This window comes from Kitasatospora sp. SolWspMP-SS2h (genome assembly GCF_003259315.1).
In the GTDB taxonomy this organism is placed as follows: domain Bacteria; phylum Actinomycetota; class Actinomycetes; order Streptomycetales; family Streptomycetaceae; genus Kitasatospora; species Kitasatospora fiedleri.
In genome coordinates this window covers 133166-190836 of sequence record NZ_QLLT01000006.1, presented here as the reverse complement: position 1 = coordinate 190836, position 57671 = coordinate 133166, and the positions used below count along the sequence as shown (strand labels likewise).

48 protein-coding genes (1 of these 48 cut by a window edge) are annotated in these 57671 nt (G+C 74.3%); 16 read left to right on the top strand and 32 right to left on the bottom strand.

From position 1 onward, the window contains the following. From K353_RS09710 to K353_RS09700, 3 genes are all read left to right on the top strand, one after another. Positions 1 to 51 carry the final stretch of a LysR family transcriptional regulator gene (locus tag K353_RS09710; protein ID WP_111553167.1) on the top strand. Its footprint begins 834 nt before the window's first position, so the window shows 51 of its 885 coding nt (coding positions 835-885); its start codon lies off the left edge, out of view; it ends in the stop codon at positions 49 to 51. 37 nt (positions 52 to 88) lie between these two features. After that, on the top strand, positions 89 to 538 hold the full coding sequence (locus K353_RS09705; RefSeq protein ID WP_111553166.1) for a type II toxin-antitoxin system PemK/MazF family toxin: 450 nt from the start codon (positions 89 to 91) through the stop codon (positions 536 to 538). An 89-nt stretch (positions 539 to 627) separates the two neighbouring features. After that, the gene (locus K353_RS09700; protein WP_111553165.1) at positions 628 to 1161 is read left to right on the top strand and encodes an RDD family protein; all 534 of its coding nucleotides are present in this window, start codon (positions 628 to 630) and stop codon (positions 1159 to 1161) included. 66 nt (positions 1162 to 1227) lie between these two features. Here the strand turns inward: K353_RS09700 and dnaE are convergent, their stop codons facing one another. Continuing rightward, complete coding sequence (dnaE, locus tag K353_RS09695) at positions 1228 to 4761, bottom strand: DNA polymerase III subunit alpha (RefSeq protein WP_111553164.1); 3534 nt, start codon at positions 4759 to 4761, stop codon at positions 1228 to 1230. A gap of 153 nt (positions 4762 to 4914) precedes the next feature. Between dnaE and K353_RS36830 the strand changes: the two genes are divergently transcribed. Beyond that, positions 4915 to 5610: a hypothetical protein gene (locus K353_RS36830; protein ID WP_111553163.1), complete on the top strand. Its 696-nt coding sequence runs from the start codon at positions 4915 to 4917 to the stop codon at positions 5608 to 5610. Between the two features lie 31 nt (positions 5611 to 5641). Here K353_RS36830 and K353_RS09685 read toward each other — a convergent pair whose 3' ends face one another. From K353_RS09685 to K353_RS09670, 4 genes are all read right to left on the bottom strand, one after another. Then, positions 5642 to 6238, bottom strand: coding sequence for a dienelactone hydrolase family protein (locus K353_RS09685; protein WP_111553162.1), 597 nt, complete (start codon positions 6236 to 6238; stop codon positions 5642 to 5644). A 122-nt stretch (positions 6239 to 6360) separates the two neighbouring features. Then, positions 6361 to 6768 carry a PPC domain-containing protein gene (locus K353_RS09680; RefSeq protein WP_111553161.1) on the bottom strand — a complete coding sequence of 136 codons (408 nt, stop codon included), beginning with the start codon at positions 6766 to 6768 and terminating at the stop codon, positions 6361 to 6363. A 33-nt stretch (positions 6769 to 6801) separates the two neighbouring features. Continuing rightward, the gene (locus tag K353_RS09675; RefSeq protein WP_111553160.1) at positions 6802 to 7185 is read right to left on the bottom strand and encodes a DUF4180 domain-containing protein; all 384 of its coding nucleotides are present in this window, start codon (positions 7183 to 7185) and stop codon (positions 6802 to 6804) included. Continuing rightward, a complete protein-coding gene (locus K353_RS09670) occupies positions 7182 to 7595 on the bottom strand; it encodes a helix-turn-helix domain-containing protein (protein ID WP_111553159.1) in 414 nt (137 codons plus the stop codon). Before K353_RS09670 ends, K353_RS09675 begins: the two co-directional genes overlap by 4 nt. A gap of 373 nt (positions 7596 to 7968) precedes the next feature. On the opposite strand from K353_RS09670, the gene K353_RS09665 reads away from it, so the two are divergent. The 3 genes from K353_RS09665 to K353_RS09655 all read left to right on the top strand — a co-directional run bounded on the left by K353_RS09665 (position 7969) and on the right by K353_RS09655 (position 11812). Continuing rightward, a complete protein-coding gene (locus tag K353_RS09665; RefSeq protein ID WP_199528048.1) occupies positions 7969 to 8967 on the top strand; it encodes a serine protein kinase RIO in 999 nt (332 codons plus the stop codon). 183 nt (positions 8968 to 9150) lie between these two features. Continuing rightward, positions 9151 to 11085, top strand: a complete 1935-nt coding sequence (locus K353_RS36825) for a serine/threonine-protein kinase (protein ID WP_158585379.1) — start codon at positions 9151 to 9153, stop codon at positions 11083 to 11085. A gap of 172 nt (positions 11086 to 11257) precedes the next feature. Then, positions 11258 to 11812 carry a hypothetical protein gene (locus K353_RS09655; RefSeq protein WP_111553157.1) on the top strand — a complete coding sequence of 185 codons (555 nt, stop codon included), beginning with the start codon at positions 11258 to 11260 and terminating at the stop codon, positions 11810 to 11812. A 51-nt stretch (positions 11813 to 11863) separates the two neighbouring features. Here the strand turns inward: K353_RS09655 and K353_RS09650 are convergent, their stop codons facing one another. Both K353_RS09650 and K353_RS09645 read right to left on the bottom strand, forming a co-directional pair. After that, on the bottom strand, positions 11864 to 12739 hold the full coding sequence (locus K353_RS09650) for an ABC transporter permease (protein ID WP_111553156.1): 876 nt from the start codon (positions 12737 to 12739) through the stop codon (positions 11864 to 11866). A gap of 91 nt (positions 12740 to 12830) precedes the next feature. Further along, positions 12831 to 15641, bottom strand: a complete 2811-nt coding sequence (locus K353_RS09645) for an alpha/beta fold hydrolase (protein ID WP_111553155.1) — start codon at positions 15639 to 15641, stop codon at positions 12831 to 12833. Between the two features lie 210 nt (positions 15642 to 15851). On the opposite strand from K353_RS09645, the gene K353_RS09640 reads away from it, so the two are divergent. Further along, complete coding sequence (locus tag K353_RS09640) at positions 15852 to 16889, top strand: mechanosensitive ion channel family protein (protein WP_111553154.1); 1038 nt, start codon at positions 15852 to 15854, stop codon at positions 16887 to 16889. A 36-nt stretch (positions 16890 to 16925) separates the two neighbouring features. On the opposite strand, the gene K353_RS09635 is transcribed toward K353_RS09640, so the two are convergent. Both K353_RS09635 and K353_RS09630 read right to left on the bottom strand, forming a co-directional pair. Beyond that, positions 16926 to 17387: a GNAT family N-acetyltransferase gene (locus K353_RS09635; RefSeq protein ID WP_233533472.1), complete on the bottom strand. Its 462-nt coding sequence runs from the start codon at positions 17385 to 17387 to the stop codon at positions 16926 to 16928. Position 17388: 1 nt separating this feature from the next. After that, positions 17389 to 18327, bottom strand: coding sequence for an RluA family pseudouridine synthase (locus K353_RS09630; RefSeq protein ID WP_111553152.1), 939 nt, complete (start codon positions 18325 to 18327; stop codon positions 17389 to 17391). A 159-nt stretch (positions 18328 to 18486) separates the two neighbouring features. On the opposite strand from K353_RS09630, the gene K353_RS09625 reads away from it, so the two are divergent. After that, a complete protein-coding gene (locus K353_RS09625; RefSeq protein ID WP_111553151.1) occupies positions 18487 to 20001 on the top strand; it encodes an FMN-binding glutamate synthase family protein in 1515 nt (504 codons plus the stop codon). Positions 20002 to 20435: 434 nt separating this feature from the next. Here the strand turns inward: K353_RS09625 and lspA are convergent, their stop codons facing one another. Further along, positions 20436 to 21200: a signal peptidase II gene (gene lspA, locus K353_RS09620; RefSeq protein ID WP_370447578.1), complete on the bottom strand. Its 765-nt coding sequence runs from the start codon at positions 21198 to 21200 to the stop codon at positions 20436 to 20438. A gap of 66 nt (positions 21201 to 21266) precedes the next feature. Next, entirely contained in the window at positions 21267 to 21770 is a 504-nt protein-coding gene (locus K353_RS09615; RefSeq protein ID WP_233533471.1) for a TraR/DksA family transcriptional regulator, read from the bottom strand. Between the two features lie 582 nt (positions 21771 to 22352). On the opposite strand from K353_RS09615, the gene ileS reads away from it, so the two are divergent. Further along, the gene (ileS, locus tag K353_RS09610; protein ID WP_111553150.1) at positions 22353 to 25484 is read left to right on the top strand and encodes an isoleucine--tRNA ligase; all 3132 of its coding nucleotides are present in this window, start codon (positions 22353 to 22355) and stop codon (positions 25482 to 25484) included. A 165-nt stretch (positions 25485 to 25649) separates the two neighbouring features. On the opposite strand, the gene K353_RS09605 is transcribed toward ileS, so the two are convergent. The 16 genes from K353_RS09605 to rsmH form a co-directional block, all read right to left on the bottom strand. Beyond that, on the bottom strand, positions 25650 to 26987 hold the full coding sequence (locus K353_RS09605) for a DivIVA domain-containing protein (protein WP_111553149.1): 1338 nt from the start codon (positions 26985 to 26987) through the stop codon (positions 25650 to 25652). 46 nt (positions 26988 to 27033) lie between these two features. Continuing rightward, positions 27034 to 27324, bottom strand: a complete 291-nt coding sequence (locus tag K353_RS09600) for a YggT family protein (RefSeq protein ID WP_030463138.1) — start codon at positions 27322 to 27324, stop codon at positions 27034 to 27036. A 76-nt stretch (positions 27325 to 27400) separates the two neighbouring features. Then, a complete protein-coding gene (locus K353_RS09595; RefSeq protein WP_111553148.1) occupies positions 27401 to 28018 on the bottom strand; it encodes a cell division protein SepF in 618 nt (205 codons plus the stop codon). 195 nt (positions 28019 to 28213) lie between these two features. After that, a complete protein-coding gene (locus K353_RS09590; RefSeq protein ID WP_233533470.1) occupies positions 28214 to 29002 on the bottom strand; it encodes a YggS family pyridoxal phosphate-dependent enzyme in 789 nt (262 codons plus the stop codon). Then, positions 28999 to 29733, bottom strand: a complete 735-nt coding sequence (gene pgeF / locus K353_RS09585) for a peptidoglycan editing factor PgeF (protein ID WP_111553147.1) — start codon at positions 29731 to 29733, stop codon at positions 28999 to 29001. Before pgeF ends, K353_RS09590 begins: the two co-directional genes overlap by 4 nt. Then, positions 29730 to 30956, bottom strand: coding sequence for a cell division protein FtsZ (gene ftsZ / locus K353_RS09580; RefSeq protein ID WP_100835794.1), 1227 nt, complete (start codon positions 30954 to 30956; stop codon positions 29730 to 29732). Before ftsZ ends, pgeF begins: the two co-directional genes overlap by 4 nt. 334 nt (positions 30957 to 31290) lie before the next feature. Beyond that, positions 31291 to 32064: a cell division protein FtsQ/DivIB gene (locus K353_RS09575; protein WP_111553146.1), complete on the bottom strand. Its 774-nt coding sequence runs from the start codon at positions 32062 to 32064 to the stop codon at positions 31291 to 31293. Next, positions 32057 to 33163 (bottom strand): undecaprenyldiphospho-muramoylpentapeptide beta-N-acetylglucosaminyltransferase, encoded by a 1107-nt coding sequence (gene murG, locus K353_RS09570; protein WP_100835796.1) that lies wholly within the window; start codon positions 33161 to 33163, stop codon positions 32057 to 32059. The genes K353_RS09575 and murG overlap by 8 nt, the downstream gene beginning before the upstream one ends. 6 nt (positions 33164 to 33169) lie before the next feature. Then, the gene (ftsW, locus tag K353_RS09565) at positions 33170 to 34537 is read right to left on the bottom strand and encodes a putative lipid II flippase FtsW (RefSeq protein WP_111553145.1); all 1368 of its coding nucleotides are present in this window, start codon (positions 34535 to 34537) and stop codon (positions 33170 to 33172) included. A 109-nt stretch (positions 34538 to 34646) separates the two neighbouring features. Continuing rightward, positions 34647 to 36077 (bottom strand): UDP-N-acetylmuramoyl-L-alanine--D-glutamate ligase, encoded by a 1431-nt coding sequence (murD, locus tag K353_RS09560; RefSeq protein ID WP_111553144.1) that lies wholly within the window; start codon positions 36075 to 36077, stop codon positions 34647 to 34649. Continuing rightward, positions 36074 to 37135, bottom strand: a complete 1062-nt coding sequence (gene mraY / locus K353_RS09555; protein WP_111553143.1) for a phospho-N-acetylmuramoyl-pentapeptide-transferase — start codon at positions 37133 to 37135, stop codon at positions 36074 to 36076. Before mraY ends, murD begins: the two co-directional genes overlap by 4 nt. Further along, positions 37132 to 38535, bottom strand: coding sequence for a UDP-N-acetylmuramoyl-tripeptide--D-alanyl-D-alanine ligase (gene murF / locus K353_RS09550; RefSeq protein WP_111553142.1), 1404 nt, complete (start codon positions 38533 to 38535; stop codon positions 37132 to 37134). Before murF ends, mraY begins: the two co-directional genes overlap by 4 nt. Then, complete coding sequence (locus K353_RS09545) at positions 38532 to 40076, bottom strand: UDP-N-acetylmuramoyl-L-alanyl-D-glutamate--2,6-diaminopimelate ligase (protein ID WP_111553141.1); 1545 nt, start codon at positions 40074 to 40076, stop codon at positions 38532 to 38534. The genes murF and K353_RS09545 overlap by 4 nt, the downstream gene beginning before the upstream one ends. Positions 40077 to 40176: 100 nt before the next feature. Then, positions 40177 to 42384: a penicillin-binding protein 2 gene (locus K353_RS09540; protein ID WP_111553140.1), complete on the bottom strand. Its 2208-nt coding sequence runs from the start codon at positions 42382 to 42384 to the stop codon at positions 40177 to 40179. Further along, positions 42381 to 42869 (bottom strand): cell division protein FtsL, encoded by a 489-nt coding sequence (locus tag K353_RS09535; RefSeq protein ID WP_111553245.1) that lies wholly within the window; start codon positions 42867 to 42869, stop codon positions 42381 to 42383. Before K353_RS09535 ends, K353_RS09540 begins: the two co-directional genes overlap by 4 nt. A gap of 126 nt (positions 42870 to 42995) precedes the next feature. Beyond that, a complete protein-coding gene (gene rsmH, locus K353_RS09530; RefSeq protein WP_111553139.1) occupies positions 42996 to 43964 on the bottom strand; it encodes a 16S rRNA (cytosine(1402)-N(4))-methyltransferase RsmH in 969 nt (322 codons plus the stop codon). A gap of 614 nt (positions 43965 to 44578) precedes the next feature. On the opposite strand from rsmH, the gene K353_RS09525 reads away from it, so the two are divergent. The 3 genes from K353_RS09525 to K353_RS09515 are packed head-to-tail and all read left to right on the top strand — an operon-like array spanning position 44579 to position 49333. Continuing rightward, positions 44579 to 45526 carry a MoxR family ATPase gene (locus K353_RS09525; RefSeq protein WP_111553244.1) on the top strand — a complete coding sequence of 316 codons (948 nt, stop codon included), beginning with the start codon at positions 44579 to 44581 and terminating at the stop codon, positions 45524 to 45526. Position 45527: 1 nt separating this feature from the next. After that, positions 45528 to 46853 carry a DUF58 domain-containing protein gene (locus tag K353_RS09520; RefSeq protein ID WP_111553138.1) on the top strand — a complete coding sequence of 442 codons (1326 nt, stop codon included), beginning with the start codon at positions 45528 to 45530 and terminating at the stop codon, positions 46851 to 46853. After that, positions 46850 to 49333 carry a DUF3488 and transglutaminase-like domain-containing protein gene (locus tag K353_RS09515; RefSeq protein WP_111553137.1) on the top strand — a complete coding sequence of 828 codons (2484 nt, stop codon included), beginning with the start codon at positions 46850 to 46852 and terminating at the stop codon, positions 49331 to 49333. The genes K353_RS09520 and K353_RS09515 overlap by 4 nt, the downstream gene beginning before the upstream one ends. A gap of 91 nt (positions 49334 to 49424) precedes the next feature. Here K353_RS09515 and K353_RS09510 read toward each other — a convergent pair whose 3' ends face one another. The 3 genes from K353_RS09510 to K353_RS09500 all read right to left on the bottom strand — a co-directional run bounded on the left by K353_RS09510 (position 49425) and on the right by K353_RS09500 (position 51489). Continuing rightward, on the bottom strand, positions 49425 to 49802 hold the full coding sequence (locus K353_RS09510) for a DUF3040 domain-containing protein (protein ID WP_111553136.1): 378 nt from the start codon (positions 49800 to 49802) through the stop codon (positions 49425 to 49427). Between the two features lie 229 nt (positions 49803 to 50031). Beyond that, positions 50032 to 50784, bottom strand: a complete 753-nt coding sequence (locus tag K353_RS09505) for a methyltransferase domain-containing protein (protein WP_111553135.1) — start codon at positions 50782 to 50784, stop codon at positions 50032 to 50034. A 108-nt stretch (positions 50785 to 50892) separates the two neighbouring features. Further along, complete coding sequence (locus K353_RS09500; RefSeq protein ID WP_370447577.1) at positions 50893 to 51489, bottom strand: SAV_6107 family HEPN domain-containing protein; 597 nt, start codon at positions 51487 to 51489, stop codon at positions 50893 to 50895. Positions 51490 to 52003: 514 nt separating this feature from the next. Between K353_RS09500 and K353_RS09495 the strand changes: the two genes are divergently transcribed. Both K353_RS09495 and K353_RS09490 read left to right on the top strand, forming a co-directional pair. Beyond that, complete coding sequence (locus tag K353_RS09495; protein ID WP_111553134.1) at positions 52004 to 52600, top strand: DUF4126 domain-containing protein; 597 nt, start codon at positions 52004 to 52006, stop codon at positions 52598 to 52600. Between the two features lie 187 nt (positions 52601 to 52787). Next, the gene (locus K353_RS09490) at positions 52788 to 54176 is read left to right on the top strand and encodes an NAD(P)/FAD-dependent oxidoreductase (protein WP_111553133.1); all 1389 of its coding nucleotides are present in this window, start codon (positions 52788 to 52790) and stop codon (positions 54174 to 54176) included. 7 nt (positions 54177 to 54183) lie between these two features. Here K353_RS09490 and K353_RS09485 read toward each other — a convergent pair whose 3' ends face one another. After that, a complete protein-coding gene (locus tag K353_RS09485) occupies positions 54184 to 55005 on the bottom strand; it encodes a hypothetical protein (protein WP_111553132.1) in 822 nt (273 codons plus the stop codon). A gap of 152 nt (positions 55006 to 55157) precedes the next feature. Then, positions 55158 to 56072, bottom strand: coding sequence for a methylenetetrahydrofolate reductase [NAD(P)H] (gene metF / locus K353_RS09480; protein ID WP_111553131.1), 915 nt, complete (start codon positions 56070 to 56072; stop codon positions 55158 to 55160). Between the two features lie 252 nt (positions 56073 to 56324). Between metF and K353_RS09475 the strand changes: the two genes are divergently transcribed. Further along, positions 56325 to 57431 carry a polyprenyl synthetase family protein gene (locus K353_RS09475; RefSeq protein ID WP_111553130.1) on the top strand — a complete coding sequence of 369 codons (1107 nt, stop codon included), beginning with the start codon at positions 56325 to 56327 and terminating at the stop codon, positions 57429 to 57431. The last annotated feature ends 240 nt before the right edge of the window (positions 57432 to 57671 follow it).

Below are 57671 nucleotides of genomic sequence, written 5' to 3'. Positions count from 1 at the left end.
TTCGCGGCGGCCCTGCACGCGGCGGTCCCGGCCGGGCTGCGCTCCTCCTGACGTTCCGGGGCGCGGGGGCGGTCGGTAGCCTTCCGCCATGCATCAGTTGAACGAGCAGCAGGAGCAGCCGGGCCGGTTCGGGCCGGACGCCACGGTGGAGGTCCGGGCCGAGGGCGTGGGCCCGGTCCGCACCGAGTACGCGCCGGACCACGACGGCGACCCGGACCCGGGCGAGATCGTCTGGACGTGGGTGCCGTACGAGGAGAACGACGGGCGGGGCAAGGACCGGCCGGTGCTGGTGGTGGCCCGGGAGGCGGGCGGTTCGCTGCTGACGGTGATGCTCTCCAGCAAGGGCCACGACGACGACCGGGACTGGGTGCCGCTGGGCCCCGGCCCGTGGGACCGCAGCGGGCGGGACTCCTGGGTGGCGCTGGACCGGGTGTTCCGGGTGCGCGACGGCGGGATGCGGCGCGAGGCGTGCGCCCTGGACCGGGCCCGGTTCCAGCGGGTGGTGGACTCGCTGCGGCTCCGTTACCGCTGGCACTGAGTAACGATTATCCGATCATTCTTCCCAGCTCTCCCCGGTACCGGTACAACGTCTCCAGGATTCCCACCAGTTGAGCTGGAGTCGTACGCATGAGCAGCAACACCCCTCCCGGCTACGAGCCCTCGAAGGACCCCTACGGCCAGTACGCGCAAGGCGGGCAGTCGGGCTGGCTCGGCCCGACCCCGCCGCCCGGCGTCCAGCCCGCCCCGGGCAGCCGGGTGCTGGCCGCCCCGCTGGACCGCTTCCTGGCCCGCCTGGTCGACGTGGCGGTCCTGATCGTCCCGCTGATCATCGTGAACCTGATCTCGCCCGGCGTGCTCCTCTACTACGTGCTGGCGGCGGCGGTGGTGGTCGGCTACGAGGGCGCCATGCTGACGACCCAGCACGGCCAGACCGTCGGCAAGAAGGTCCTCAAGCTCCGGGTGGTCGACGCGGCCGGCGGCGGCCGCCCGGCCGACGGCCAGTTCTGGACCCGGGCCGCCATCTACGGCGGCCCGAACCTGGTCCCGGTCGTCGGCGGCCTGTTCTCGCTGGTCAACTGCCTGTCCCTGCTGTGGGACAAGCCGCTCCAGCAGTGCTTCCACGACAAGGGCGCCAGGACCGTGGTGGTCAAGGAGCACTGACCGCCCCTCGGCGGACGGGCCCCGGCGGAGTCGCACTCCGCCGGGGCCCGTCCGTGCGCACCGCCGTCAGCTGGCCAGGCAGCTCGGCCCGAGCAGCTGCTTGAGGTCGCCGAACAGCGCCGGGTCGGACTTCACCCGGTGCCGGTCGAGGCGCAGCACCACCGTCCTGCTCCGGCCGCGCAGGTGGACGTGCACCTCGGTGCTGCCCCGGTGGCTGCCCAGCACCTCGCCGAGCCGGGAGACGATCGGCGGGGTCAGCTTGTTCTCCGGCACGGTGATCACGATCGGCAGCTGCGCCCCGACGTTGCTCAGGTCGGGCACCGCCAGCTCCATGCCCATCAGCCGCGGCACGTCCTCCCGCTTGTCGAGCTTGCCGCGGACGAACACCACGGCGTCCTCGACCAGTTGCGAGGAGACCAGCTGGTAGCTGGCCGGGAAGAACATGCAGTCGATCGAGCCGGCCAGGTCCTCGACGGTGGCGATCGCCCAGGCGTTGCCCTGCTTGGTCATCTTGCGCTGGAGGCCCGAGATGATGCCGCCGATGGTGACGATCGTCCCGTCGGGGCGCTCGGCCAGGTCGGCGACCGCGCAGTCGGCCTTGTCGGCCAGCACGTGCTCGATGCCGTTCAGCGGGTGCGAGGAGACGTACAGGCCGAGCATCTCGCGCTCCTGGGTGAGCAGGAACGACTTGTCCCACTCCTCCTCGGAGAACACCACGTCCAGCCCGAAGGACGGCTCGTCCGAGACGCTGTCGCCGCCGAACAGGTCGAACTGGCCCTCGGCCTCCTTGCGCTTGATCCCGACCACGTTGTCGATCATCGGCTCGAACTGGGCGGTCAGGCCCTTGCGGGTGTGCCCGAGCGAGTCGAACGACCCGGCCTTGATCAGCGATTCGACGGTGCGCTTGTTGCACACCACCGACTCGACCTTCTCCAGGAAGTCCGGGAACGAGGCGTACTTCCCCTTGGCCTTGCGGGTGCGGATCATCGACTCCACCACCGGCCCGCCGACGTTGCGGATCGCGGTCAGGCCGAACCGGACGGTCTCGCTGCCGTGCGGGGTGAAGTCGGCGTCGGACTCGTTGACGTCCGGCGGCAGCACCTGGATGCCCATCTTGCGGCACTCGTTGAGGTAGACCGCCGACTTGTCCTTGTCGTCCTTGACCGAGGTCAGCAGCGCCGACATGTACTCGGCCGGGTAGTTGGCCTTCAGGTACGCCGTCCAGTACGAGACCAGCCCGTAGCCGGCGGTGTGCGCCTTGTTGAAGGCGTAGCCGGAGAACGGCACCAGCACGTCCCAGACCGCCTGGATCGCCGCGTCCGAGTAGCCGTGCTCCCGGCAGCCCCTCTGGAACGGGACGAACTCGGCCTCCAGGATCTCCTTCTTCTTCTTGCCCATCGCGCGGCGCAGCAGGTCGGCCTGGCCGAGCGAGTAGCCGGCCAGGATCTGCGCGGCCTTCTGCACCTGCTCCTGGTAGACGATCAGGCCGTAGGTGGGCTCCAGGATCTCCTTGAGCGGCTCCTCCAGCTCCGGGTGGATCGGGGTGATCTCCTGCTGGCCGTTCTTGCGCAGCGCGTAGTTGGTGTGCGAGTTGACGCCCATCGGGCCCGGCCGGTAGAGCGCCAGGACGGCGGAGATGTCCTCGAAGTTGTCGGGCTTCATCAGGCGCAGCAGCGAGCGCATCGGGCCGCCGTCGAGCTGGAAGACGCCGAGCGTGTCGCCGCGGGCGAGCAGTTCGTAGGCGGGCTTGTCGTCCAGCGGGAGCTGGAGCAGCTCGATCGTGACGCCCTTGTTCTTCTCGATCGCCTTGACGGCGTCGTCCATGATCGTCAGGTTGCGCAGTCCGAGGAAGTCCATCTTGAGAAGGCCGAGGCCCTCGCAGGTGGGGTAGTCGAACTGGGTGATGGTGACGCCGTCGGTGTGCCGGGTCCAGACCGGGATGTGGTCGGTCAGCGGCTCGGCGGACATGATCACGCCGGCCGCGTGCACGCCGGGCTGGCGGATCAGGCCCTCGATGCCGCGGGCGGTGTCGATCACCTTGCGGACGTCGGGGTCGTTCTCGTACAGGCTGCGGATCTCGCCCGCCTCGCCGTAGCGGGGGTGCGAGGAGTCGGTGATGCCGGACAGCGGGATGCCCTTGCCCATCACGTCCGGCGGCATCGCCTTGGTGATCCGGTCGCCCATCGCGTACGGGTAGCCCAGGACCCGGGAGGAGTCCTTGATGGCGGCCTTCGCCTTGATGGTGCCGTACGTGACGATCATGGCGACCTTGTCGGCGCCCCACTTCTCGGTCACGTAGCGGATCACGTCGCCGCGCCGGCGCTCGTCGAAGTCGATGTCGACGTCGGGCATCGAGATGCGCTCGGGGTTGAGGAAGCGCTCGAAGATCAGGCCGTGCGGGATCGGGTCGAGGTCGGTGATGCCCATCGCGTAGGCGACCAGCGAGCCGGCCGCGGAGCCTCGGCCGGGGCCGACCGCGATGCCCTGGCTCTTGGCCCACATGATGAAGTCGGCGACCACGAGGAAGTACGCCGGGAACCCCATCTGGATGATGGTGTCCATCTCGTACTCGGCGAGCTTCTTGTGCTCCTCGTCGTAGCCGCCCGGGAAGCGCCAGTCCATGCCCTCCCAGACCTTGGACTTGAAGAAGTCCGCCTCGGACTCGAAGCCCTCCGGGATCGGGAAGCGCGGCATCAGGTTCTTGAACTCGAACATGCCGGCGGTGTCGACCCGCTGGGCGACCAGCAGCTGGCTGTTGCGGCAGCCCTCCTGCCAGGCGTCCGAGGAGTCCAGGGCGTACATCTCGGCGGCCGACTTGATGTAGTAGCCGGTGCCGTCGAACCGGAAGCGGTCCGGGTCGGAGAGGTTCTTGCCGGTCTGCACGCACAGCAGCAGGTCGTGGGCGCCCGCGTCGCCCTCGGTGGTGTAGTGCGAGTCGTTGGTGACCACCGGCGGGATGTTCAGCTTCCGGCTGATCTCGACCAGGCCGTCGCGGACCCGCTTCTCGATGTCCAGGCCGTGGTCCATCAGCTCCAGGAAGTAGTTTTCCCTGCCGAAGATGTCCTGGTACTCGGCCGCCGAGCGGACCGCCTCGTCGAACTGGCCCAGCCGGAGCCGGGTCTGCACCTCGCCGGAGGGGCAGCCGGTGGTGGCCATCAGGCCCGCCGCGTGCTCGGCGATGATCTCCTTGTCCATCCGGGGCCACTTCACCAGCCAGCCCTCCGCGTAGGAGCGCGAGGTCAGCTTGAAGAGGTTGTGCAGGCCCTCCTTGTTCCGGGCCCAGATGGTCTTGTGGGTGTACGCGCCGGACGCCGAGACGTCGTCCTTCTTCTGGTGCGGCTGGCCCCACAGGACGCGCTTGGTGTTGGACCGGGAGTCCGGGGCGACGTACGCCTCGATGCCGATCACCGGGGTGATGCCGGCCGCGGTGGCCTGCTTGTGGAACTCGGCGGCGCCGTACATGTTGCCGTGGTCGGTCATCGCGACGTGGGTCTGCCCGAGCCGTTCGACCTCCTTGAACAACTGCTTCAGCCGGGCGGCGCCGTCCAGCATCGAGTACTCGGTGTGGACGTGCAGGTGCGCGTACGGCTGGTCGCTCAAGGCGGGGCCTCCGGGGTCCTGGGAGAGGGCTGAAACACGTGCGGCCCGAGCCACCACCAGGGCTCGGACCACGGCTTCCGGGATCGCGCCCCCGAGTCTAATCCCCTCCGCTACCCTCCGATCCACCACACGCGCATCGGGAGGGAACCCGTCATGGCCTACGCCCCACCACCCCAGGTCCCGCCCCGGCCGGGCGGGGGCGGGCTGCCCGGGATCGGCGTGCTGATGCTGCTCCAGGTCCTCGTCCAGGGCGCCGTGCTGGGCTCCTGCCTGGTCCGCGGCGGCCTCTCCTACCTGCCCGACGCGCTCGGCCTCTCGTACGCGCACCCGGTGCCCGGGCCGGTGGGCTTCGCCGGGGCGGACATCGCCTCGCTGCTGGCGACGGCGGTGCTGATGTGCGGCGCGTTCGCCGGCGGGCGCTGGGTGCGCGGCGCGGCCGTGCTGCTCGGCGCGGTGAACGGGTACGCGGCGCTGTCCCAGCTGGTGAACCTGTTCGGCGGGGACCGGCTGTCGCGCGAGTTCGCCTACCGGCCGGTCGGGAACCTGCTGCTGACCTGCACCCTGGTGGTGACCGTGCTGGTCGCGGCGGCCACCGCGGTCGTCGTCGCCGCCACCCGCGCCCCCGCCGTCCCGGCCGCCCCGCCCGCGCTGTTCCCGCCGCCCGGCCCGCCCGGCTACCGGCCGCCGCCCTACGGCCCCGGGCCGGTGCCCGGGCCCGCGCCCGTACCCGGCCCGTGGGGCGCCCCGCCGCCCGCGCCCCCGGCCGCCCCGCCGCTCCGGCCGCCCGCCGACGGCCACGGCGCCGCGTACGCCTACCCCCCGCCGCCGCCCGTCCCGCCGGTGTCCTGACCGGGGGCCGGGCCGGGTCGGCCGCCCGGCCTCAGCCCTCGCCGTCCTCGCCGTCCAGCTCGGCCAGGAACGCCAGGGCGGCCGCCCAGGTCCGCTCGGCCGCCTCGGCGTCGTGGTCGGGCAGCCCGGCGTCGGTGTACAGGTGCCCGGCCCCCCGGTAGCGGTGCACCTCGACGTCGGCCCCGGCCCGGGTCATCAGCAGGTACCAGGTGTTCAGCCAGTCCTCGGACTCGAACGCGTCCGGCTCGGCGACGTGCAGCTGCACCGGGATGCTGGTGGCGGCGTCCTCCCGCAGGTCGGAGGTGCCGTGCAGGAGCAGCAGCCCGCGGGCCTGCTCGTCGGCCAGCGCCAGGTTCTGCGCCAGCGACCCGCCGAGCGAGAACCCGGCGTACACCAGCCCGCCCGCCACCGGCAGCAGCGGGGCCACCGCCCCCACCGCCCGCCGCAGCAGCTCGTCGTTGCCCACCTCGTCCCGGTACGCCATGCCCTCCTCCAGCTCCTCGAAGACCCGCCCCTCGTACAGGTCGGGGGTGTGCACGGTGTGCCCGGCGGCGCGCAGCCGCCCGGCGGCCTCGGTGACGGCGGGGCGCAGGCCGTACGCGGAGTGGAACAGGACGATCTCGGCCACGGGTCGGGCTCCTCGGTGCTGCGGGTGGTGCGCTGGTGCGGACCCTCCATGATCGCCCATCCCGGGGCGCGCGGGGGCCCGGCCCACCGGGGGGCGGGCCGGGCCGTTCGGCGCGGGGGCGGTCAGTACGAGGTGCTGACGGAGACCCCGCCGAAGGACTGCTGCCCGTAGAGGCTGACGTAGTGGTAGCCGGCATGCGGGTTGCTGACGGTGAGGGTCTCGGCGTTGCCGCCGCCGGTGGACCTGGCGGTGGAGGAGCCGGTGGTGGCCCAGTCGCTGCCGCTGTAGTAGAGGTCGGCGTTGCCGGTGCCGCCGGCGGCGGTGATGGTCAGGCCGGTGGTGCCGGCCGGGACGTACAGGTAGAAGTAGGCGTAGTTGCCTGCGGTGGCGGCGACGCCGGAGCGGCCGCAGCCCCGGTCGAGCTGCCGGGTGTCGGGGCCGGTGCACTCGGGGGCGGTGGGGGCGCCGCGGCCGGGGGTCGGAGGCCGTCGAGGTGCCCCGACGGCCAGGTGACATGTACAATTGCGCATGTCACCTGTCACCGGAAGACCCCGTCTGCACGTTCAACCGCCCCGGACGGCCCCCCGGTCCGCCAGCCGCCCGGCCAGCTCCGGCAGGTCCCCGACGAACCACAGCTGCCGACCGCGGTTGCTCTCCCGGACGAAGTCGCGCAGCGCGTCCGACTCCGCCACCCGCGCCGCGACGTCCCCCACCACCGCCAGGCCCGTCCGGTACTGCGCGAACTTCTGCACCACCGCCCCCGCGACCCCGCTGCGCAGCCGGAAGAACTCCGCCCCCAGCCGCTCCACCGGCAGCGCCACCCAGGACGCCTCCCGGTGGTACGCGTCACCCAGCAGGTCCAGCGCCGCGCGCTCCCCCGCCACCGCCTCCCCCTCGGCCGCGACCACCAGCACCCGCGCCCCGCCCAGTTCCCGAACGTCCGTCACCGCACCTCTCCCGTCAGGTCGTCGACCAGCGCCAGCACGTCCGCCACCCGCCGCGGCGGCCCCATCACCACGAAGCGCAGCGCGCTCCGCTCCTCCTCCCGCACCGCCTGCACCCACAGCGGCCGCGGCCCGCCGGACCACGCGTTCGCCGCCGCCAGCACCCCCGTCACCAGCCGGTCGGCGTCCCGCGCGCCCACCCCCTCCACCTGCACCACCGCCGAGACGTCCACCCGGGCCGGTTTCAGCGCCACCCCGCCCCCGGTGAACGCCTCCACCTCCGCGCGGGCGATCCGGTACTGCTTCCCGATCCGCACCGCCTTGAGCTTCCCGTCGCGCACGTACCCCCGCACGGTCTTCACGTGCAGCCCGAGCAGCTCGGCCACGTCCTCGACCGAATAGAAATTGTTCATTCCCCATCCTTCCCTATCCCTCCTCACGTTACAGCCAGATAGGGAATTTTCCCGCCCACCGCGCCGAGCGTCCAGGAAACCCCTCTCCCCCGGGGGCGCGGGGAACCGCACGCCCGGCCACGCACTCCGCCGGCGCCCGCCCGCCCCGCCGGAAAACCCCTTGCGTCGCGCCCGGCTCTCGCTAGGGTGGTCACCGTCCCGCCGCGCCGCCGTGCGCTCGCGGGCCCGACGAGAGGGGGTGCAGACCGATGGTTGCCGCCGTGACGCGGCGCGCCTTCGTGTGCGCGCCATCCGCCTCCCCCCGTCTTCGTCCCACCGGCTGACCGCGCGGCACTCCGCGCCCCGGTGGGCCACCCCACCAGGAGCCACCGCAGTGCGCGAGCGCTTTGCCGACAGCGATTCCTTCTCCCGCATCCGCCCCAAGGGCGCTTCCCGTCGCGGCCGCCGGGCCGACCGCTTCGACGACTCCCCGCCCGAGTACGACTACTTCGCCTCCTCCCCGGCCGCCGACGACGAGCACGACACCGCCGACGGGGCGTCCACCGACGCCGGGCGGGAGTCCTCCGCCCCCGTCGCCGACGGCCCGGCCGTCGGCGACCGCTGGTCCACCTGGGACCAGTCCACCCCGACCGAGAAGGGCCCCGAGCCGCGCCCCGACTGGGTCGTCACCGAACTCGCGGCCGTCGACACCGAGTTGGGCATCGTGAAGACCGGCAAGGAGGCCGACGTGTTCCTGCTGGAGCGCGCCGTCCCCGGCACCGGCCGCCGCACCCTGATGGCCGCCAAGCGGTACCGGGACGCCCAGCACCGGATGTTCCACCGCGACTCCGGCTACCTGGAGGGCCGCCAGCACAAGGAGACCCGGGTCAGCCGGGCGATGGCCAAGCGCACCGCCTTCGGCAAGGAGGCGATCGCCGGCCAGTGGGCGGCGGCCGAGTTCGGCGCGCTGTGCCGCCTCTGGTCGGCCGGCGTCGCCGTGCCCTACCCGGTGCAGATCACCGGCACCGAGATCCTGATGGAGTTCGTCGGCGACGAGGACGGCACGGCCGCGCCCCGGCTGGCCCAACTGCGCGCCGAGGAGGCCGACATCGAGGACCTCTGGGGCCAACTGGGCCGCAGCCTCGCGCTGCTGGCCTACGACGGCTACGCCCACGGAGACCTCTCGGCCTACAACATCCTGGTGCACCGCGGCCGCCTGGTGATCATCGACGTCCCGCAGATCGTCGACGTGGTGGCCAACCCGCGCGGCCTCTCCTTCCTGGAGCGGGACGTACGGAACGTCGGCGCCTGGTTCGTCTCCCGCGGCCTCCCGCCCGCGAGCGTCGAGTCCCTGGTCGACTCCCTGGCCGCCGACGCCCGCCTGCGCCGCTGACCGCTCCCCCGCGGCCTGACCCCGCCTCACCTCGCCCCGCCCGACCGGCAGTTGCTCCGCACCCCAGGTGTAGAGTCGCCGCGGTCGGGCGGGACGGGGGGCGGTACCGGCTTCCCAGCGCGCGTCCGAGCGGTCAGAATCGTTACTGACAAGGCATACAACATGCTCGGGGGACTGCGGGACATGTGGGGTCGGGGGACCGTGCTCGGGGGCCGCTACGCCCTCTCCGAACGGCTGGGCAGCGGCGCCATGGGCGAGGTCTGGCGGGCCGAGGACCAGGTGCTGGGCCGACAGGTCGCGGTGAAGATCGTGCTCCCGGCGCTGATGGAGGACGAGGTCTTCGCCGCCCGGTTCCGCCGCGAGGCAACGGTGCTGGCCGCGATGAACCACCGCGGCGTGGTGCACATCCACGACTACGGCGAGGACGACGGCGAGCCCGGCGCGCGGACCGCGTACATCGTGATGGAGCTGCTCACCGGCAGGCCGCTCGACAAGGCCCGCGGCCGCACCGCGTTCCCGCCCGACCGGGCGCTGGACGTCGCCGCCCAGGTGCTGGACGCGCTGCACGCCGCGCACCGGCAGGGCATCGTGCACCGGGACATCAAGCCGTCCAACCTGATGATCGACCGGGACGGGCGGATCACCGTCACCGACTTCGGCATCGCCCGCACCCTCGCCGACACCCGGATCACCACCGCCCACGCGGTGATCGGCACCGCCCTGTACATGGCCCCGGAACGCGCCGAGGGCAAGGACGCCTCGGCCGCCTCCGACCTGTACTCGGTCGGCGTGGTGCTGTACGAACTGCTGTCCGGCGCCGTGCCGTTCACTGGCGGAACGCCGCTCGAAGTGGTGCTCAAGCACGTCCGCGAGCCGCTGCCCGACCTGCCCGCGGAGGTGCCCGCGCCGGTCCGGGCGGTGGTCACCAGGGCGCTCGCCAAGCAGCCGGAGGAGCGCTACCCGGACGCGGCGGCGATGGCGCTCGCCGCCCGGCAGGCGATGTCCACCCCGACCGGGCTCGGCGCGGTGCTCGGCCCGCCCGAACCCGTCGAGACCCCGCCGCTCGTCCCCGCACCCGCACCCGCACCCGTCCCAGTCCCCGCACCCGCCCCCGTCGCGGCCCTCGCGCCCACCGCCCCCGCCGCGGCCGCGGCCGGGGACGGGCGGGCCGCGCGCCGCCGGCTGGCCACCCTGATCCTGCCGGTGGTGCTGGTCACCGGCGGCGGCGTGACGGCCCAGCAGCTCGACCTGCTGCCCTGGCAGCAGAAGCAGGAGCAGCAGGTCGCGTCCGGCTCCGCGCCGGGCCCCGGCGGCCCGGCCACCGGCTCCGCCGACGGCGCCGCCCCGTCCGCCGCCGCCTCCGGCACCGCCCAGGCCGACCCCACCCCGCCCGCCTCCGCCCCGGCCGCCGACCCGGCGGGCAACCCCGTCCCGCCGGGCACCGCCCCCGGCGCCGACACCGGCCGCAACCCGGGCACCGCCAACGGCGGCGGCAGCGGCGGCGGTTCCGGCAACGGCGGCAACTCCGGCGGCACCGCGAACGGCTCGGGCGGCGGCAGCAACCCGGGCACGGGCAGCGGCTCAGGCTCAGGAAATGGCTCAGGAAGCGGCTCCGGCTCCGGTTCCGGCAGCACCCCGAACCAGCCCAAGCCGACCACCCCCGCCGCCACCACCCCGCCCGCCTCCTCCTCGGGCCCGGCCAAGGGCTGCGGCGGCAGCGGCTGGGGCCACCTGGTGAACGTCGGCAGCGGCCGCTCCGTCGGTCTCGGCGCCGACGCCGTCAGCGTGGGCGTCCCGGTGGTGTCCGGCGGCCACACCTCCTACGGCTGGGTCATGAGCACCAGCAACGGCGTGACGGTCTTCACCGCCTGCTCGGCCGGCAGCGGCACCAGCCTCGGCGCCCCCTACGCGGGCAGCCCCAACACCACCGAACTCGCCGGGTCCGGCTCCTACGGCGACATCGCCTACTGGACGCTCGCCGACGCCGGTTCCGGCACCTTCCAGCTGAAGTTCGGCTACGGCGTCCAGAGCTGCCTGACCGACAGCGGCAGCGGCAACGCCCTGAACGTCGGCACCTGCACGCCCGGCGCCAGGACCCAGCTCTTCCGCTTCTCCTGACCCCGCCCCGCGCCCCGGCCGCCAGTCACCCGCCGCCCACCCGCTCCACGCCCGCACCGCACCCACTTCGCGCCCGCACCGCCCGCCCGGCACACCGTCCCCCGACCGGTCTGCCGTCCAACCCCGCTACCCGCCAACGGAGTTGTCGCCCGGCCGGGGCAGAATGCGGGGCATGGCCGAACAGTACTTCTCCGCCTTCGCGGTGGACGCCGCCGTCCTGCACCGCCTCCCCGGCTCGGGCGAGCGCGTACTGCCCGGCGTGCCGCCCTCCGTCGCGCTCACCGAGCTGCTCTCCGGTCGGCTGCGCGCCGACGCGGACTCCCGCTACACCGCCCTGCTGCCCGCCCTGGCGGGCGCGTTCGGCACGCCGCTGGGCGCGGTCTCCGTCCCGGGGCGACACTGGGACGAGCTGACGGAGGTCTTCACCGCGCTCGAACTGCCCGCCCTGGCCGCGCTCTGGTCCCGTCCGTGGCCGTTCCCGGCCGACGCCGCCTACGACTGGCCGTGGCCGTACCCGACCCTCGCGGCCCGCACCGACACCGCCGACCTGCTCGCCGAACTCTCCCTGCTGGCCTCGGAGTCGATCCACGAGCAGGACGTCGAGGCGCTGGACGAGGACGACCTGGAGGAGGCCGCCTGGTTCCTCACCGAGCACCTGCCCGTCTGGGCCTCCCGGGCCCACGCCCTCGGCCTCGACCTGCTCCTGGTCCGCGACGGCGCCCGCTGACCGGCGGCGTCCGGCGCACCCCCGCCCCGCCCCCGCCCCTTCCCGCGGCTCTCAGGACACCACGTCCTTCGCCGCGAACCCGCGGAACGCCAGCGCCAGCAGCACCACCGCGTACGACAGCGACAGCACCACGCCCTGCACCATGCCGCCCCACTCCAACTGCGGTTGCAACGCGTCCGCCCAGGCGTACTGCCAGTGCGCGGGCAGCCACTCGCGCAGCGAGCCGAGCGCGGTGACGGCGTCCAGCACGCCGGTGATGATGGAGGCGAAGACCGCGCCGCCGACCGCGCCGAGCGGGGCGTCCGTCGCCGTGGAGAGCCAGAACGCCAGTGCGCCGACCACGATCTCGGCCAGGAACACGTACAGCACGGCGATCGCCAGCCGGGGCAGCGCCTCGGCGGCGGAGAGCGTCGCCCCGGTGGGGAGCCTGAGGTCGCCCCAGCCGTACGCGGCGGTGCCGACCACCAGGCCGACGGCGGGCAGCAGCAGCACCGCGGCGGCCGAGAACACCATCGCCACGGTGAACTTGCGCACCAGCAGCCGGGCGCGGGGCACCGGCGCGGCCAGCAGGTAGCGCAGCGAGGACCAGCTGGCCTCGGAGGCCACCGTGTCGCCCGCGAACAGCGCGACCGGGATGACCAGCAGGAATCCGGTGCCCATGAACAGCAGCGTGGCGGCGAAGTTCGCCCCGGACGCGGTGGCCAGCTCGATGAACGTGGTGCGGTTCTCCCGCCCGGGCGTGCCGCCGATCTGGAACGCCGCCAGCACGACGAACGGCAGCGCGGCCAGCACCCCACCGACCACCAGGGTCCGGCGGCGGCGCAGTTGGCGCATCGCCTCGACCCGCAGCGGCAGCGTCCGGCCGGGCCGGTAGCCGGGCGCGGCGGTGTTCCGTTCGACGCCGGGACCGAGCACGGTGCCGCTCATGCCACCCCTCCGATCGCGGTCCCGCTCGCGGTCCCACGCGCGGTTCCGTTCGTGGTCCCGCCCGTTCCGCCCGCCCTGCTCGTGGTCCCGCTCATGCCGCTCCTCGGATCAGGGACAGGAAGGCGTCCTCCAGCCGTCGCTGCGGCCCGATGCCGGTCACCGGCACGCCCAGCCGCACCAGTTCGGCGGTCAGCCGGCTCGCGGGCAGGCCGTCCAGCCGGACCAGCAGCCCGCCGTCCACCGCCTCCGCGGCGCCGACGCCGGCCAGCTCGGCCAGCTTCTCGGCGACCGCGGCGGTCCCGTCGAAGCCGTCCTCGACGGAGACCAGCAGCTGTTCGCCCGCGCCGGTGATCTCGGTGGTCGGTCCGGCGACCACCAGCCGTCCGCGCTCCATCACCACCAGGTGGGTGCAGGACTGCTCGACCTCGGCGAGCAGGTGGCTGGAGACGATGACGGTGCGCCCGGCGGCGGCGTACCGGACCATCACCTCGCGCATCTCGCGGATCTGCGGCGGGTCGAGCCCGTTGGTGGGTTCGTCCAGGATCAGCAGGTCGGGCAGGCCGAGCATGGCCTGGGCGATCGCCAGGCGCTGGCGCATGCCCTGCGAGTAGGTGCGCACGGCGCGTTCCAGGGCCTCGCCGAGGCCGGCGATCTCCAGCGCCTCGGCGAAGTGCGCGTCCTCGACGGGGCGTCCGGTGGCCGCCCAGTACGACTCCAGGTTGGCCCGGCCGGAGAGGTGCGGTAGGAAGCCCGCGCCCTCGACGAACGCGCCGACCCGGGAGAGCACCGGCGCGCCCGGCCGGATCGCGTGGCCGAAGACCCGGATCTCGCCCGCGTCGGGGCGGATCAGGCCCATCAGCATCCGCAGCGTGGTGGTCTTGCCCGCGCCGTTGGGGCCGAGCAGGCCGAGCACCTGCCCGGTCTCCACCCGGAAGGAGAGGTCCCGCACCGCGTACCGGTCGGTGGCGCCCCGGTACTTCTTCGTCAGGCCGGTGATCTGCAGCGGCACGCCGGCGAGTTCCGGGTCGGGCGCGGGGGTGGTGTCCCGGCGCCGCCGGGCGAGGACCAGCAGCGCGCCGACCGCCAGCGCGACCAGCGGCAGCACCCAGGTGCGGGCGGGCAGCGGCGCCGACTCGGTGCGCAGCCCGGGCACGGTCGGCACGCTCAGCGGCCCGGCCGCGGCGACGGTGTACGTGGCGGCCGGGGCGGGCGAGGCGTACGCCAGGTCGGTGGCGGCCAGCACCAGCCGCAGCCGGTGCCCGGCCGGGAACTCGTGGTCGACGGCGGGGAGCGCGACCTGGACCGTCCGCCCGCCGTCGGCGTCCGCGCCGGTCACCCGCAGCGGGGCGACGAGCTGCTGCGGCAGGCTCTGCTTGCCGTCGGGGGCGACGTCGTACAGCTTGGCGAACAGCACCGCCTCGGGGGCGTCGGCGCGCACCCGCACCGACACCGACGGGGCGCCGGTCAGGTGCAGGGCGCCGGTCAGCGGGGCCGAGTCGAAGGAGGCGAACTGGCCGGGGAAGTCGATCGACAGGCCCGCGCCGACCGAGGACAGCTGGGCCAGCGCACCGATGCCCGGCAGGGTGGAGATGTTCGGCGGCGCGCCGCCGGGCGGGTTGGCGATCCGCTGCTCCGGGCCGGTCAGTTCGACGCCGCGCCGGGCGGTGCCGCCCAGGCCGGGGTAGGCGTCGGCGTCGGCGCCGCGCAGCACCGCCTGGAAGCCGGTCGAGTCGACGCCGCCGGTGCGGGTGACCCGGAAGGCGGGGCCGGTGTCCGCGCCGTCGCCCTTGAGGTAGTGGTCGAACCAGGCGGTGACCCGGGCGTCCGCGCGGGTGCTGGTCTCCTGGCCGCCGTCGTGGCCCGCGCCGAACCAGTCCACCGCGACGGGCGCGCCGTTCGCGGCCACGGCCCGGGCGATCCGGTCGCCCTGGTCGAGCGGGAAGAGCGAGTCCTGCTGGCCCTGGACCACCAGCGTCGGGACCTTGATCCGGTCCGCCACCGCGGCGGGGCTGGAGTGCTCCAGCAGCGCCACCGCGTCCGCGTCCGGCCGCCCGGCGGCGGCGACCCGGTTGTACATCGCGCACAGCTCGGGCCGGAACCGCCCGCAGCCCACCGGGCCCGACCCCGGAGCGGCCGCCCCCGCCTCAACGCCGGAACCGGAGCCGGAGCCGGAACCCGGGTCCGAACCGGAGCCGGAGCCGAGGCCGGAACCCGGCCCGGACCCCAGCCCGGACGACGAGCCGGTGGTGAAGAAGATCCCGGCCCAGAGCTTCTTGAACACCCCGTCGGCGGCCGAACTCCCCTGCGCGGCCTGCGGGAAGAGCGCGTCGGCCAGGTCGAACCAGGTGATCTGCGGGGCGATCGCGTCGATCCGGCTGTCGTACCCGGCGGCCAGCAGCGACACCGCCCCGCCGTACGAGGCGCCGGTCACGCCGACCTTCGGGTCGCCCGGCCCGTCGAGCTGCACCTCGGGGCGCTGGGCCAACCAGTCCACCAGCCGGGAGACGTCGGCGACCTCGCGCTCCGGCTGGTTCAGCCCGATCTGCCCGGTCGACTTCCCGAACCCGCGCGCCGACCAGGTCAGCACCGCGTACCCGTGCCGGGCCAACTCCTCGGCGCGCCCGCGCAGTTCGTCCTTCGAGCCGCCGAAGCCGTGCGCCAGCAGCACCGCCGGCCGCCGCCCGGAGCCGCCCGCGGTGAAGAAGGAGGTGTCGATCCGGACGCTCTCGGCGCTGCCCGCGACCTCCGGCAGCTCCAGGAACCGGTCCTCCCGGTGCACCCGCTGCGGCTGCCCGGCCACCGCGACCGCCCCGCCGCCGACCAGCAGCGCGGCCGCCACTCCGCCGGCCAGCACCGCCCTGCGCCGGGTCAGCCACCTTCGCCACGCCCCACCGAAGCCCATGGCAGGTGATCCTAACCGGGCGGCAGGTAAGGAAACCGTCAGCCCGCCGACGCGCCCCGACCAAGCCCGACCCGGCACCCACCCGCTCGTCCCGACCCGCCCCGGCCCGGCTGCCGGAACCCCGCCGCGCCCCACGATAAGGTGCGAATCCCCTGATACCGGACTTCCCCGTGCCGGACTCCCCGTACCGGACGCCACCCGAGGTGCCCCGTGCTCTGGCCGCTCGCCAGCCTGCTCACCGCCGTCCTCGCCACCCTGTTCGCCGGCTGGCTGGTCGACCAGGTCCTCCAGCGCCTGGCCGCCCGCCGCCCCGACGCGCCGGTCTGGGGCCTGCTGCGCCGCTGCCGCGTCCCGCTCCAACTGGTGCTGCTCGCCGCCCTGCTGCTCGCCGCCCGGCCGGTCCACCGCGTCCTGCACAGCGACGACGCCGCGGTACGGCACGGTGTCCTGCTGGTGCTGATCGCCTCGCTCGGCTGGCTGTCCGTCCGGGTGCTCGCCGCCGTCCTGGAGGCGTTCCTCAGCCGCTACGAGACGGTCACCGAGGACGCCTCCCGGGTCCGGCGGGTGCGCACCCAGCTCGGCCTGGTCCGCCGGGTCGGCTCCGCCGCGGTCTGGACGGTCACCGTCGGCGCGCTCCTGCTCACCTTCGACACCATGCGCACCGTCGGCACCAGCCTGCTCGCCTCGGCCGGCGTCATCGGCATCATCGCGGGCATCGCCGCCCAGTCCGCCCTGGGCAACTTCTTCGCCGGCCTGCAGATCGCCTTCAGCGACACCGTCCGGATCGGCGACACCGTGGTCGTGGACGGCCAGCAGGGCACCGTCGAGGAGATCACCCTCTCCTACCTGGTGCTGCGCCTGTGGGACTACCGCCGCCTGGTCGTCCCGGTCTCCTACTTCGTCGCCCGGCCGTACGAGAACTGGACCCGCCGCGACCCGGGCCTGCTCGGCTGGGCGCTGTTGCACCTCGACCACCGCACCCCCGTCGACGAGCTGCGCGCCGAACTGGAGCGCCACCTCGCCGGCAGCGAGCTCTGGGACGGCCGGGAGTGGTCGCTCACCGTCACCGACACCACCCCGTCCACCATCGTCGTCCGCGCCGCCATGACCGCCCGCGACCCGGACACCACCGCCGCCCTGCGCCTGGCCGCCCGCGAACACCTGCTGGCGTACCTGCGCGACCACCACCCCGAGGCGCTGCCCCGGGTCCGGACCGAGCAGGACCGGACCGAGCAGGACCGGCCCTAGCGGGACCGGCCCCGGGACGGGCGGCCGACGGGGCCGCTACAGCACGCGCGTCATGGTCCGGTGCGGAATCCCGGCGTCGTCGTACACCGGCCCCTCCGCCACGTACCCCAGCCGCTCGTAGAACCCGAGCGCCTGCACCTGCGCGTGCAGCTCCACCTCGCGCGCCCCGCACTCGCGGCCCAACTCCTCGACGGCGCGCACCAGTCGCGCGCCCAGCCCGGTGCCCCGGGCGGACCCGACCACGGCCAGCCGCCCCAGCAGCACCCGGCCCTCCACCCCGCCGGTGATCCCCAGCGCCTGCGCGCCGGAGATCATCCGGGCGGTGCCGAGCGCCGCCCCGTCCGGGCCGACGGCCAGCAGGTGCGCGGAGGTCGCGTCGTACTCGTCGTACTCCAGCTCCGCGGGCACCTGCTGCTCGACCACGAACACCTCGTGCCGGACGCGGCGCGCCAGCGCCAGGTCCGGCTCCCCGTCGACCACCCGGATCGAGACGTCCATCTCAGCTCTCCGCCGCGATGACGTCCAGCGCGTGCTGGAGGTCATCGGGGTAGGCGGAGCCGAACTCGACCCAGCGCCCGTCCTCGGGGTGCTCGAAGCCGAGCGAGACGGCGTGCAGCCACTGCCGGGTCAGGCCCAGCCGCTTGGCCAGCGTCGGGTCGGCGCCGTAGGTGAGGTCGCCGACGCAGGGGTGGCGCAGCGCCGACATGTGCACCCGGATCTGGTGGGTGCGGCCGGTCTCCAGCTTGATGTCCAGCAGGGACGCGGCCCGGTACGCCTCGATCAGGTCGTAGTGCGTGACGGAGGGCTTGCCGTCCCGGGTGACGGCCCACTTCCAGTCGCTGCTGGGGTGCCGGCCGATCGGCGCGTCCACGGTGCCGGACAGCGGGTCGGGGTGGCCCTGGACCAGCGCGTTGTACTTCTTCTCGGTGACCCGGTCGTGGAACTGCCGCTTCAGGTCGGTGTAGGCCCGCTCGGACTTGGCGACCACCATGATCCCGGAGGTGCCGACGTCGAGGCGGTGCACGACGCCCTGCCGCTCGGCGGCGCCCGAGGTGGAGATCCGGTAGCCGGCCGCGGCCAGGCCGCCGATCACGGTCGGTCCGGTCCAGCCGGGGCTGGGGTGGGCGGCGACGCCGACCGGCTTGTCGACGACCACGACGTGGTCGTCGTCGTGGATGATCCGCATGCCCTCGACGGCCTCGGCGACGATCTGCACCGGCGCCGCGGGGGCCGGGATCTCGACCTCCAGCCAGGACCCGGCGGTGACCCGGTCCGACTTCCCCGCGACCGCGCCGTCCAGCGTCACCTTGCCCTCGGCGGCGAGTTCGGCGGCCTTGGTGCGGGAGAACCCGAACATCCGGGCCAGGGCGGCGTCCAGCCGCTCGCCCTCCAGGCCGTCGGGTACGGGGAGGCTACGGGTCTGCGCTGCGATGCTCACCCACCCGAGTATGCCCGACCCGCACCTCCCCCCGACCCCACCGGGGCCCCCGCACCCCCTGGCCGCCGGCCGCTCCGGGACGCCTCCTAGCATCGCCGTGCACCACCACACGACGGCCCGGTCGACGGCGACGGGGCCGGACCCGAGGGGGGAACGCCCATGAAGGCCCGCACCATCGGCACCGCCGCCGCGGCCGCGGTGGCCGCGCTCGCGGCCCGCGACCTGATGCAGAAGCGCCACGCGCTGCTGCGCAACTTCCCGGTGGCGGGGCACGCCCGCTACCTGCTGGAGCGGATCGGCCCGGAGCTGCGGCAGTACATCGTGACCTCCAACGAGGAGGAGCGCCCGTTCAGCCGCGACCAGCGCAGCTGGATCTACGCCTCCGCCAAGGAGGAGAACAACTACTTCGGGTTCGGCACCGAGGTGGACGTCGCGCACGTCCAGGGCCACGCCTACCTGAAGCAGCGCACCTTCGCCGGCCCGCTGCCCGACGCCCACGACCCGGACGCCCCGCTGCCCTCGGCCAAGGTGCTGGGCGGCCCGCGCGGGCGCGCCCGGGCGTTCCGCCCGACCAGCGTGGTGAACGTCTCCGCGATGAGCTTCGGCTCGCTCTCCGGCGCCGCGATCACCGCCCTGAACGAGGGCGCCGCGCAGGCCGGCGCGCTGCACAACACCGGCGAGGGCGGCCTGTCCCCCTACCACCGCCGGGGCGGCGACCTGGTCCTCCAGCTGGGCACCTCGTACTTCGGGTGCCGCGACGAGTACGGCCGCTTCGACCTCCGCCGGTTCAAGGAGGTGGTGGCCTCCGCGCCGGTCCGGGCGATCGAGATCAAGCTCTCCCAGGGCGCCAAGCCGGGCCTGGGCGGCATGCTGCCGGGCGCCAAGGTGACCCCGGAGATCGCCGGCATCCGCGGCATACCGGTCGGGAAGGACTGCGCCTCGCCGTCCCGGCACAGCGCGTTCGGCGACGCCGACTCGATGCTGGACTTCGTCGAGCTGCTGGCCGCCGAGACCGGCCTGCCGGTCGGGATCAAGAGCGCGGTCGGCGAGCTGGGCTTCTGGCAGGAGCTGGCCTCGATGATGGCGCGCGGCGACCGCGGCGTGGACTTCGTGACCGTCGACGGCGGCGAGGGCGGCACCGGCGCGGCGCCGCGGATCTTCGCCGACTCGGTGGCGCTGCCGTTCCGGATGGGCTTCACCCGGGTCTACGGCACCTTCGCCGAGCTCGGGCTGACCGACCGGCTGACCTTCGTCGGCTCCGGCAAGCTCGGCCTGCCCGAGAACGCCGCGGTGGCCTTCGCGCTGGGCGCCGACCTGGTCAACGTGGCCCGCGAGGCGATGCTGTCCATCGGCTGCATCCAGGCCCAGAAGTGCCACACCGACCGGTGCCCGACCGGCATCGCCACCCAGAACCCGTGGCTGGCCCGCGGCGTCGACCCGGTCTCCAAGGCCGCCCGGGCCGCCGCCTACCTGCGCACCCTGCGCCGGGAGCTGACCAAGGTCTCCGCGGCGCTCGGCGTCGCCCACCCCTCGCTGATCACCCCGGACGACATCGAGGTGCTGAACGGCGACTACGAGGCCCGCACGCTGGGCGCGGTCTACGGCTACAAGGAGGGCTGGGGCCGGCTCGGCCCGGAGCTCGCCGCGGAGATCACCGCCCTGCTCACCGCCTGACCGGCCCCGCACCGCCCGCGTCCCCGGCGCGGCAGCACTGCGTCGGCCTCCGCCCTCACCGCAGCAGCAGCACCGCGCCGGCCCCGGCCGGCGCCGCCGGCAGCACGACGGCGACCACGTGCGCCGCCGTGTCCCACCCCGGGGGCGGCGGTCGGCCGCCGGGTCCAGGGTGGACTCCGCCGGGTCCGCGGGCGTGTGGTGCACCGTCACCTCGCGCCCGCGCGCCCCGGCCGGCGACCCGGCCGCGCCGACCGGCGCCACCGCGCCCCCACCCCGCGCCCCACCCCCGCGCACCACGGCAGCGGGACCCCCCACGCGTCCCTCCCCGGCCGCCGTCCCGTCCCGGAGCGCTCTGCCCGATCGGACGGGCCCGGACGCGGCGGTGCCCGCCGGACCGGGGGTCCGACGGGCACACGGGCTGGGTTCTCGCGGGCTCAGCCCTCGCGGTCCGGCTCGGCGGCCGGTTCCGGCTTCGCCGCCCCGGCGCGCGGGGCGCCGTGCACGCTGCCGTCCGGGTTGGAGCCGCGGAAGGAGAGCAGCACGACCAGGATGCCGCCGCAGACGATCGCCGAGTCGGCCAGGTTGAAGACCGCGAAGTGCTGGACCGAGATGAAGTCCACCACGTGCCCGCGGAACACCCCCGGGGAGCGGAACAGCCGGTCGGTGAGGTTGCCGAGCGCGCCGCCGAGCAGCAGGCCGAGGGCGATCGCCCAGGGCAGGCTGTAGAGGCGGCGGGCGATCCGCCAGATCACCACGATGACGCCGGCGGCGATCGCGGTGAACAGCACCGTCATCGCCTGGCCCATGCCGAACGCGGCGCCGCCGTTGCGGATCACCTGGAAGGTCATCCAGTCGCCGATCACCTTGATCGGCTCGCTGCGGCCCTCCAGCCTGGAGACCACCAGCAGCTTGGAGCCGAGGTCGATCAGGTAGGCCAGCACCGCGACGGCCAGCAGCAGGCTGATCCGGCGGCGGCGGACCACCACCCGGATGCCCTCGGCGGCGGTCGCCCCGGCGGCTGGCGCGGCCGGTTCGGGCTCCGCGGGGGTCACCGGCTCACCCGCCCCGGTGGGCCGGACGAGGGGGACGGCGTCGTCCTGGGTCTGGTGGGAACCTGGCGTGCTGATGATCCGCTCCGCTGCCGTGTGGAATGCCGGGTGGAATGCCGGTCGACGTACTTGGGGACGAGGGTACGGCACCACCCGCCCCGTTGGCCGCCGCGGCCGGGATTGTCCGGTCGCGGGCCGGTCGACCGGCACCGGCGGTCAGCGGCGTTCCTGCTTGGCCTTGCAGCTGACGCAGAGCGTGGCGCGCGGGAAGGCCTGCAGCCGGGCCTTGCCGACCGGCTCGCCGCAGGACTCGCACAGGCCGAAGCCGGTGCCCTCCAGGCGGGCCAGGGCGCGCTCGGTCTGGGCGAGGCTGTCGCGGGCGTTGTTGGCGAGCGAGAGCTCGCTCTCCCGGTTGATGTTCTTGGTGCCGGCGTCGACCTGGTCGTCGCCCGCGCCGTCGTTGGAGTCCCGCATCAGGCCGGCGATGGCGGCCTCGGAGGCCTCGATCTCGGCGCGCAGCCGGACGATGTCGGCGGCCAGCTCGTCGTGCAGCTCGGCGACCTCCTCGGCCGTCCACGGGTCCTCCCCGGGGCGGACCGGCAGCTCGGCCGGGTCGACCGACTCGGCGCCGCCGCGGGCCCCCGCGCCCGCCGGCACGTGGGTGCGGCTGGTCGCCTCGGTGTGTCCGGTGGTGCCGGTCTTTCGCCGCGCAGTAGTCACGGTCCCCTCCCCTGGGTCGCCCGCCACGGCCTCGCGCGACCCCTTGGTCACGGTTCCTGTCGCCTTCTCAGCCATGGCTTTCGACCTCATTCACGAATGATCAGAAGCGTCGGTTCCCGACGATCTTGCCGGTCCCGGAACGATAAACCCCATCGAATCAGCCCACAACGGGACATACCGAAGCGCCTCACCGATCCCACCCGCGCAGCCCTCGTCGGGTCGACGCTGCACAGGTTGTGCCCAGATCGCCCCCGCCTAACCACCCGGCGCCCCGGCTCGCGGGTGCGCAAAGCCGCTTGCGGGGGCCGATACACTGGGCCGTGCAAGGCGCAGATGGGACGAGTACCGACGTACGCAGCCAGGAGCGACCCGGGGGCGGTGTGAGCCCGGGGGTGTGCGCGGCGGGAAGATCACCCCGGAGCCGCCGGAAGAACGGCCCGCCACGGGCCCGGTAGAACCGGCCGCAAACCCAACGAGAGGGCCGCAGCGCGCGCGGTCAAGGAGGGTGGTACCGCGGGGCGGCTCGCCGCCTCGTCCCTCCGTCGGAGCCAGTCCACGCATCCGCCGGAGGTAGACGCCCCCATGTCGCCCACGTACAACGACGTCCCCAAGCAGGTCGACCTGCCCGCCCTGGAGCACCGGATCCTGTCCTTCTGGCAGGAGCGGCAGGTCTTCCAGCGCAGCCTGGAGCAGTCCGAGGGCCGCCCCGAGTGGGTGTTCTACGAGGGCCCGCCGACCGCCAACGGCATGCCGGGCGCGCACCACATCGAGGCCCGGGTCTTCAAGGACGTCTTCCCGCGCTACCGCACCATGAAGGGCTACCACGTCGCCCGCAAGGCCGGCTGGGACTGCCACGGCCTGCCGGTCGAGCTCGCGGTGGAGAAGGAGCTGGGCTTCTCCGGCAAGCCGGACATCGAGAAGTACGGCATCGCCGAGTTCAACGCCAAGTGCCGCGAGTCGGTGACCCGGCACACCGACGCGTTCGCCGAGCTGACCGAGCGGATGGGCTACTGGGTCGACCTCGACCAGGCGTACCGCACCATGGACCCGTCCTACATCGAGTCGGTCTGGTGGTCGCTCCAGCAGATCTTCGACAAGGGCCTGCTGGTCCAGGACCACCGGGTCGCCCCGTGGTGCCCGCGCTGCGGCACCGGCCTGTCCGACCACGAACTGGCCCAGGGCTACGAGACCGTGGTCGACCCCTCGGTGTTCGTCCGCTTCCCGCTCACCTCCGGCCCGCTGGCCGGCACCGCCGCCCTGCTGGTGTGGACCACCACCCCGTGGACGCTGGTCTCCAACACCGCCGCCGCCGTCCACCCCGGGGTGACCTACGTGGTCGCCACCGACGGGAACGAGCGCCTGGTGGTCGCCGAGCCGCTGCTGGCCAAGGCCCTCGGCGAGGGCTGGGAGGCCACCGGCGAGTCCTTCACCGGCGCCGAGATGGAGCGCTGGGCCTACCGGCGCCCGTTCGACCTGATCGAGGTCCCGGACGCCCACTACGTCCTGAACGCCGAGTACGTCACCACCGAGGACGGCACCGGCATCGTCCACCAGTCGCCCGCGTTCGGCGCCGACGACCTCGCCACCTGCCGCCGCTACGGCCTGCCCGTGGTCAACCCGGTGGAGACCGACGGCACCTTCGCCCCCGACGTGCCGCTGGTCGGCGGGGTGTTCTTCAAGAAGGCCGACGAGACCCTGGTCGCCGACCTCGCCGCCCGCGGCCTGCTCTTCCGCCACCTCCCGTACGAGCACAGCTACCCGCACTGCTGGCGCTGCCACACCGCGCTGCTCTACTACGCGCAGCCGTCCTGGTACATCCGGACCACCGCCGTCAAGGACGCGATGATCCGCGAGAACGAGGCCACCAACTGGTACCCGGAGACGGTCAAGCACGGCCGCTTCGGTGACTGGCTGAACAACAACATCGACTGGGCGCTGTCCCGCAACCGCTACTGGGGCACCCCGCTGCCGATCTGGCGCTGCGAGGACGACCACCTGACCTGCGTCGGCTCGCTCGCCCAGCTCTCCGAGCTGACCGGCACCGACCAGTCCGGCCTGGACCCGCACCGCCCGTACATCGACGAGGTCACCTTCCCCTGCCCGCGGTGCTCCGCCACCGCGGTCCGGGTGCCCGAGGTGATCGACGCCTGGTACGACTCGGGCTCGATGCCGTTCGCGCAGTACGGATACCCGTACCGCAACAAGGAGTTGTTCGAGAAGCGCTACCCGGCGCAGTTCATCTCCGAGGCGATCGACCAGACCCGCGGCTGGTTCTACACCCTGATGGCCGTCGGCACCCTGGTGTTCGACCGGAGCAGCTACGAGAACGTCGTCTGCCTGGGCCACATCCTGGCCGAGGACGGCCGCAAGATGTCCAAGCACCTGGGCAACATCCTGCAGCCGATCCCGCTGATGGACCAGCACGGCGCCGACGCGGTGCGCTGGTTCATGGCCGCCGGCGGCTCCCCCTGGTCGGCCCGCCGGGTCGGCCACGGCACCATCCAGGAGGTGGTCCGCAAGACCCTGCTGACCTTCTGGAGCACCGTCGCCTTCCAGGCCCAGTACGCCCGCGCCGCCGGCTGGGCCCCGACCGCGGCCGACCCGGCCCCGGCCGAGCGGCAGCCGCTGGACCGCTGGACGCTGTCCGAACTGCACACCCTGGTGCGCGAGGTGGACGCCGCCTACGAGGCGTACGACACCCAGCGGGCCGGCAAGCTGCTGTCCGGCTTCATCGACGACCTGTCCAACTGGTACGTCCGCCGCAGCCGCCGCCGCTTCTGGCAGGGCGACGCCGCCGCGCTGGCCACCCTGCACGAGGCGCTGGAGACGGTCACCCGGCTGATGGCCCCGCTCACCCCGTTCATCACCGAGCGGGTCTGGCAGGACCTGGTCGTCCCGGTCGTCCCGGACGCCCCGGCCTCGGTCCACCTGAGCAGCTGGCCGGTCGCCGACGAGAGCCTGATCGACCCGGTGCTGGCCGCCCGGATGGTGCTGGTCCGCCGCCTGGTCGAGCTCGGCCGCGCCACCCGGGCCGGCAGCGGCGTCAAGACCCGCCAGCCGCTGCTGCGCGCGCTGATCGCCGTCCAGGGCTGGGAGGACCTCCCGGCCGAGCTGCGCGTCCAGGTCGCCGAGGAGCTCAACGTCGCCGCGCTCGAATCCCTCGCCGAGGTCGGGGGCTCGCTGGTCGACACCTCCGCCAAGGCCAACTTCCGCGCGCTCGGCAAGCGCTTCGGCAAGGGCGTCCAGGAGGTCGCCAAGGCGGTCGCCGCCGCCGACGCGGCCCGGCTCTCCGCCGAGCTGCGCGCCACCGGCGCCACCACGGTCGAACTGGACGGCGAGCCGGTCACCCTCTCCCCCGAGGAGGTGATCATCACCGAGACCCCGCGCGAGGGCTGGGCCGTCGCCAACGAGTCCGGCGCCACCGTCGCCCTCGACCTGACGATCACCCCCGAGCTCAAGCGCCTCGGCGTGGCCCGCGACGCGATCCGTCAGATCCAGGACGCCCGCAAGGTCTCCGGCCTCGACATCGTCGACCACATCCACCTGCAGCTCGCCACCACCGACCAGGACACCCTGGCCGGCCTCACCGAGCACCAGTCCCTGATCGCCGAGGAGGTCCTCGCCGACTCCCTCGGCCTGGCCGTCACCGACCCCGACGCCCCGCGCTTCACCGACGAGGACCTCGCCCTGGAGTTCACCCTCCGCAAGGTCTGACCCCCCGGTCCCCCGGCCGGGCCGCGCGGAGGCGGCGCACCACCGCCCTCCGCGCGGCCCGGCCGGCGCTCCCCGCCGCGCCGCCCGCGGTTCCCCGCACACGGCGAAGGGCGCCCCCGGCCGCGATGGCCAAGGGCGCCCTTTCGGTCGCGCGTTCCGGAACCGCTAGTTGTCGCCGTCCTCGTCGATCAGGAAGCCCCGCATCGGAGCGGGCGCCTGCTGCATCGGCTGCGGGGGCTGCGGCCGCACGGCCGCCATCGGCTGGGTCATGCCCGCCGGCGCCATCGCCCCGTTGCCGCCCGCCGAGGAGCCGCCGCCGAAGGACGGGGCACCGGAGGAGCTGCCGAAGGAGGAGCCGCCGAAGGACTGGTTCCCGCCGAAGGACGGGCTGGAGCCGAAGGACGGCGCCGGGGAGGACATCGCGCTGGCACCGGCGGGGGCCATCGACGACGCGGCCGGCGGCAGCGACGCGGTGGCGGGGATCCGCGGCGGGGCGAGCGAGTCGTCCGCCTGCGACTCCAGCTGGCGCAGCTGGGTCTCCAGGTAGGACTTCAGCCGCGTGCGGTACTCGCGCTCGAAGGCGCGCAGGTCCTCGACCTTGCGCTCCAGGGTGGCGCGGGCGGACTCCAGCGAGCCCATCGCGACGCGGTGCTTCTCCTGGGCGTCCCGCTCCAGGGCGTCGGCCTTGGCGCGGGCGTCCCGCTCCAGGCCCTCGGCGCGGCTGCGGGCCTCGCCGACGATCTTGTTGGCCTCGGAGCGGGCCTCGGAGATGGCCTGGTCCGCGGTCTGCTGGGCGAGCGCCAGCACCCGGGCCGCGCTGTCGCCGCCGGGGCTCTGCTGCTGCTGCATCGGGTTGCCCATCGGGCCGCCCATCGGCTGCAGTTGGCCGCCCATGGGCTGGAGCTGCTGCCCGCCCATGCCCTGGCCCATCTGCTGCTGCATCGGGTTGCCCATCGGCTGCAGCATCTGGCCGCCCATCGGCTGGACCAGCTGCTGCTGGCCGCCCATGGTCTGGCCCATCTGCTGCTGCATCGGGTTGCCCATCGGGCCGCCCATGCCCTGCTGCGGGCCGGCGGGCAGCTGCGGGGCACCGGAGGGCAGGCCGAGCGGCTGGTTGCCCATGCCCTGCTGATTGCCCATACCCTGCTGATTGCCCATACCCTGCTGGTTGCCCATGCCCTGCTGGGGGCCGCCGAGCTGCTGCGGACCGGGGCCCTGCTGGCCGGGCACCGGCGGGCCGGATATGGCGGCGGGGACGGGCGCGCCGGGGCGGCCGCCGTCCTGCGGGGCCTGCTGCTCCTTGCGCATGTTGGCCTGGTTCTGCGCGGCGGCACGCGTGGCGGCGGCCAACTTGGCGCGCAGGTCCTCGTTCTCGCGCAGCAGGCGGGTCAGCTCGGCTTCGACCTCGTCGAGGAAGGCATCGACCTCGTCCTCGTCATAGCCTTCGCGCAGCCGGACGGTCGTGAACTGCTTGTTCCGAACGTCCTCGGGGGTCAATGGCATCTCTTCACCTCAACGTGATCGTCGGACCGGCATCCTGTCGCATCGTTCAGAACGACAGGCGCTGCACGAGCGAGATCAGGACATACACAATGATCATCAGTACGAAGAAGGACAGGTCGAGCGCCACGCCCCCGAGACGCAACGGCGGAATGAAACGCCGAAGAAGCTTGAGTGGCGGATCCGTGACAGTGTACGTGGCCTCCAGCACCACGACCATGGGCTTCCCGGGACGCCATGAACGGGCGAACTGGAACACCCAGTCCATGACGAGTCGGAAGAGCAGGATCAGCAGGAACACGGTCAGCACCCAGTAGAGCACCGAACCGAAGATCCCCATCGCGTCTCCCTCTCCCTGGCCGACGTACCGTCAGTGACGCTCTGTCAACAGACCCACACATGCGGTCGTGGTCGGGTCAGCTCTGGTTGAAGAACCCACCCTCGGCGATCCGAGCCTTGTCCTCCGCCGTTACATCGACGTTAGCAGGCGACAGCAGGAACACCTTCTGTGTCACGCGCTCGATACTGCCGTGCAGACCGAAGACGAGTCCAGCGGCGAAGTCTACGAGCCGCTTGGCGTCCGTGTCGTCCATCTCGGTCAAATTCATGATCACGGGAGTGCCGCCGCGGAACTGTTCCCCGATGGTACGGGCCTCGTTGTAGGTCCTCGGGTGCAGCGTGGTGATGCGGTACGGCTCTCGTTCGTTGACGACCTTGGGCATGATCACCGGGGTGCTCTTCTCCAGGTTGCGGTGACGCTCGGATGTGATGGACGACACGGGTGCCATCCGCGGCTGCTCCTGCCGGATCGGGACCGCGGCGGGCACCGGCTGGGGCGCGATGTGCGCCACGGGCGCCGGCTGCGGGACGGGTGCGGCGGGGGCGGGGGCGGCCCGGAGGTCCTCGGTCCGGCCGGTGCGGATGGGCTCCGGGTCCGCGTCGTAGTCGTCGTCGGGGTCGTACCCCTGGCTGTCGTAGGTCTCGTCCTCGACCAGACCGAGATAGACCGCCATCTTGCGCATCGCGCCGGCCATGCTGCTGTCTCCTCCGCTCATGCGCCCACCGTGTCGCCCTGCGGATGCCGCGGTCCTCCTACGACCGGTCAGGCCGACGGTCCGTCAGACCGCGGAGGTACGCTCGGAATGCGATCCACGGTTTACCAGCAGACTGATCATCTGCTAGGTTCTGTCCTATTTTGTCCTGCAGTCTGATCTACTTACTCGGTGACGTTACCCGAGCGGTGACCGCACTCCGAGCACCGCCGTACCGACGCGTACGTGTGTCGCTCCGGCGGCGATCGCCTGCTCCAAGTCCCCGCTCATCCCTGCCGAGACCATGGTCGCAGCCGGATGGGCCGCGCGTACGTCGCTTGCGATTTCCGCCAGCCGCGCGAAGGCGCGCGCCGGGTCGCCCGCCAGCGGGCCGGCCAGCGGTGCGACCGTCATCACACCGTCCAGTCGCAGGCCGGGCGTGTCGGCGATCCGGTCGGCCAGCGCGCGCACCTCGGCGGGGGCTGCGCCCGCGCGGTGCTCGCCCTCCCCCGCCTCCTTCTCCAGGGCGACCTGCACCAGGCAGCCCAGCGGCGGCCGTTCGGCGGCGCGGACGGCGGCGGCCAGCGAGTCGACCAGGCGGTCGCGGTCCACCGAGTGCACGAGGTCGCTGTAGCGGACCACCGAGCGGGCCTTGTTGGTCTGGAGCTGGCCGACGAAGTGCCAGGTCAGCGGGAGCTGCACGCAGCGCTCGGCCTTGGGGGCGGCGTCCTGGTCGCGGTTCTCGGCGACGTCGGTGACGCCGAGGCCGGCCAGCAGCGCGGTGTCCTCGGCGGGGTGGGTCTTGGTCACCACGATCAGGGTGACCTCCTCGCGGCGGCGGCCCGCCGCCGCGCAGGCGTCGGCGATCCGGCGCTCGACCACGTCGAGGTTGGCGCCGAGCTGCTCGTAGCGGACGCGCTGACCCTCGGTCAGCGCGTCGGCGAACTCGGCGCGGCCCGGGAACGGACCGTAGATGTCGTTCGTCATGAGTGTGTGGGCCCCAGCCAGACGTAGCTCGCGAGTCGGCCGGTGCGCTGCTCCCCGCGGTAGGAGTAGTGGTCCGGCGATTCGAGGGTGCAGACGGATGATCGGACCACATCCTGCACGCCCGCCTCGGCGAGCTGTGCGGCGACCCCCGCCGGGACGTCCAGCGCGGGGGTGCCCCAGGAGGTCTCGGCGTGCGCGGCCGGGACGAGCGCGGCGACCTCGGCGCGCATCGCCGCCGGCACCTCGTAGCAGCGGCCGCAGACCGCGGGGCCGATCGCGGCGAGCATCCGCTCGGGGCGGGCGCCCAGTTCGCGCATCGCGGCGACCGCGGCGGGGACCACCCCGGCGGCCAGGCCCGGGCGCCCGGCGTGCGCCGCGCCGACCACTCCGGCGGCGGGGTCGGCCAGCAGCACCGGGGTGCAGTCGGCGGTCAGCACGGCCAGCGCCAGCGGGCGGTCGGTGACCACCGCGTCCACGGTCGGGGCGGTGCCCTCGGGCTGGCGCTCCGTCACCACCGCGACCTCGGCGCCGTGCACCTGGTTCATCCAGACCACGTCGGCCGGATCGAGGCCCAGTTCCCGGGCCGCGAGGAAACGGTTCTGCTTGACGGATTCAGGCGAATCGCCCACCGCACCGCCGAGGTTGAGCTCCCCGTACGGCACGGTGCTCACCCCGCCCCACCGGGTGGTGGAGGCGAAGTGAGCACCGTGTCGGGAGACCGTATGGATCACTTGAGGAAGTCCGGCACGTCGAGCTCCTCGGCGGGGCTCTCGACGTACGGCTGCCGGACCGGCTGCACCTGCGGCGGCACCGGCGGGGCGGTGGCCGTCGCCGGTGCCGGGGCCTCGGCGGCCCGGGCCGGCTCCTCGGCGCGGGTGACCGAGCCGATCGAGCCGTAGGACGGGCGGGAGGCCGGGCGCTCCGGGGCGGCGGCCGGGGTCGCGGACGAGGCGGAGGACGACGAGGAGGTCGACTTCACCACCGGCTCGCGGACGATGGCGGGCGGCTGGCCGCCGTCGAACCCGGCCGCGATCACGGTGACCCGGACCTCGTCGCCGAGCGCGTCGTCGATCACCGCGCCGAAGATGATGTTGGCCTCCGGGTGGGCGGCCTCGCTGACCAGCTGGGCGGCCTCGTTGATCTCGAACAGGCCGAGGTCGGAGCCGCCGGAGATGGAGAGCAGCACGCCGCGGGCGCCGTCGATGGACGCCTCCAGCAGCGGCGAGGAGATCGCCATCACGGCGGCGGCCTTGGCGCGGTCCTCGCCGCGGGCCGAGCCGATGCCCATCAGCGCCGAACCGGCGTCCGACATGACCGACTTGACGTCGGCGAAGTCCAGGTTGATCAGGCCGGGGGTGGTGATCAGGTCGGTGATGCCCTGCACGCCGGAGAGCAGCACCTGGTCGGCGGAGCGGAACGCGTCCAGCACCGAGACCTGGCGGTCGGAGATCGACAGCAGCCGGTCGTTGGGGATGACGATCAGGGTGTCCACCTGCTCGCGCAGGCTGGCGATGCCGTCCTCGGCCTGGTTGGCGCGGCGGCGGCCCTCGAAGGTGAACGGGCGGGTGACCACGCCGATGGTCAGGGCGCCGAGCGAGCGGGCGATGTTGGCCACCACGGGCGCGCCGCCGGTGCCGGTGCCGCCGCCCTCGCCGGCCGTCACGAAGACCATGTCGGCCCCCTTGAGGACCTCCTCGATCTCCTCGCGGTGGTCCTCGGCGGCCTTCCGGCCGACCTCGGGGTTGGCGCCGGCGCCGAGACCGCGGGTGAGCTCGCGGCCGACGTCGAGCTTCACGTCGGCGTCGCTCATCAGCAGCGCCTGGGCGTCGGTGTTGATCGCGATGAACTCGACGCCCTTGAGCCCGACCTCGATCATCCGGTTGATGGCGTTGACTCCGCCGCCGCCGATGCCGACGACCTTGATGACCGCGAGGTAATTCTGGGGTGCTGCCACGTCGGGGCCTCTCGCCTCGAATTTCCGGGTCGGCTCCCCTGGATTGTGAAGGCCGACGGATGTCGATGGGTGGGAAGCACGTGGTTCCAACCCGAACCCTAAACTTGAGGTTGAGGGTTATGGCTGTGCCGGTGTCACCTCGGTGCCGAGCACAGCTCGCTGACACAGGACAGTAGGTCGCAACCGGCGCGTGTTTCAACGAACACGCCGAGCTTCCCTTTTTCTTTTGAGCCTATGTGATCATCGACCCCGCGGTGAAACCGGGGTGACCACCAAGGGTCGGACCGGAGCCGTGGCCCCGTCAATACCGCCCCCGGGCACAGAACTTACCGGATCAACCCGACACCGCCGGGGCGTCCGGCGCACTCACGTCGTAATTCGACGCCTTCTGACCGAGCAGGGCGGTCAGCACCTTCGCCTTCCGGCCGGTGTCCTCCGCACTGCCCCAGCGCACGGTCGCGCCGGAGGCCAGCTTCAGCCGGATGTCGTCGTAGGAGTAGACCGTGAGCGAACCGGCCTGCTGCGCCACCTCCGGCGGGAGGCCCGCGGCCACCGTGATCGCCGAGCGGACCAGGGCCGGGCGGTCGATCACGCCCACCGCGTCCTGGGCCGGCCGGCTCAGTTCGAGCGCCACCACCGGGACGCCGGCCGGGGGCTGCGGCTCGGTGGCGAACTCCACACCGTCCGCGTCGACCTGGACGAAGCCGCCGCCCTCGTGCTGGATCGCCGCCACCGGGCGGCGCTCGGTGACCTTCACCCGCAGGGTGTGCGGCCAGCCGCGCCAGACCTCGGCGTCGGCCACCCGGGGCACCTTCGCCACCTCGGCCCGGGCCTCGTCCAGGTCGACCCGGGCCAGCGGGCCGCGGGCCGTGCCGCCGAGCGCCCGCTCGACATCCTGCCGGGTCAGCCGGCCCGAGTCCAGGCCCTGGACGGCCACCCCGCGGACGTCCAGCGCGGAGGAGAAGAACACCGTCCAGCCGAGCGCCCCGGCCACCAGCGCGCCCAGCGCGACCAGCACCGCGACGCCCCGGCGGGAGAGTCGGAGCCGGGGCGGGCGGCCCGGGCCGCCCTCCTCCCCCAGCTCCTCCTCGTACTCCTCGTCAGCCACGGCGGCGGCCGCCGCGGGCTGCCTCGATCGCCTCGTACACCATCTGCACCAGCAGGTCGTCGGCGTCCCGGCGGCCGAACTCGGCGGCGGAGCGCGACATCTCCCACAGCTTGGCCGGGTCGGTCAGCACCGGCAGCACGTTCTTCAGCACCCAGTCCGGGGTCAGCTCGGCGTCGTCGACCAGCAGGCCGCCGCCCGCCTTGACCATCGGCTGGGCGTTCAGCCGCTGCTCGCCGTTGCCGATCGGCAGCGGCACGAACGCGGCCGGCAGGCCCACCGCGGCCAGCTCGGCCACCGTCATCGCACCGGCCCGGCAGAGCATCATGTCGGCCGCCGCGTACGCCAGGTCCATCCGGTCCAGGTAGGGCAGCACCCGGTACGGCGGCATGCCCGGGATGTCGTCGATGGTCGGCAGCTCGTTCTTCGGGCCGACCGCGTGCAGGATCTGCACCCCGTACTGCTGGAGCCGGGGCGCGATCGCCTGCACCGTCTCGTTCAGGCGCCGGGCGCCCTGCGAGCCGCCGGAGACCAGCAGGGTGGGCAGCCGCTGGTCGAGGCCGAAGTAGTGCCGGGCCTCCGGGCGGACGGTGCCGCGGTCCAGGGTGGCGATGGTGCGGCGCAGCGGGATGCCGATGTACCGGGAGTCGCGCAGCTTGGAGTCCGGGGTGGAGACCGCGACGAAGTCGCTGTAGCGGGCGCCGATCTTGTTGGCCAGGCCGGGGCGGGCGTTGGCCTCGTGCACCACGATCGGCACGCCGGCCCGCTTGGCCGCCAGGTAGGCGGGCATCGCCACGTAGCCGCCGAAGCCGACCACCGCGTCCGCGTTGACCCGCTCGATCACCTCCTGGGCGGCGCGCACGGTGCCGCGCAGCCGGCCCGGGACGGTGATCAGCTCCGGGGTGGGCTTGCGGGGCAGCGGCACGGCCGGGATCAGCGCCAGCTCGTAGCCGCGCTCCGGGACCAGCCGGGTCTCCAGGCCGCGCTCGGTGCCGAGAGCGGTGATCCCGACGGACGGGTCGTGCCTGCGCAGCGCGTCCGCGAGCGCCATGGCCGGCTCGATGTGACCGGCGGTCCCGCCGCCGGCGAGTACGACATGCACCGAAATTCACCGCTCCCTGCGCGGCGGCCGGGGGGCCTTGCGCGCTGTGGTTTTCCTACCTGGCAGCACCCGGTCCAGGACGGGCCCGAACCGGGAGTTGGCCCCTTTTCGCCATCTGCGGGGCCGGGCAGCCAGCGCTGCCTTCGCCGCCGGGGAGCTGCGTGCGAAGCACAGCAGCAGCCCGACGGCGCACATGGCCGACAGCATCGCGGAGCCGCCGTACGAGAACAGCGGCAGCGGGACGCCCGCGATGGGCAGGAGTCCCAGCGCCGACCCCAGGTTGACCACGGCCTGAGCCATGATCCACGTGGTGGCGGCGCCCGCCGCGTACCGCACGAACGGGTCCGTGGTGCCGAGGGCCACTCGGATACCCGCGTAGCCTAGTGCCGCGAAGAGGCCGAGTACCGACAGCGTCCCCACCAGTCCGAGTTCCTCGCCGGTCGCGGCGAAGATGAAGTCGGTGTGGGCCTCCGGCAGTTGCCCCCACTTCTCCACCCCGGCGCCCAGTCCGGACCCGAACGGCCCGCCCGCGGCCAGGGCGTACAGGCCGTGCAGGGCCTGGAAGCAGTCCATCGAGGGGTCGGGCTTGGTGACGCCGACGCAGGAGAGCCGGCCGAGGCGGTGCGGCACGGTGATGATCAGCGCGGTGCAGGCGACCACCGCGATGCCCAGGGTGGCGGCGAACAGCCGCAGCGGGGCGCCGACCATCCACAGCAGGCCGAACAGTATGGCGATCAGCACCATGGTGGTGCCCATGTCGCCGCCGATCATGATCAGCATCATCAGCACGACGGTGCCGGGCACCAGCGGGATCAGCAGGTGCTTCCACCGGTCCAGCAGGTGGGCGCGCTGCTTGCGGGCCAGCAGGTCGGCCGCCCAGAGCAGCAGGGCGAGCTTGGCGAACTCGGAGGGCTGGATCTGGAAGAAGCCCAGGCTGATCCAGTTCCGGTTGCCGTTGATCCGCACGCCGACCCCGGGGACGGCCACCAGCACCAGCGCGCCCACCACCCCGAACAGCAGCGGGTAGGCGGCGGTGCGCAGCACCCGGACCGGGGCCCGGGTCAGCACCACGGCGATCGCCCCGCCCAGCAGCAGGGCGATCAGCTGCTTGCGGAAGAAGAACGTCATCGGCAGGCCGTACTCGACCACCACGCTCTGCGAGGCGGAGAACACCATCACCAGGCCCAGCACCACCAGCAGCAGCGCCGCGCCCAGGATCAGGTAGTACGGGGTCAGCGGGCGGGCCATCAGGTAGCCGAACCGCTCCCGGGCGGCCCGGAAGCGGGCCAGCGGGCCGGCCGACTTGAAGGTGGTGGTGGTCGCCGAGATCAGCTGGAGGCCCCCGGGCGGTTCCTTCTCCCTGGTCGGCACCACGGGCTCCTCACGGTTCGGGTCACGGACGGGAACGCGCCGGGGGTCCTCCGACGGCGAGGCCGCGCCCGGGCGGCGGACTGCCCGCGGGCGCGACCTCGTGGTGCGTGCTTCAGGGCCGCAGGGCCCGGACGGCGGCGGCGAACGCGTCCCCGCGCTCACCGTAGTTGGTGAACATGTCCATCGAGGCGCAGGCCGGTGCCAGCAGGACGGTGTCGCCCTTCTCGGCGGCGGCGGCCGCGGCCGCGACGACCGCGGTCATCGCCCCGGCGCCAGTCTGGCCCGGGGCCGGTTCGAAGACCGGGACCTGCGGGGCGTGTCGCTCCAGCGCCTCGCGGATCAGCTGCCGGTCCTGGCCGATCAGCACGGCGGCCCGCAGCCGGGGGGCGGCGGCGGCGACCAGCTCGTCGAAGGTGGCGCCCTTGGCCAGGCCGCCGGCGATCCACACCACCGGCCGGTAGGCGGCCAGCGAGGCGGCGGCGGCGTGGGTGTTGGTGGCCTTGGAGTCGTCGACGTAGGTGACGCCGTCGACCTCGGCGACGTGCGCGATCCGGTGCGCGTCGGGCGTGAAGGCGCGCAGCCCGTCCCGGACGGCCTTGGCGTCCACGCCGTAGGCGCGGGCCAGCGCGGCGGCGGCCAGCGCGTTGGCGACGTTGTGCGGGGCGGGCGGGCGCACGTCGGCGACGGCGCCGAGCTCGGCGGCGGAGTTGGCCCGGTCGGCGACGAAGGCCCGGTCGACCAGCAGGCCGTCGACCACGCCGAGGTGGGAGACGGCGGGGGCGCCCAGGCCGAAGCCGATCGCCCGGCAGCCCTCCTCGACGTCGGCCTCGCGGACCAGCGCCTCGGTGGCCGGGTCGGCCAGGTTGTACACGCAGGCGACCTGGTTGCCCCGGTAGATCCGGCCCTTGTCGGCGGCGTACGCCTCCATCGAACCGTGCCAGTCGAGGTGGTCGGGCGCCAGGTTGAGCACCGCGCCGGAGTGCACCCGCAGCGAGGGCGCCCAGTGCAGCTGGTAGCTGGAGAGCTCGACGGCCAGCACGTCGTACGGCTCCGCCGCGAGCACCGCGTCCAGCACCGAGACGCCGACGTTGCCGACGGCGGCGGTGCGCCTGCCCGCGGCGGTGAGGATCGAGGCCAGCATCTGGACGGTGGTGGTCTTGCCGTTGGTGCCGGTGACGGCCAGCCAGGGGGCGGGCTCCCCGGTGGCGGGGTGCGGGGTGCGCAGCCGCCAGGCGAGTTCGACGTCGCCCCAGACCGGGACGCCGGCCGCGGCGGCGGCGGTGAACAGCGGGCTGTCGGGGGCCCAGCCGGGCGAGGTGACGATCAGGGCGGTGCCGTCCGGCAGGCTCGCGCCGTCGCCGAGGCGGACGGCGACGCCCTGCTCGGTGAGGGCGGCGGCCTTGGCGGCGAGGCCCGGGCCGTCGCCGCCGTCCACCACGGTGACGTGCGCGCCGAGCCCGTGCAGGACGCGGGCGGCGCTGACCCCGGAGAGGCCGAGTCCTGCGACGACGACCGGAAGGCCGGCCCACTCCGGGTTGTTCATCCGGTCACCCACCCCGCGTAGAAGAGTCCGAGTCCGACGGCGACGCACAGGCCCTGGATGATCCAGAACCGGACCACGATCAGGACTTCGCTCCAGCCCTTGAGTTCGAAGTGGTGCTGGAGCGGCGCCATCTTGAAAACGCGCTTGCCGGTCATCCGGAACGACCCGACCTGGATGATCACCGAAAGGGTGATGATCACGAACAGGCCGCCGAGGATGGCGAGCAGCAGCTCGGTGCGCGAGACGATGGCCAGGCCGGCCAGCGCGCCGCCGAGGGCCAGCGAGCCGGTGTCGCCCATGAAGATCTTCGCGGGCGAGGTGTTCCACCACAGGAAGCCGAAGCAGGAGCCCATCAGGGCGGCGGCGACCACGGCGAGGTCCAGCGGGTCGCGGACGTCGTAGCAGGAGGCGGTGGCCTTGAGCGCGTAGGCGCAGTTCTGGCCGTGCTCCCACAGGCCGATGAAGGTGTAGGCGCCGAACACCATCACCGAGGCGCCGGTGGCGAGGCCGTCCAGGCCGTCGGTGAGGTTCACGCCGTTCGACATCGCGGCGATCATGAAGTAGGCCCAGATGACGAACAGCACCGGGCCGATCGCCCACTTGAAGTCCTGCACGAAGGACAGGTGGTCGGAGGCCGGGGTCAGGCCCCGGCTGTCGCTGAACTGCAGGGCCAGGATCGCGAAGGCCAGGGCGACGAAGGACTGGCCGAGCAGCTTCGCCTTGGCCCGCAGGCCCAGCGAGCGGCGCTTGACCACCTTGATGTAGTCGTCCAGGAAGCCGACCAGGCCCAGGCCCGTGGTCAGGAACAGCACCAGCAGGCCGGAGGCGGTGGGCATTTCGCCCGTTATCGCCTTGGTCCCGAAGTAGGCGATCAGTGTCGCCAGGATGAAGGCGATGCCGCCCATGGTGGGCGTGCCGCGCTTGCTGTGGTGCGCCTTGGGGCCGTCGTCGCGGATGTACTGGCCGTAGCCGTGCTTGGCGAGCAGCTTGATCAGGGCGGGGGTGCCGAGCAGGGTCAGCACCAGGCCGATCATGCCGGAGAAGAGGATCTGCTTCACTTCGCGGCACCGTCCGCGAGCAGCGCCTCGGCGACCTTCTCCAGACCCACCGAACGGGAGGCCTTCACCAGGACCACGTCCCCCGGCCGCACCTGACTGCGCAGCAGCTCGATCGCCGCGTCCGCGTCGGACACCAGCACCGACTCCTCACCCCACGAACCTTCGTTCCTCGCGCCCAGTTCCATCCGGGCCGCCTCGCGTCCGCCGACCGCCACCAGCTTGGTGATGTCGAGCCGTACCACGAGCCTTCCGATGGTGTCGTGCTCGTCGAGGCTGTCCTCGCCGAGCTCCCGCATCTCGCCGAGCACCGCCCAGGTGCGGCGGCGCTCCGGGCCGGTGCCCGCCATCGTCGCGAGGGTCCGCAGCGCGGCCCGCACGGACTCCGGGTTCGCGTTGTAGGCGTCGTTGACGACGGTGAGGCCATCGGCCCGGTCGACCACCTCCATGCGCCAGCGGGACAGCGCACCCGCCTCGCTGAGTGCTTCGGCGACGCGGTCGACGGGCATCCCGAGCTCCACCGCCACCGCTGCGGCGGCGAGGGCGTTCGAGACGTGGTGCTCACCGTACAGGCGCAGCCGCACGGGTGCGGAACCGGCCGGGGTGCTGAGCGTGAACTGCGGCCTGCCGGTGGCGTCCAGGCGAACTCCGGTGGCCCGGACGTGGGCGTCCGGGGACTCGCCGAACAGCACCACCCGGGCCTTGGTGCGGCTGCTCATCGCGCGCACCAGCGGGTCGTCGGCGTTGAGGACGGCGACGCCCTCGGGCGAAAGGGCCTCCACCATCTCGCCCTTGGCCTCGGCGATCGCCTCGCGGGAGCCGAACTCGCCGAGGTGGGCGGTGCCGATGTTGAGGACGAGTCCGACGGTGGGCGGGGTGATGCCGGTCAGGTACTCGATGTCGCCCTTGTGCCGGGCGCCCATCTCCATCACCAGGTGACGGGTGGTCGGGGCGATCCGCAGCGCGGTCAGCGGGTGGCCGATCTCGTTGTTGTGCGAACCGGCCGGGAAGACCGTCTCGCCGTGCCGGGAGAGCAGTTGGCCGATCAGGTCCTTGGTGGAGGTCTTGCCGGCCGAGCCGGTCAGGCCGACGATCCGCACCCCGTCGGCGCGGGCCACCACGGCGCGGGCGAGCCGGCCGAGCGCGACCACCACGTCGTCCACCAGGATCGCGGGCACGCCGACGGGCCGGGTGGCGAGCACCGCGACCGCGCCGTCGGCGACGGCCTTCGCGGCGAAGTCGTGGCCGTCGACGCGCTCGCCGGCCACGCACACGAACAGCCCGCCGGGCTCGATCTGCCGGTTGTCGGTGACCACCGCGCCGGTGATCGGCGCCTGCGGGTCCGCGCCGTCGAGCGTCCCGCCGACGGCCCGCGCGGCCTCGGCCAGGGTGAGAGAGATCATCGCTCCGCCTCCATCAGCTGCTCAATCGCGACCCGCAACACCTGGCGGTCGTCGAACGGGCGGACCTCGCCCTTCACGTACTGGCCCAGTTCGTGGCCCTTGCCGGCCACCAGCACGGTGTCCCCGGTGTGGGCCCGGGCGACGGCCAGGGCGATCGCCTCGCCCCGGTCGGGGACGGCGAGCACCTCGCCGCGCTCCTCCTCGGGCACCTCGGCGGCACCGGCCAGCATGGTGGCCAGGATCGCCAGCGCGTCCTCGGAGCGCGGGTTGTCGCTGGTGAGGACGGCGGTGTCGGCGAGCCGGGCGGCGATCGCGCCCATCGGCCCGCGCTTGTACGGGTCGCGGTCGCCGCCGCAGCCGACCACCACGTGCAGCCGGCCCTTGGTGACCTCGCGCAGCGAGGCGAGCACGGCGCTGAGCGCGTCCGGCTTGTGGGCGTAGTCGACCACGGCGACGTAGTCCTGCCCGGCCTCGACCTTCTCCAGCCGGCCGGGCACCCCGGCCACCGCGGCGACGCCCGCCACCGCGGCGTCCAGGTCGATCCCGGCGGTGACGAGCGCGGTGATCGCGCCCAGCGCGTTGGCGACGTTGAACGGGCCGGGCAGCGGCACCGCGGCGTCGGCCTGCTCGCCGTTCGGGCCGAGCACCCGGAACGTCGAGCCGGACGGGCCGAGTTGGACGTCGACGGCGCGCCAGTCGGCGGCCGGGTCGCCGGCCGCGGAGAAGGTGGTCATCGGGATGCGGGCCTCGCCGGCCAGCCGGCGGCCGTAGGAGTCGTCCCGGTTGGCGACGCCCCGGCGGGACTTGCCCTCCTGGAAGAGCCGGGCCTTGGCCCGGTAGTAGTCCTCCATGTCGGGGTGGAAGTCGAGGTGCTCGGGCGTCAGGTTGTTGAACAGCGCCACGTCGTAGACCACGCCGTCGGTGCGGCCGTACACCAGCGCGTGGCTGGAGACCTCCATCACCACCGCCTCGGCCCCGGCCTCGCGCATCACGCCGAGCACGGCGTGCAGTTCGGTGGCCTCGGGGGTGGTGCGCTCGGACTTGATCCGCTCCTCGCCGACCCGCATCTCGACGGTGCCGATCACGCCGGGCAGCCGGCCGGCCCCGCGCAGGCCGCCCTCCACCAGGTAGGAGGTGGTGGTCTTGCCGTTGGTGCCGGTCAGACCGATCATCAGCATGCTCTCGCTGGGCGCCCCGTAGACCGCGGCGGCCAGCGGGCCCATCGCCTCGCGCGGGCTGTCCACCACCAGCAGCGGGATGCCGGCGCCGGCGGCCAGTTCGGCCCCGGCCGGGTCGGTGAGCACCGCGACCGCGCCGGACGCCGCCGCGCCGGCGGCGAACGCCGCGCCGTGGTGGTTGGCCCCGGGGAAGGCCACGTAGACGTCGCCGGGGCGCACCGCCCGGGAGTCGTGGGTGACGCCGGTGACCTCGGGGCCCTCCTGGGGGGCCAGGCCGAGCAGCCGGGCCGCCTCGGCGAGGGGCAGCGCCGCGGTGCGGCGGGGGCGGGGCGGGCTCGCGGGGGTTTGATCGGGTTTCGGCACGGCCGGAAGGCTATCGGCCCCGCGCCCCCCGGGGCCAAACCGGGCCTGCTCCGTGACGCTGCTCACAGGGCGCTGCGCGCGCCGGGGGGTGTCGCTCATCTCAGGGCTTCCAGTCGACGGGCAGGTTCGGCGCCTCGCTGCCGCTCGGCGGGACCTGGAGGGTCTTGAGGGTGAACTCCATCACCTGCTTGAAGACGGGTCCGCACAGCTGCCCGCCGAAGTGCCCGTTGACCGGGTCCTGGATGACGCAGGAGACCGTCACCCGGGGCTGGTCGGCGGGCGCGAAGCCGATGAAGGAGGCGGTGTACCCGGAGTACTTGCCGGTCTTCGGGTCCACCCGGTTGGCGGTGCCGGTCTTGCCCGCCACCCGGTAGCCGGGGATCTTCGCGGTGGTGCCGGTGCCCTGCTCGTCGGTGACGACGGACTCCAGCATCTCGGTCAGGGTCTTGGCGGTGCGCTCCGAGACCACCCGGTTCTGCGCCCCGGCCGCCGCGGGCGTGAAGGCGCCGTCCGGGCCGGTGGTCCCGGCCAGCAGGCCGGGGGCGACCCGGACGCCGCCGTTGGCGATGGTGGAGAACACCGAGGTGGCCTGCAGGGCGTTGACCGACAGGCCCTGGCCGAACGGGATGGTGTACTGCTGCGAGCCGCTCCAGTCCTCGGGCTTGGCCAGGATGCCGCGGGTCTCGCCGGGGAACCCCAGGCCGCTGGGCTTGCCGATGCCGAACCGGTCCAGGTAGTCGGCCAGCACCTTGTTGGACTCGGCCTGGGTGGCGCCCAGGTGCTCGGCCGCCTCGATGGTGCCGATGTTGGAGGACTTGGCGAGCACGCCCGCCAGGGTCAGGTACCAGGTCTCGTGGTCCACGTCGTCGTGGAACACCCGGTCCGAGCGCTGGAGCGTGTTGGGCACCTCGACGTGGGTGTCCCAGTCGGCCTTGCCGGTGTCCAGCACCGCCGCCATGGTCATCAGCTTCGCGGTCGAGCCGGGCTCGTACGCGTCCTGGAGGGCCGGGTTGCCGAGCTGGTCGGCGCGGGCCGAGGAGAGGTCGTTCGGGTCGAAGCCGGGCGAGGAGGCCATCGCCAGCACCTGCCCGGACTTCACGTCCTGGACGATCACGTAGCCCTTCTCCGCCCCGGCGTTGGCGACCTGGTCGGTGATGGCCCGCTGGGCGGCCCACTGGACGTCGGGGTTCACGGTCAGCCGCAGGTCGGTGCCGGGCACCGGGTCCTGCCGGGCGCCGCCCGCGGTGGCGACCCGGTTGCCGCCCGCCGAGGCGTACGTGGAGTGGCCGTCCTGCCCGGCCAGCAGCTGCTGGTACTGGAGCTCCAGGCCGCCGGTGCCGACGCCCTCCGCGTTGACGAAGCCGACCAGGTTGGCGCCCAGGCCGCCCGCCGGGTAGCTGCGCCGGGTCGACTGCTCCCAGAACATCCCGGCCAGCGGGTTGACGCAGGCCGCGTCCAGGAACTGCCGGCCGCCCTTGTCGGCGGGCTTCTTGAGCAGCTGCGCCTGGGCGCGGCAGGCCGCGGTGTCCACCTGCTTGGTGAGCGAGGACTTCAGGTCGGCGATCCGGTTCTTCGCCTCCGGGGTCTGCCGGGCCATCACCAGCGCGTACTGGCTCTTCGGGTTCTTGCTGTTCAGGTGCAGCTTCTCGGCCAGCTCCTCCTTCGGCTGCCCGAGGACCGGCGCGAGCAGCGCCGCGGCCTGCTCCGGCGCGTCCGGCAGGTGGGTGGCCTCCGGGGTGAACATGGTCGGGTCGGCGGTGATGTCGTACGCGTCGACCGAGGTGGCCAGCACGGTGCCGTCCGCGGCGGTGATCGAGCCGCGCTCGGCGGGCAGCGCCACCCGCACGTACTTGTTGGCGCCCGCGGCGGCGGCCAGCGCGTCGGAGTCCAGCAGCTGCAGCTGCACCAGCCGGCCCGCGAAGATCGCGAACACCAGCAGTAGGGAGACCGTCACCAGCCGCAGCCGGCGGCGCGGATCGGCCAGCTTGATGGTCCGCGACCCGGGCGGGGCGGGGCGGCGCGGCGCGGCCGGGCGGCGGGCCGGGCGGGTGCCCGGGCGCGGCGGGGCGGCCTCGCGGTGCCCGGCGGCGGCGCGCGGCCGGGCCGGGCGGGCGGGGGCGCCGTCGGCGGCGCGGCGCGGTTCGGCGACCCGGCGGCGCGGCGGCGGCTGCTCGGTGGGGCGGCGGCGCGGCGGCTGTTCGGCGGGGCGGCCCGCGCCGGCCCGCCCGGCGGCGGAGCGGCCCGAGCCCGAGCCGGAGCCGGACGGGGTGCGGCGCGGGCGGGGCGCGTCCCCGGGCGGGCGGCTCACCGCTGCGCCCCGGCGGACGGGCTGCCCGAGGGGCTGCCGGACGGGCTGCCGGACGGGCTGCCGGACGCGGCAGCGGCCGGCGGGGCGGGCGCGAGGTCGATGCCCGGGTCGCCGGGGCCGGGGCTCGCGCCGGGCGAGGCGGCCGGGTCGGACGGCGCGGCGCTGCTGGGGCGCGGCACCGGCGGCTTGTCCTCGGCGGCCCTGGCCTTGCCGGTGACCGAGCCGTCCGGGTTGAGGAAGACCGGGTCGCCGCCGGCCACCATGCCGAGCTCGCGGGCCCGCCGCTCCAGCGCGTCGGGCGCGGACTGCTCGGCGATCTGCTGCTGCAGGGTCTGCTGCTGGTCGGTGGCCTCGGTGGTCTGCCGCTTGAGCCGGGAGAGGGTGAACGATCCTTCGTTCAGGGCGGTGTTGAGCATCAGCAGGCCGAGCAGCCCGGCCGACAGCAGGGTGACCACCAGCACCGCGAACGGGGTGCGCCCCCGCATCGAGCGCGCCCCGGGCCGGACGGTGATCCGCGCCCTGCCCCCCTGCCCGGGGACGCTCCCCCGGGTCCGCTCGCCGGCCACCGGCACCGCTCCACTCCCCTTCGCTCCGCTGCTCCCGGCGGCTGGCTACCTCCGGGTCCGTCTGATCCTCTCCGCCACGCGCAGCCGTACGGGCGCGGCGCGCCGGTTCTCCTCGATCTCCTCCTCGGTGGCCAGTTCGGCACCGCGGGTGAGCAGTTTCAGCCAGGGCTGGAGCTCCTCGGGGATCACCGGCAGGCCCGGCGGGGCGGTGGAGGTCGCGCCCGCCTGGAGGTACTGCTTGACCAGGCGGTCCTCCAGCGACTGGTAGGACATCACCACGATCCGGCCGCCCACCGCCAGGGCGTCCAGCGCGCCGGGAACGGCCCGGTCCAGCACCTCCAGCTCGCCGTTGACCTCGATCCGCAGCGCCTGGAAGGTCCGCTTGGCCGGGTTGCCGCCGGTGCGCCGGGTGGCCGCCGGGATGGCGTTGCGGACCAACTCCACAAGACGAGCGCTCGTGGTGAACGGTTCCCGCTCGCGTTCCCGCAGAACGGCGGAGGCAATCTTCCCGGCGAACCGCTCCTCGCCGTACACCTTGAGGATGCGGGCCAGGTCGCCGTGACCGTAGGTGTTGAGCACCTCGGCCGCGGAGATGCCGCGGGTCTGGTCCATCCGCATGTCCAGCGGGGCGTCCTGGGCGTAGGCGAAGCCGCGGTCGGCCTCGTCCAGCTGCATCGAGGAGACGCCGAGGTCGAACAGCACGCCCTGCACCTCGGGGACGTCCAGCTCGTCCAGGACGCGCGGGATCTCGTCGTACACGGCGTGCACCAGGGTGGCGCGGTCGCCGAACGGGGCCAGCCGGGCGGCGGAGAGCTCCAGGGCGCGCGGGTCGCGGTCGACGGCGATCAGGCGGACGTCCGGGAAGCGGGTCAGCAGGGCCTCGCTGTGGCCGCCCAGGCCCAGGGTGGCGTCCACCACGACGGAGCCGGGCGCCGAGATCGCCGGGGCCAGGGCGTCCAGGCAGCGCTCCAGCATCACCGGGATGTGCCGGGGGGCGGGGCTGTCGGTACTCATACGGGGGCGGGGCCCTTCCTCAGGTGCGGTGTGGCCGGGCCATTCTCGCGCACCGGGCCGGCCGCGCCGCACACCGCCCGTGGTCCCCGCCCGCTCGCTCGGGGGAAGGAGCGACCGCCCGGCACCGGGGAAGGTGCGCCAGGTGGGCACGGAGCGGGAGGAGGCCGCGGGCTGCGTGCGGGACGGCCGGCCCGGCGCGGAGAGCGGCCCGCCAGCCCGTCCGCCGGGCGCCGTCCGCCGTGCTCCACTGCGCTTGAAGCCTATCGCCCGCGCCCCGCCAGTCAACGTTCCGCTCCGGCGCACCACCCGGCCGGCGGTATCGGTTCGCGCAGGTCGGACGGGTGGCCGGGCCGCCCGGGGGCGGGGGCGCGGGCCCGGGCGAAACCGCCCGGGCCGGCCGCTCGTCCCAAACCGGGACAGCCTTCGCGTCTCGCCCGGCCGGGTGACTTCTGGCCGTGGGACAGGGAAGAATGCGCCAGGTATTCGGGGTGGGCCGGGCTCGAACCAGCCGCCCGGCGACTGTGCAACATGGGAGCGTACGGGTGACGACGATCAGCGGGCAGGGCACGGACCAGCCGGAGCCGGACCGGTACGACCGGCGGGAACCGACCGGTCTGGCGGAGCTGGCGGCGGTGGTCGACCGGGTCCGGAAGTCCGTGGAGAGCGTGATCGAGGGCAAGCCGGAGGCGATCCGGATCGCCCTGACGGTGCTGCTCGCCGAGGGCCACCTGCTGCTGGAGGACGTACCCGGCGTCGGCAAGACCATGCTCGCCAAGACGCTGGCCCGCTCGGTGGACTGCACGGTGCGCCGGATCCAGTTCACCCCGGACCTGCTGCCCTCCGACGTCACCGGCACCAACGTGTTCGACCAGCACCAGCGGGACTTCGAGTTCCGGCCCGGCGCGATCTTCGCCCAGATCGTGGTCGGCGACGAGATCAACCGGGCCTCGCCGAAGACCCAGTCCGCGCTGCTGGAGTCGATGGAGGAGCGCCAGGTCACCATCGACGGCACCACCCACGCGCTGCCCTCGCCGTTCATGGTGATCGCCACCCAGAACCCGGTCGAGATGGAGGGCACCTACGCCCTGCCCGAGGCCCAGCGGGACCGCTTCATGGCCCGGATCTCGATCGGCTACCCCAGCGCCGACGCCGAGTTCGCGATGCTCGACCTGCACTCCGCGGCCAACCCGCTGGACGACCTCCAGCCGGTCGCGCACGCCGCCGACCTGCTCAAGCTGATCGACCTGGTGAAGACCGTCTACGTGGCCGACCCGGTCCGCCGCTACGCCGTCGACCTGGTCGCCGCCACCCGCACCGCCCCCGAACTGCGGCTCGGCGCCTCCCCCCGGGCCACCCTGCACCTGGTCCGGGCGGCCCGCGCGCACGCCGCCCTGGACGGCCGCGACTACGTGCTCCCGGACGACATCCAGGCGCTCGCCGTCCCGGTGCTGGCCCACCGCCTGCTCCCCACCTCGGAGACCCAGCTGAGCCGCCGCACGGTCGAGCAGGTGGTGCTCGACCTGGTGGCCCGACTGCCCATCCCGCGTCCGCAGGGCCGCTGAGGTGGCGCGCCCCGCCCGCGCCTCCGGGGTGCGCGCCGCGCTGCGCGGACTGACCACCCGGGGGCGCTCCTTCCTCGCGGCCGGCGCGACCGCCGCGGTCTGCGCGTTCGTGTTCGGCCAGACCGCGCTGCTCCAGGTCGGCGTGCTGCTGGCGGCGCTCCCGCTGGCCGCCGCCGCGCTGCTGGTGCGCACCCGCTACCGGGTGGCCTCCGGCCGTCGGCTCAGCCCGCAGCGGGCCGCGGCCGGGCAGGAGGCCCGGGTGCACCTGCGGCTGGACAACGTCTCCCGGGTGCCCACCGGCCTGCTGCTGCTGGAGGACAAGGTCCCGTACGTGCTGGGCCCGCGCCCGCGCTTCGTGCTGGACCGGGTCGAGCCGCGCGGCTTCCGCGAGGTGTCCTACCGGGTCCGCTCCGACCTGCGCGGGCGCTACCCGCTGGGCCCGCTCCAGCTGCGGCTGTCCGACCCGTTCGGGATGTGCGAGCTGACCCGCGCGTTCAGCGCCGCCGACGTGCTGACCGTCGTCCCGCAGGTCCAGGACCTGCCGCCGGTCCGGCTGCCCGGCGAGTCCGGCGGGCAGGGCGACTCCACCACCCACACCCTGGCGCTGGCCGGCGACGACGACGTCATCCCGCGCGAGTACCGGCACGGCGACGACCTGCGCCGGGTGCACTGGAAGTCCACCGCCCGGTACGGCGAGCTGATGGTCCGGCGCGAGGAGCAGCCGCTGCAGGCCCGCGCCACCGTGCTGCTGGACACCCGGGAGGCCGCGCACCGCGGCTCCGGCCCGGCCTCCTCGTTCGAGTGGGCGGTGTCCTGCGCCGCCTCGGTCGCCGTCGACCTGGTGCAGCGCGGCTACCGCACCCGGCTGCTCACCGACACCGGCTTCTCGGTGCCCGGCCAGGGCGCCGGCGGCGGGGCGGGCGCCGCCGAGTCCGTCGGCCTGCTGCTGGACGCGCTGGCCGTGGTCGAGCACTCCGACGGCGGCACCCTGGCCCGCGCCGAGGAGGTGCTCCGGCTGGGCGGCGAGGGCCTGCTGGTGGCGGTGGTCGGCGAGCTCGACGAGGAGCAGGTCGAGCGGCTGGCCCGGCTGCGCCGCCGCACCGGCGGCGCGGTCGTCCTGCTGCTGGACACCGGCACCTGGTCGGGCCTGCGGCACCTCTTCCCGGAGAGCGCGGACGAGCCGGCCGACGCCCGGGCCGCCCGGCTGCGCGAGTCCGGCTGGACGGTGCTCCCGGTCCGGGCCGGGGACTCGCTGCCCGCGCTGTGGCGGGCCGCGGACCGCACCCAGAACACCACCGTTCCCTACCGAGACGAGGTCGGCGCGTGACCACCCGGGCCAAGTTGACGCTCTGCGCGGCCCTGGCCACCGCCCTGGCGGCGCTGTGCCTGTCCCCGCTGTTCCAGGACCCGTTCGCGCTCGCCCCGCACGGCCTGCTGCTGATCGCCGTCACGGCCGGCGCCGGGGCCGGGCTGCGCGCCCTGCCGCTGCCCCGGGCCTTGGTGCCGCCGCTGCAGCTGCTGGTCGTGCTGTACGTGCTGATGCTCACCACCGTGCGGTCCTCGATGAACTTCGGCGTGCTGCCCGGCCCGGGCGCCCTGGACGCGGTCTCCACCCTGCTGAGCAGCGGCGGCGACGACATCCGGGCGTACGCGATCCCGGCCCCGGCCAGCGACGGCCTGCGGCTGATCGTGGTCGGCTCGGTCGCCCTGGTGGCCGTCCTGGTCGACACCCTGGCGGTCACCTACCGCCGGGCCGCCGCCGCGGGCCTGCCGCTGCTGGCCCTGTACTCGGTCTCCGGCGGCCTGGCCGACTCGCCCGGCGGCATGTGGCTGTGGTTCCTGTTCGGCGCGGCGGGCTTCCTGGCCCTGCTCTACACCGAGGGCCAGGACCGGCTCACCCGCTGGGGCCGGGTCTTCCACGGCACCGGCCGCTCCGCCACCGCGCTGTCCAACGGCGGCCGCCGGATCGGCGTGATCGCGCTGGCCGCCGCCGTGCTGGTGCCGGTGTTCGCCCCCGCGGTCGGCCCCGGCCTGTTCGGCGGCCTGGGCGGCCACGCCGGCGAGGGCGGCGGCGGGAGCGGCAAGGGCGACGAGCGCTCGCTCAACCTGGTCGTCGCGCTCACCGCCAACCTGCGCTCCAACGACGACACCCCGCTGCTGAGCTTCTCCACCGACGCGCCCGACGCCGACCAGCTCTACCTGCGGATCGCCGCGCTCAGCGAGTTCAACGGCCAGGAGTGGCTGCCCGGCCAGCAGAGCCCCCAGGCGCTGCCCACCACCGTGCCCGCCCCCGAGGGCCTGGCCCCGAACCTGCCCACCACCCCGGTCCGCACCAAGGTCACCGTCTCCGAGCAGCTGAGCACCGCCTGGCTGCCGATGCCGTACCCGATGTCCTGGCTGGAGCTGCCGAACACTGCGGACTGGCGCTTCGACCCGCAGGGGCGCACCGTCAGCGGCGTCAACGGCCAGAAGAGCAAGGGCCTGACGTACTCGGTCGGCTCGGTCGACGTCAACGCCACCGCCGCCCAGCTGCGCTCCGCCGGCCCGGCCCCCGACGACATCGCCAAGCGCTACCTGGACCTGCCCGCCAACCTGCCGTCCGTGGTGGCCGACACCGCCCGGGACGTCACCAGGGGCAAGGACACCCCGTACGACCGGGCCGTCGCCCTCCAGCAGTACTTCACCAGCGGCGGCTTCACCTACAACACCAAGATCGACGCCCGCACCGGGCCGGACGCCATCGCCAAGTTCCTCCAGGACAAGGAGGGCTTCTGCGTGCACTTCGCCGCCACCATGGCCGCGATGTCCCGCTCGCTGGGCATCCCCGCCCGGGTCGCGATCGGCTTCACCCCGGGCACCGGCAACGGCACCGACCGGGTGGTCCGCAGCTCCAACTACCACGCCTGGCCCGAGCTGTACTTCAGCGGCTACGGCTGGATGCGCTTCGAGCCCACCCCGAACCGGGGCAGCACCCCGCTGTACTCCGTCCAGCAGGCCGTCCCCACCGGCACCCCCAGCGCCGCCCCCAGCAGCGCCGCGCCGACCGGGCAGCCCTCCGCCCAGCCGTCCTCCTCCAGCAGCTGCCCCCCGCAGCAGCACCGGGTCGGCGACTGCGCCGACGAGGCCGCGCTGACCGTGCACCGGGACACCGCGGCGCCCTGGTGGCGGAGCTGGCCGGCCCTGCTCACCGCCGCCGCCGTCCTGCTGCTGCTGGCCGCGCTGGCCTTCCCGATGCTCTGGCGGACCAGGCTGCGGCGACGCCGCCTCGGCGCCGGCCGCCACCTGGCCGGCGCGGACGGGCCGCGGCTCACCGACGAACAGGTGCTCGCCGCCTGGGCCGAACTCGTCGACTCCGCCTGGGACCTGGGCATCCCCCCGGACGAGGCCCGCACCCCGCGCAGCGCCGCCCGCCGGCTCGCCGAGGACGCCCGCCTCGACCCCGAGGCCGCGGCCGCCGCGGGCCGGGTCGCCCTCGCCACCGAGCGCGTCATGTACGCCCGCGAGTCCGACGCGCCCGCCCACCTCGGCGGTGACGTCCGCACCGCCCGCGAGGCCCTGCTGGTCCGGGCCACCCGCGGCCGCAGGCTGCGCGCCCTGCTGCTGCCCGCCTCCGCGGTGCGCCTGTGGTGGCGCGCCCAGGACCGCGCGGCGGCCCGCCGGGAGCGCACCGCCGAACGGGTGGCCGCGCTCCGGGCGGCCGTGACCGGGCCGTTCCGGCGCCTGGGCCGGAAGGGCGGGAGCGGGAGGAACAGCGGGGACGGCAAGGACGGCGGGGACGGCAGGCGCGGCGGGAGTGCGAACGGCTGAGCTGAGCGCCGGAGGGCGCCCGCGCAAGGGTCCGCCCCGGGAGAGGAGCTCTCCCGGGGCGGACCCCTTCACGTTGCGTTTCCGGTCGCTGCTACAGGCCGCTCTGTTCGTCGCGGCGCCGCTGCCAGCGCTGTTCCATTCGGTCCATGACGCCGGCCTTCCGGCGTGGCGGTGGCGCCTGCCGTGGGCCGTGCCCGGCCGGGCCGCGCCGCCACGCGGTGACCGCGAGGACCGCACAACCAAGCATGACCAGGAACCCGACGACACTGACCCAGATGACCTGCGTGACCAGGCCGCCCATGAGTAGCGCGATGCCCGCCACGAACCCCGCCACGGCCAGGTAGACCCGCCGACGGGTGTAGGTGCGCAGGCCGGTTCCCTCGAGCGCTGACGCGAACTTGGGATCTTCGGCGTACAGCGCTCGCTCCATCTGCTCGAGCAGTCGCTGCTCGTGCTCCGAGAGCGGCACGGAGTCCTCCTACTCGTCGGTCGCGGGGCGACCGGTCCGCCACCCCTGGCTCGGGCCTGTGTGGTCCATATGCCCCACCGGTCTGGCCGTCATGCTTACCGGCTTTACCCAGATCATACGGTCCACGGCCCTGGTTCGGCGTGGTCAATCAGGCGTGGCTGGGGCCACCGCGGCGGCGGTCCCACCACTGCAACGAGCGGACCCCCTCCTTGGTGCCCCCCGACCCGGATCAGATCGCCTCGGCGAGCAGGTGCAGCTGGGTGGCGACGGCGTGGAAGGCGGGCTGTTCGGCGGCCGCGAGTTCGAGCTTGAGCAGGGCGTCGAGCGCGCCGGGCTCGGTGTCGACCAGGACGCCGGGCACCAGGTCGGCGAAGACCCGGATGCCGTGCACGGAGGTGACCCGCAGCCCGGCCGCGGCGGCCAGCTCGTCCAGCTGCCCGCCGGTGAAGCGGCGGGGCATCGGGTCGCCCGCGCCCCAGCGGCCGTCGGCGGCGTCCAGCGCGGTGCGGGCCTCGGTGAACTGTCCGGCCACCGCGCGGGCCAGCACCGCGCCGTTGCGGTTGGCGGCGAGCAGGCTGACCAGGCCGCCCTTGCCGAGGGTGCCGACCAGGTTGCCGAGCGCCTCGGCCGGGTCGTCGACGACCTCCAGGACGCCGTGGCAGAGCACCGCGTCGACCGAACCGGCCGGGACCAGCTCGGGCAGCGTCTGGGTGTCGCCCTGGACGGCCCGGACCAGGTCGGTGACCCCGGCCTCGGCGGCCCTGCGCTCCAGCGCGAACAGCGCGTCCGGGCTCGGGTCGACCACCGTGACCCGGTGGCCCAGCCTGGCCACGGGCACGGCGAAGTTGCCCGTGCCGCCGCCGGTGTCGACGACCTCCAGCACCGGCCGCCCGAGCTCGGCGGAGCGCCGCTCCAGCGCCTCCCGCACCACCTCCCACACCACGGCGGTACGCAGCGCACTGCGGGGACGAGTCGGATACAAGGCGGCACCCCTCTAAGCAGGTTCTTCCACGGCGGGAACGCCTCCACCTTATCCGCCGGGGCCGGGCGGACCGGGGGCGGCGCGGACGCCGGGGCGCCGGGTGCCGGGTCAGGGGTGCAGGGCCAGGATGCGCTCCACGATGCGCAGGTACAGGGCGGTGTTGCGGATCAGGTCGTCCGCGTCCCGCGGCCCGGCGGCGCCGGTGATCCCGGCCTCGGCGGCGGCCCGGCGGCGGGCCCCGGCCGCGAAGTAGGCCGCCCACTCCGCGAGTTCGGGGGCGACCTCGGGCAGCAGCTCCCAGGCCGGGCGGATCGCCTGGCGGCGGCGCGGGTGCCGCACCGGGCGGCCGCGGACGGCGAGCACGGCGGCGGTGGCCCGCAGCGCGGCGAGGTGGGCGGTGGCGTAGCGCTCCAACGGGTCCTGCCGGCCCCGGGCGTGCACCAGGGTGCGGTGCGCGTGCCGGAGCAGCTCCAGCGCGGCGGGCGAGGCCGTGCTCCGGCGCAGCACCGGGTGGACGTCCCCGGCGCGGCCGGCGGGCAGGGTGGGCTGCTCGACGGTGGGCCGCTCGGGTCGCTCGGGCCGTCCCGTCCGCTCCGCCCGTTCGGCGGCGGGGCGGCGGGCGGCGGGGCGCTCGGCGGGGAATTGGTCGGCGGCGGATTGATCGACGGCAGGGCGGGCGACAGGCTCAGGACGACTGATGGTCATGGGTCTCCCCCGTTCACTCCGGACCTTTGCCCGAACCGGTCGGTCCGCGCATGCATCCATCGTGAACGGGGGGTGTGACAACGCGGAACCCCCCGGTTCCGCGGGGCCCCGACCCCGTCCCGCCGTCCCCGCCCGGCCGACCCGCCCGGAACCCCCCTCGGGAGGGGCCCGGAGGGGGAGGGGGCCGGGCTCCGCCGCCCCGTGTCGGCGGTGCCCGGCCCCCTCGCTCCGGCCGTCGATCGCGCCCAGGGCCTGTGGTGCGGACCGCCGTTCCCCCTGGTCGGCGGCCTGCCCCGGGCGCTCCCGGGCGGCGCCGCCCGGCGGCGGCCTTCCCGGTGCGCACCACTCTGCCGCCGGCCGGGGCCGGCGGGTATCCGCGCGGGTACTCAACCGGCGGTCTGAGTACGGATACTCAGTCCCCGCCGTCGGCGGCCCCTGCCGCCCGGTCGGAGCGGCCGGGTACGGTGGCCGGGTCCCGTCCGAGGTCCGGGCGGGCACGGGAAGGGGGGCCGCCGTGGAGGCCGTTCCGCTGATCTTCACCAGCGGCTGGGCGAGCGGGATCAACGCCTACGCCGTGGTGCTGCTGCTGGGCCTGTTCGGCCGCTTCGGCGGGGCCGACTCGGTGCCGCCCGCCCTGGAGCGCACCGACGTGCTGGTCGCCGCAGGCGTGCTGTTCCTCTGCGAGGCGGTCCTGGACAAGATCCCCTACGTGGACAGCCTCTGGGACGTGGCCCACACCTTCATCCGCCCGGTCGCGGGCGCGACGGTGGGCGCCCTGCTCGCCTCGCACGACCCGGGCTCGCTCGGCGAGGTCGCCGCCGGAGCCCTCGGCGGCACCACCGCCCTGCTCAGCCACGGCGTCAAGGCGGGCCTGCGGATGGCCGTCAACACCTCCCCCGAACCCGCCTCGAACATCCTGCTGAGCCTCAGCGAGGACCTCTCCGTCGCCGGCCTGGTCACCCTCGCCGTCTTCCACCCCTGGCTCGCCGCCTCCACCGCCGCGGTCCTGCTCGCCCTCGGCCTCCTGATCGTCTGGTTCGCCGTCTCCCGCATCCGCCGCTTCTGGCTCCGCCGCCGCGAACGCCGCCGGGCCCGGGCGGCCGCCGCCTGACCGGCCCGACCGGCCGGAGCCGGCCGGCCCGGCACCGGCCGGGGAAGGCCTGCGGCGGGCGGCCGAACAGGGCCGAAAACCGCCCCCGGCGGCGAGGCTCCGGGCGGGCCCGGGCCGCGGCCGCCCGGCCGGGGCGGGCGTGGGCGGGCGCTGGGCGGGGGTGCGGGGGCGCATAGGATCTGCTGCCATGGCTCGGATCATCGTCGTCGGTGCAGGGATGGGCGGTCTGGCCGCCGCTTCGCGGTTGGGTGCGTCGGGGCACCGGGTGGTGGTGCTGGAGGCGGCGGGGACGCACGGGGGGCAGGTGGGGGCGTACCGGCGGGAGGGGTTCGGGTTCGACACCGGGCCGGGGCTGCTCGCACTGCCCGCCGTGTACCGGGACCTGGCGTTGAAGACCGGGCGGGAGCCGCTGGAGGAGCTGGTCGGGTTGCGGCCGGTGGACCCGGAGAGCCGGCACCTGTTCCCGGACGGGACGGAGCTGGTGCTGCCGAACGCCTCCCGGGGCGGGGTGGGGCAGGCGCTGGACGCCGCGTTCGGGGCGGGGGCGGGCGCGCGCTGGGGCGAGTTGGTGAACCGGGGGCGGACGGTGTGGGAGGCGACCCGGCGGCCGCTGCTGGAGGAGCCGCGCCCGGCGGTGGACCCGGCCGACCCGTACCCGGTGCCGCCGCGCCGCGGGCTGTCCCGGCTGCTGCCGCGCGGGCGGCCCACCCTGGCCGACGCGGCCCGTGAGCTGGGCGGCGGCCCGGGCCCGGCCGCGCTGCTGGGCGAGTACGCGCTGCGGTACGGCCTGGACCCGCGGTCCGCGCCCGCCTCGGCGACCGTGCTGCCGTACATGGAGCAGTCGTTCGGCGTCTGGTACGTGGACGGCGGGCTGCGGGCGCTGGCCGACGCGGTGTTCGCCCGGTGCGGCGCGCGCGGGGTGGAGTTCCGCTTCGGCACCCCCGTGCGGGCCCTGGAGTCCGACGGCGGCCGGGTGGTGGGCGTGCGGACGGACGAGGGGGTGCTGGCGGCGGACGCGGTGCTCTCCGCCGTCCCGGGCCTGGGGGTCGCCGAGCCCACCGCGCCCGCGCCGGGGCGGTTCACGGTGCTGCTGGCGCTGGACGGCGCCCGCCCGGCCGGCACCGCGCACCGCACCGTGGTGCACGCCGCGGACGGCGCGGCCGAGGCCCGGGCGGTGTTCACCGAGCGGGCGCTGCCGTCCCGCCCCACCGTGCAGGTGCTGCGTCCGGACGACCCGTCGCTGGTCCCGGGCCCGGACGCGGAGGCCGTCGTGCTGACCGTCACGGTGCCCGCCGGCCTCGCCCGCACCGAGGCCGAACGGGACGCCTACGCCGGGGAGTTGCTGGACCACCTGGCCGCCGCGGGCCTCGACCTGCGGCCCCGGCTGCGCTGGCGGGAGACCCGGCTGACCGGCTCGGTGCCGGTGCCCTCGCTGGCGGGCGGGCACCTCGCGCAGGCCAATCGGCCGGGCCCGCCGGGCCTGTACCTGATCGGCGCGCACGCCCACCCGGGCGGCGGGCTGGCCCGGGTCGGGATGTCCGCCTCGATCACCGCCGGGCTGGTCGGCCCGGCCTGACGGTGCGTCAGTACTGCTGCTGGTAGTACCAGTTCTGGTCCTGCGGCTGCTGCTGGGACTGCGCCTGCTGCGGGATGTGGACTTGCTGCGGGACGTGGGGCTGCTGGTACTGCTGCTGGGTGTACGGGTCCTGGTAGACCGGCTGGCCGTACTGGTCGTAGCCGATCAGCTGCCACTGCGGCTGCTGGTACTGCTGCTCCTGCGGTTGCGGCTGGTACTGCTGCTGGTGCTGCTGGGGGGCGGCCCACTGCTCCTGGTAGCCGTAGCCGGGGCCGGAGTCCTGCTGCTGGTAGCCGTACCCCGGCTGCGCCTGCCCGTACTGGGGCTGCGCCGGGACCTGGTAGGCGCCCGGGCCGTCGGCGTAGACGCCCGCGTCGAGCTGCTGGAACTCCTCGTAGTCGGCGGACCGACCGTCGCGGGGGTCGAACGGCTCGAACGGCTCGTCCTCGACCGGGCCGACCTCGCCGACCGGCACGACCGGTTCCGGTGTTGCCGCGGCGGCGGCCGGCGCGCCGGTGGCCGCGGCCAGCAGCGGGACCTTCGCCAGCGGGCCGGGCAGGGCGCCGTCGGGGCGGCGCAGCGACCAGCCGACCGGACGGCCGCGCTTGACCGAGCCGGTCACCCTCGCCTGGCCGAGCGCGAACGCGGCGGCACCCGCCGCTATCACCGGCAGCGAGGAGGTGCGCATCCCGGCGACCACGCCGAGGAAGCCGAGCAGGGCGAGCGCCCGCCAGTGCAGCGGGGCCCGGTGCTGGAGCAGGAGTTCGGCGGTCAGCCAGAGCGCGACCAGGGCCAGCGCACCGTAGAGGAGCAGGTATCCGATGCCCATGCCGCAACCTCCAGACGCCACCCTCACCGCGCGGTTGCGGGCGACTGTACAGCCTCCGGGCGAACACCACCTCATCCCGGACCGCACGGTTCGCGCACCGGATTCGCGCACCGGACCGGCGGCCCGGCGCCGGACTCGCGGCGGCCGGGCGCTCAGCGGGTGTGCAGGCCCAGGTTCTGGTAGATCTCCAGCGTCGAGGTGGAGTGGTTGAGGGTGATGAAGTGCAGGCCCGGGGCACCCTCCGCGAGCAGGCGCTCGGCCATCGCGGTGGCGTGTTCGAGGCCGACCGCGCGGACCGCGGCCGGGTCGTCGGCGGCGGCCTCCAGCTTGCGCCGGAAGTCGGCCGGGAAGTCGGAGCCGGACAGCTGCGGGAAGCGCACCAGTTGGCGGATGTTGGTGACCGGCATGATCTCCGGGATGATCGGCGTCTCGCAGCCGGCCGCGGCGACCCGGTCGCGCAGCCGCAGGTAGTCCTCGACCTCGAAGAACATCTGGGTGATCGCGTAGTCCGCGCCGGCCCGGCACTTGGCGACGAAGTGCCGGATGTCCTCGTCCCAGTCGGCCGAGCGCGGGTGCATCTGCGGGAACGCCGCGACGCCCACGCAGAAGTCGCCGATGTCCCTGATCAGTTCGACCAGTTCGGCGGCGTAGCTGACGCCCTCGGGGTGGCGCACCCACTCGCCCATCGGGTCGCCGGGCGGGTCGCCGCGGACCGCGAGCACGTTGCGCACGTTCTGGTCGGCGTACTGGCCGATGATGTTGCGCAGTTCGGCGACCGAGTGGTCGACGGCGGTGAGGTGGGCGACCGGGGTCAGGGTGGTCTCGGTGGCGATCCGGCCGACCAGGTCGACGGTGCGGCCGCGCGAGGAGCCGCCCGCGCCGTACGTCATGCAGACGAAGTTCGGCTCCAGGCACTCGACCCGGCGGATCGCGTCCCAGAGCCTGCGCTCGCCCTCCTCGTTGCGGGGCGGCATGAACTCGAAGGAGAAGGAGCGGTCGCCTGCCGCCAGCAGGTCGCGCACGGTCTGCGCGCGGTCGCTTCTGGTGGAGGGAATCCCGAGTGCCATGCAGGCAGGTTAGCCGTCGGCGGCGCGGCCCGGACAAACGACGTCCAGAGACTGAGACGGGACTTGAGATTTCCGGCCAGCCGGCTCCGGCGGCGCGGAGCAGCGCCCGGAGCGCGGGTCGCGACGCGGGTCGCGGCGGGGTGGCGGCAGGAGTGAGGGCGCGGGTGGCGGCGCGGGTCGCGGCGCGGGTGGAACGGGGCACCCGGGCGCGCGCGTTAATCTGACTGTCAGCCTCTTGATCCGGAGTCCCAGGTGCCCTCCTCCATCCGTCTCCCCCGCAACCCCGTCGACGCGGAGGACGTGCGCGACCGCGTGAACGACGCGCTCGGCGTGTTCATGGCCGAGCGGACGGCCCTGCTCTCCGGCATCTCCGACCAGCTCGGACCGGTCGCCGACGCGCTGCGCGACTTCCTGCTCGACGGCGGCAAGCGGCTGCGCCCCGCGTTCTGCTACTGGGGCTGGCGCGCGGCCGGCGGCGCCGCCGACGAGCCCGGCATCGAACGGGCGGCGGCCGCGCTGGAGCTGCTCCAGGCCAGCGCCCTGGTCCACGACGACCTGATGGACCGCAGCGACACCCGGCGCGGCCTGCCCGCCGTCCACCGCCGCTTCGAGAACCTGCACCGGGCCGGCGGCTGGCGGGGCGACCGCGAACAGTACGGGGCGTCCGCCGCGGTGCTGCTCGGCGACCTGCTGCTGATCTGGTGCGACGAGCTGTTCCAGCGCTCCGGGCTGCCCGCCGCCGCCGTGTCGGCCGCCAAGCCCGCCTTCGACCTGATGCGCACCGAGGTGATGCTCGGCCAGTACCTGGACGTGCTGGAGCCGGTCGCGGGCGACTCCACCGACGCCGGGGCGCTGGAGCGGGCCCGCACCGTCCTCCACTACAAGTCGGCGAAGTACACCATCGAACGCCCGCTCCAGGTCGGCGCGCTGCTGGCTGGCGCCGGGCCGGACCTGGTGGACGCCCTCGGCGGCTTCGGGCTGCCGCTCGGCGAGGCGTTCCAGCTCCGCGACGACCTGCTGGGCGTCTTCGGCGACCCCGCCGTCACCGGCAAGCCGGCCGGCGACGACCTGCGCGAGGGCAAGCGCACCCTGCTGATCGCCCACGCCATGCGCGGCCTGGGCCCGGCCGACGCCGCCCGCCTCGACACCCGGCTCGGCGCGCCCGGCCTGGACGCCGAGGAGATCACCGCCCTGCGCGACCTGATCACCCGCAGCGGCGCCCCCGCGCTCGTCGAGGCCCGGATCGACACGCTGCTCACCGAGGCCCTGACCGCCCTCGACGCGGCCCCGATCGCCGACGGGCCGACCCGCGAGGTGCTCCGGGCACTGGCCGACGCGGCGACGGTCCGCACGTACTGACGGGGCCGTCATCCCGCCTCACGCCCCCGCCACCAGCGACGCGAGGCCAGCGAGGCCAGCGCGGGGCCGCCCGCGTTCAGCAGCACGTCGCCGACCGCCGAAGTGACCTCCGACCCGCGTCCCTGCCGGGGCGAGGGCAGGCAAGGAGGTGCGGTAGCGCTTCTCCGGCTGTCCCCTGTCGCGCGCAGCCCGCACGGAGTGCGAACGGCTCCGGCACGGCTCCCGACCGGGGGCGGGGCC

What these genes read in the sequence shown, in the direction of transcription:
- K353_RS09485 (WP_111553132.1), bottom strand. Translation starts at nt 55,005, where the DNA reads ATGGGCATCGGATACCTGCTCCTCTACGGTGCGCTGGCCCTGGTCGCG.
- K353_RS36830 (WP_111553163.1), top strand. Translation starts at nt 4,915, where the DNA reads ATGGCCTACGCCCCACCACCCCAGGTCCCGCCCCGGCCGGGCGGGGGC.
- K353_RS36825 (WP_158585379.1), top strand. Translation starts at nt 9,151, where the DNA reads ATGTGGGGTCGGGGGACCGTGCTCGGGGGCCGCTACGCCCTCTCCGAA.
- K353_RS09595 (WP_111553148.1), bottom strand. Translation starts at nt 28,018, where the DNA reads ATGGCCGGCGCGATGCGCAAGATGGCGGTCTATCTCGGTCTGGTCGAG.
- rsmH (WP_111553139.1), bottom strand. Translation starts at nt 43,964, where the DNA reads ATGAGTACCGACAGCCCCGCCCCCCGGCACATCCCGGTGATGCTGGAG.
- K353_RS09655 (WP_111553157.1), top strand. Translation starts at nt 11,258, where the DNA reads ATGGCCGAACAGTACTTCTCCGCCTTCGCGGTGGACGCCGCCGTCCTG.
- K353_RS09600 (WP_030463138.1), bottom strand. Translation starts at nt 27,324, where the DNA reads ATGGGGATCTTCGGTTCGGTGCTCTACTGGGTGCTGACCGTGTTCCTG.
- murF (WP_111553142.1), bottom strand. Translation starts at nt 38,535, where the DNA reads ATGATCTCTCTCACCCTGGCCGAGGCCGCGCGGGCCGTCGGCGGGACG.
- ileS (WP_111553150.1), top strand. Translation starts at nt 22,353, where the DNA reads ATGTCGCCCACGTACAACGACGTCCCCAAGCAGGTCGACCTGCCCGCC.
- K353_RS09635 (WP_233533472.1), bottom strand. Translation starts at nt 17,387, where the DNA reads ATGGACGTCTCGATCCGGGTGGTCGACGGGGAGCCGGACCTGGCGCTG.
- metF (WP_111553131.1), bottom strand. Translation starts at nt 56,072, where the DNA reads ATGGCACTCGGGATTCCCTCCACCAGAAGCGACCGCGCGCAGACCGTG.
- K353_RS09680 (WP_111553161.1), bottom strand. Translation starts at nt 6,768, where the DNA reads ATGCGCAATTGTACATGTCACCTGGCCGTCGGGGCACCTCGACGGCCT.
- K353_RS09625 (WP_111553151.1), top strand. Translation starts at nt 18,487, where the DNA reads ATGAAGGCCCGCACCATCGGCACCGCCGCCGCGGCCGCGGTGGCCGCG.
- K353_RS09670 (WP_111553159.1), bottom strand. Translation starts at nt 7,595, where the DNA reads ATGAACAATTTCTATTCGGTCGAGGACGTGGCCGAGCTGCTCGGGCTG.
- K353_RS09705 (WP_111553166.1), top strand. Translation starts at nt 89, where the DNA reads ATGCATCAGTTGAACGAGCAGCAGGAGCAGCCGGGCCGGTTCGGGCCG.
- K353_RS09605 (WP_111553149.1), bottom strand. Translation starts at nt 26,987, where the DNA reads ATGCCATTGACCCCCGAGGACGTTCGGAACAAGCAGTTCACGACCGTC.
- K353_RS09490 (WP_111553133.1), top strand. Translation starts at nt 52,788, where the DNA reads ATGGCTCGGATCATCGTCGTCGGTGCAGGGATGGGCGGTCTGGCCGCC.
- K353_RS09700 (WP_111553165.1), top strand. Translation starts at nt 628, where the DNA reads ATGAGCAGCAACACCCCTCCCGGCTACGAGCCCTCGAAGGACCCCTAC.
- K353_RS09650 (WP_111553156.1), bottom strand. Translation starts at nt 12,739, where the DNA reads ATGAGCGGCACCGTGCTCGGTCCCGGCGTCGAACGGAACACCGCCGCG.
- K353_RS09500 (WP_370447577.1), bottom strand. Translation starts at nt 51,489, where the DNA reads ATGACCATCAGTCGTCCTGAGCCTGTCGCCCGCCCTGCCGTCGATCAA.
- murD (WP_111553144.1), bottom strand. Translation starts at nt 36,077, where the DNA reads ATGAACAACCCGGAGTGGGCCGGCCTTCCGGTCGTCGTCGCAGGACTC.
- K353_RS09645 (WP_111553155.1), bottom strand. Translation starts at nt 15,641, where the DNA reads ATGGGCTTCGGTGGGGCGTGGCGAAGGTGGCTGACCCGGCGCAGGGCG.
- K353_RS09535 (WP_111553245.1), bottom strand. Translation starts at nt 42,869, where the DNA reads ATGCGGGGGCGCACCCCGTTCGCGGTGCTGGTGGTCACCCTGCTGTCG.
- K353_RS09590 (WP_233533470.1), bottom strand. Translation starts at nt 29,002, where the DNA reads ATGACGAACGACATCTACGGTCCGTTCCCGGGCCGCGCCGAGTTCGCC.